We start from the raw sequence: 57,671 nt of genomic DNA on the forward strand, positions 1-57,671 counted from the left end.
GGAGGACAAAGACAGCGGATTGCACTTGCGCGTGCCATTCTTAAAGATCCAGCTATCCTAATCCTTGATGACACAACTTCAGCAGTGGATATGGAAACTGAGCTCAGAATCCAACATACGTTGAAGTCCATACTTCAAGAAAAAACTTGTTTTATTATTGCTCATCGAATTTCCTCTGTCATGGAAGCCGATTTAATCCTTGTAATGGAGAATGGAAGGATTATTGAAAAAGGAAAACACACGGAACTTCTAAAGAAAAAAGGCTATTATTCTCATGTGTTTAAAAACCAATTTGGGAATTTTGATAATCCTGATCAAGGTAAGGAGGTGATCCATCTAAATGGGACGCAATAAATTTGATGTAGACGAGGAGTTAGAATCTCCTTTTCGTTTTATTCATTTTAAGCGGTTGTACGTTTATTTAAAACCTTATAAAAAGTCGATTCTTTTTACAACTCTTATCATGCTGGTTTCCAGCGCTGCGAATTTGATTGGACCATATTTAATTAAGCAAGCTATTGATGTAAAGATTCCTGGAAAAGACGTAGGAGGGTTAGGGATTTTAGCGGGAATTTATCTCATCTCCCTAGTGATTACCGGACTCTGTTTAAAATATAAGATTCGTATGATGACAGAAATTGGGCAAAGCGTCATTTTAAATATAAGAAAAAATTTGTTCACACACCTGCAAAAACTATCTTTTTCTTTTTATGACAGTAAACCGCATGGGAAAATCTTGGTCCGGGTTGTCAACTACGTTAATTCTCTAAGTGATTTGCTTTCAAATGGCTTAATTAATTTAATTACCGATCTTTTTAGTCTTTTTGTCATTTTAGGTTTCATGTTTTCAATTAATGTTAGGCTGACATTGCTGTCGATGGCGGGTTTTCCGTTCCTTGCTATCGTTATCTTTTTTATTAAAAATGCCCAGCGGAAAGCGTGGCAAAATTTGAGCAACAAGCAATCAAATATGAATGCTTATATTCATGAAAGTATTAATGGGATCAAAGTAACCCAGGCTTTTTCTAGGGAGGATGAAAATAAGCGAATATTCCGAGATGTATCGGAAAGCTATCGTACTGCGTGGATGAAAGCGGTCAAAATTCAATTTCTTCTATGGCCATCCATTGAGAATCTTTCAACCCTTACCGTTTCATTTATCTATATTATGGGTATCTCTCTGATTAGCCATGGAGTGACGGTTGGAGCTTTAATTGCTTTTGTTGGATACATCGGAATGTTTTGGACTCCTTTAACGAATATCGGAAACTTTTATAATGCGATCATTAATGCAACCGCCTATTTGGAAAGGATTTTTGAGACGATGGATGAAGAGCCTGCCATTCTTAGTGATCCCAAAGCTGTTGGTCTTCCGGACATTAAAGGGAATGTTGAATTTAAAAATGTAGTATTTGGTTATGAGGGGGAGGAAAAAGTCCTTGACAATATTAATTTTTGCGTTAAGCCTGGAGAAACGATAGCCCTTGTAGGTGCAACAGGTTCAGGTAAGACTACAATTGTCAGCTTGATTAGCCGTTTCTATAATATCAATGCAGGAAAAATAGAAATCGACGGTATTGATATAAAAACTGTAACCATCCCGTCTCTTCGTAAGCAAATGGGTGTCATGCTTCAGGATCCATTCATTTTTTCTGGGACCATTATGGATAATATCCGCTATGGACGCTTGGATGCAACAGATGAAGAAGTGATTGAAGCTGCAAAATCAGTGCAGGCGCATCAGTTTATCAGCAGATTGAAGGATGGATATTTAACGGAAGTGAACGAAAGAGGAACCAGACTTTCCAATGGACAAAGGCAGCTGATCTCTTTTGCCAGAGCGTTATTGGCAGATCCCAAAATATTAATTCTGGATGAGGCAACCTCATCAATTGATTCAGAAACGGAGCTTGCGTTACAAAAAGGGCTTGAGAGGCTGCTTTTAGGCAGAACCTCCTTTATTATTGCTCACCGGCTTTCGACCATTCAAAATGCAACCCGAATTCTAGTGATTGATAAGGGTAGAATCATAGAAGAAGGAGCTCACCAAGTGTTACTCAATAAGAAGGGGCATTATTGGAAGCTATATATTTCACAATTTATATCCTCAGCGGTTGGATGATATGGAACATTTTCATTTGTTAAACCTAGAAAAAATTATAGGGAGGCTATCAAAATGGCAGAATTGAAATTAGAACACATTTATAAACTCTATGATAATAAAGTAACAGCAGTAGAAGATTTCAACTTAAAAATAGATGATAAAGAGTTTATCGTATTCGTCGGACCTTCTGGATGCGGAAAATCAACAACACTAAGGATGATTGCCGGTCTTGAAGAAATCTCTAAAGGTGATTTTTATATTGATGGAAAAAGAGTTAACGATGTTGCACCAAAAGACCGTGATATCGCCATGGTTTTCCAAAACTATGCTTTATACCCACATATGTCTGTATACGATAACATGGCATTTGGATTAAAGCTGCGCAAATTTCCAAAAGATGAAATTGACCGCAGGGTTAAAGAAGCAGCAAAAATCCTTGGCCTTGAGACCTATTTAAACAGAAAACCTAAGGCACTTTCAGGTGGGCAGAGACAGCGTGTTGCTTTAGGACGTGCTATAGTCCGTGATGCGAAGGTATTCTTAATGGATGAGCCTCTTTCTAACTTAGATGCAAAGCTTCGTGTAGCTATGCGTGCTGAGATTGCAAAGCTTCACCGCCGATTACAGACAACGACAATCTATGTTACCCACGACCAAACGGAAGCAATGACAATGGCTACTCGTTTAGTTGTAATGAAAGATGGTATTGTTCAGCAGATTGGTGTACCTAAAGAAGTATATGAAAAACCAGAAAATATTTTTGTTGGAGGGTTTATCGGTTCACCAGCTATGAACTTTTTTAACGGCAAACTTGAAGATGGCAAATTTACAATTGGAAACAAATCGATTTCAGTTCCTGAAGTGAAAATGAAATATCTTCGTTCCCAAGGATATGTAGGGAAGGAAATTGTAATGGGTGTACGTCCTGAGGATATTCATGATGAACCCGTGTTTATTGAATCATCTGTAGGCACAAAGATTTCAGTCCAAATTGATGTATCTGAATTATTAGGTGCTGAAACCATGGTCTATTCAAGTATTGACGGTCAAGATTTTGTCGCACGCCTTGATTCTCGTACCAATATAACGCCAGGAGAAAAAATTGTGGTTGCTTTTGATATGAATAAATCACATTTCTTTGATACCGAAACACAAATAAGGATCCGCCCTGCAAATGATAAATAATTCAATTTTTTATTGAATAGGAGGGAAGATTGCTAGAATTAACATCCCGACCTAGCAGTTAAACAACGGGAGAAACACCGGAAATAAAAAGTAACTCAATGATTTTAAGAGTAACTATATTCTTTATTTGTAGTTTCATATCAGAGGACAAAGCCACAATCGAGTTGATACATATAATTTAACTATACTTGGAGGGACGTTATTGTGAGAGTAAATTTACAGGACAATTTCTCAATATCAAAATTAGTTATCGGATGTATGCGATTGAATGATTGGAATTTAAATGTTAAACAAAGAATTGAATTTGTTGAATGGTGTATAAAACAAGGAATTACAACCTTTGACCATGCAGACATTTACGGTGGCAATCATCGTAACGAAGAACTATTCGGAGAAGTTCTTCAAATGAAACCTCAATTGAGAGAAAAAATAGAAATTATTACAAAGTGTTCTATATGCGTTCCTAATGATGCAAATCCAAATATAAAAACGAGATTTTTCAATTCAGATAGCAAGTACATTATAAAACAAGTAAATAAATCAATAGAAAAACTAAAGTGTGACTATATTGATTTACTCCTCATTCATATGCACGACTTACTGGTTAATCCGAAAGAATTAAATGATACTCTGAATCAATTGATAGAGGAAGGAAAGGTTAAATACTTTGGATTATCAAACCATAATCCCTTGGAATTCGATACACTACAAAAATATACGGATGTAAAATTTGTTACTCATCAATTCATGTTGCATCCTTTGGGAATTGAAAATTATAAGAATGGAACCATGACCCATTGCTTAAAGGAGGGAATTCATCCGATGTTTTGGTCACCATTAGCAGGGGGGAGAATTTTTAATCCTACTAATGCCTTTGAAGAAAACATGAAAAATGTATTAGAAGGTATTAAGCAAGAACTTCACTTAAGGGAAGTTGATGAAGTGATATATAAGTGGCTTTTAAAACATTCTTCAGATCCTGTTATTGTATTAGGGACTGGAAATAGAGATCGCATAAAGCGAGCTTTACATTCACTACAGGGTGTGCAAATGACAAGAGAACAATGGTATAAAATCATAACAGAAGCAGGCTATAAATTATGGTAAGTTAACTTCAAAAAATATTAATCAGGTTAAAAGAAAGTGGGATTGTATCCGAAGGTTAAAGAGATAATTATTTTCACAATCTGTATCCTCAGGGGATGGATAATGGATAAAGTGTCGTATTTTACCTGTAATTTATATTTGTTGGACAGTTAACTAAAATAAATAATATCTATTTTTAATGGGAATTAGCTGTTATATGAAAGGTTAGAAGAATAATAGTTTTATATAAATTAATTATTAGGAGGAATAATCATGGGACTTGTTTCAATTAAGGAAATGCTAAATAAGGCATTAAAGGAAGGATATGCAGTTGGGCAGTTTAATATCAATAACCTCGAATGGACACAAGCTATCTTAGCAGCTGCTGAGCAAGAGAAGTCACCAGTGATTCTTGGCGTTTCCGAAGGAGCAGCTCGTCATATGGGAGGATTTAAGGTAGTAACAGCCATGGTAAAAGCACTTATGGAGGAAATGACTATTTCAGTACCAGTTGCGATTCATTTGGACCATGGCTCCAGCTTTGTAAAGTGTAAGGATGCAATTGATGCTGGATTTACATCGGTTATGATTGACGCATCCCATCATGCATTTGAAGAAAATGTGAAAATAACAAGACAAGTCGTTCAATATGCACATGACCGAGGTATTTCTGTAGAAGCTGAGTTGGGAACCGTTGGCGGGCAAGAGGACGATGTTATAGCCGATGGTGTTATCTATGCAGATCCGAATGAATGTCTGGAGCTAGTTAACCTTTCAGGTATTGACTGTTTGGCTCCAGCATTAGGCTCTGTTCATGGTCCTTATAAAGGGGAACCAAACTTAGGCTTCAGAGAAATGGAACAGATTTGTAAAACGATTGAGCTGCCATTAGTCTTACATGGTGGTACGGGCATTCCTACTGATCAAATCAAAAAATCCATCTCATTAGGAACAGCAAAAATAAATGTAAATACAGAAAATCAAATTGCGTTTACAAGCGCTGTTCGAGAAGTGCTAAATACAAATCCCGATGTATACGACCCTCGGAAATACATGGGTCCAGGGCGTGAAGCAATTAAAGAAACCGTTATTGGGAAAATACGTGAGTTTGGTTCCTCAGGTGTTAGATGAAATGCTTAAAAGAAAAGTTTCACAAAATGAAGCTTTTGAATTCTTTGATCATTTAGAAGGTGTCGAGCCACAGGAAATATGGGGATTATGGAAAGGTGATGAACTACAAACTGGACATCCACTTGAAGGTTTACTAAAGACTGCAAATTGGTATGGAAAAAAGTTTATAGATGAAGAACACGTCCACCCTCTCCTTTGTGAAAGAGAAAACGGCAATTTATTTTCAGTGAATCCTGGAATGATTCCAATAGCTATACCCCTGACTAAGGTGCCAAAGAATATTTTATCCGTATCTTTGAAGGTCTTTCGTCCTCTTATCAAGACCAATAAAAGTTCTGCAAGATTACGTAAGGTGGAATTTAGAGGCAAAATAAGTTCAGCTATGATCTATGATCAAAAGGGAATCATTGATATATTTAGGAAAGTGAATGAAAATACATTATTGGGAATTATGGATATTAAAAACATACCTACTGATAAATGTTATTTCTTTGTATTAAAAAGAGTAAAAGAAGATATACCTCTTTAAACAAATAGTAATTTGTTCAATTAGCTGCTCTACACCATGTGAAGCGGTTAAAATAAAATCCACTTAAAGTAGGTGTGGCAGGTTACTTCAACCCTTATCCCAATCCGTTTATTAAAGAGGTCAGCTGTCATTGTCCGGGGGCTGCCTGCTTGGGGCCAATATATTAGTAAAAAATAAATATTATCAAAGTAAAGTATTTAAGAGCAAATCGATGGATTGCTCTTTTTTTTGTCACAAAAGTGTCGTTTTGCATTAATAATATACGTCATTATACCTATTACACATTGAATATATTTTAATCGGAGGTGTCAACTGTATGGAAAAAGCCCGAAATAAAAAAATGGAAAAAGAAGATGAAAGTCTAAAAGGCGCTTTAACATCTGTTATGTTACTTGGATTTTTCCTTATCGGATCGTGGTTGAGTATTTATCTTTTGTTTTTATCTAGATAAGGGGTGGTAGATTGATGCATATTCATAAATATGAAAGGATCTGGCTTACTTTCGGAATAGCGATGCTTATCGTCTTTTTAACTATTGTTGGGGTGAATGCCTTTATGATGGGGCGAAATCCTCCCAGCGGTTTGAATGAAATTGATCCGGATCATGTGCGGGAAACAGTCCCTTTTAATCATCCAGGCTTGCATAAGATTGGAGATAATCGCTATGAGCTAGATATCGTTTCTTCTGCTTTCAGCTATGACGTCGGAACTTCTGACAAAGTGATAAAAATCCCCAAAGGGGCAACTGTTACTTTCAGGGCGGCAACGACGGATGTGATTCATGGACTGTCACTTGCAGGTACAAACGTCAATATGATGGTGGAGCCCGGCTATATCAGTGATTTGACCGTTAAACTTAAAAATGCAGGCACGTTTACCATGGTTTGTAATGAGTATTGTGGTTCCGGTCATCAAATGATGTATGCGACAGTGGAGGTAGTGGATAATGGAAAATAAAAAAGATGCAAGATTGACATTGGCCCATATTTATGTAGCTTTTGCGGCCCTTTTACTAGGTGGTTTTTCCGGTCTGCTCCAAACATTGGTCCGCTCAGGGGAATTCAACCTTCCTGCCGGAATCGGTTATTATCAGCTGTTGACAGTCCATGGAGTTCTTCTCGCTCTTGTGTTGACCACATTCTTTATCGTCGGATTCCTATTTGCCTGTATGAGCATGACAAGCGGAGCATTCACTCATGGCGGAAGAACGGCAGGATGGATCGGATTTTGGGTGATGACGGTCGGGACCGTGATGACATCTGCTGCTATTCTGACTGGTCAGGCATCCGTGTTGTATACCTTTTATGCCCCAATGAAGGCTCATCCCACTTTTTATATAGGGCTTGCGCTCGTCGTCGTCGGCAGTTGGATAAGCGGATTCGCCATGTTTTTCCATTATGCAAAGTGGAAGAAAAACAACAAAGGGCAAACACCCCATATCATGAGCTTTATGTCCGTAATCACGATGTCGTTATGGCTTATTTGTACATTGGGGGTTGCCGCAACCGTTCTAGTTCAGTTCATTCCATGGTCTTTGGGATGGAACGAACGGATCGATGTGCTAGTCAGCCGCACGCTTTTCTGGTATTTTGGCCACCCGCTTGTTTATTTTTGGCTTCTACCTGCCTATATCGTCTGGTATGTTAATATTCCTAAAATCATTGGCGGAAAGATTTTTTCTGATTCGTTGGCACGTCTTGCTTTTATCCTGTTTTTGATCTTTTCTATCCCTGTTGGATTTCACCACCAATTGACGGAACCAGGGATTGATGAAAAATGGAAGTTTTTTCAGGTTATCCTCACGTTTATGGTGGTAATCCCATCCCTTATAACTGCCTTTGCAATGTTTGCCACCTTTGAATTAGCCGGAAGGAGAAAAGGGTTTAAGGGTTTGTTTGGTTGGTATAAAGCTTTGCCATGGGGGGATGTTCGCTTCTTGGCTCCTTTTGTCGGGATGCTTTCGTTTATCCCAGGTGGAGCAGGCGGGCTCATCAACGCTTCCAACCAGATGGACCAGGTCGTTCACAATACGATATGGATAACAGGTCACTTCCATTTGACAATCGCAACAACGGTCCTCTTGACATTCTTTGGAATTTGTTATTGGCTAATCCCCTCCATCACAGGAAGGGTATTGACAAAGGAAATCAATCGTTTGGGAATAATCCAAACGGTTCTATGGGGTCTTGGAATGATCATCATGTCCGGTTCCATGCACCTGGAAGGGCTGCTGGGAGCACCTAGACGATCTGCTTATTCCACTTATAACGGAAGCGACCAGGTAATGAGTTGGATTCCTTATCAGATCGCACAAGCTGTCGGCGGAACCATCCTTTTTATTGGGATTATCTTGATCATCTATATCATCATTCATATGCTGTTCCTTGCGCCAAAGGGTAAGACTGAATTCCCGATCGGGGAGCCTGAAGAGAATGCCGGTATAACTCCAAGAATCTTTGAGAATTGGTGGCTGTGGATCGGGATCGTTGTTGCATTGATTCTCATCGCTTATGCCTTGCCATTTTCTCATATGCTCCAACACGGTCCCATGGGAAGTAAAGGGTTTAAAACTTACTAAAAACAAAGTTTTACAAAGTTATAGATTATTTCTAAATGGCGGGTAAAAACCTCTTGGTAACATAAATGTAACACAATTCTAAGGGAGAATTAAAAAAGCACTGATACAATGAAGCGAAGTTCGGTAAAAGGGAGTGATAAATGAGTGAATCAGGAAAAAAATATTTCAGTGAAATTTTTACTTTTTGTCGTGGCTTCCGTCATTGCATTCACACTTGTCGGTTTGCTAATCCTTGGGCATAATCCGAATGTTCAAAACCAAAGATATTGGATCATTAGCCGATCATCCGCCATTGTTTCCTACATCGTCTTGACTTTCGTGATTATACTCGGGAACCTGCTCAGTAACCCAAGGAATAAGGATAGATGGAAACTGTCGAAATATCTATTGCCATGGCACCAAGCATTGATAGCTGCAACTTATACGTTAGTTGCCATGCACCTCATCTTTACAGTGATTGACCCAAAATCCGGGGTAACCTTCAAACAAATGTGGTTCCCAATACATGCCGCGGTACATCCCTATCCATATTTGGCAGGGACGATTGGACTTTATTTCCTTATCCTGATTGGGTTCACCGCTTCCATCAGGAAGCACTTTAAACAATGGATTGATATTCACCGGATTTCTATCGTCATTTGGTTTTTGGTTACCTTTCATGGATTCTTTGGTGGATCCGACACACTAGCGTTCACGGCAATGTATGGGTTGTCGACGTTACTTACTTTTGGTACGTTCTTTTACCGTCACTGGGCAATAAAGAAACAGCCAAAAAAGAGAATGACAGCTCCGTTAAAACAAAAAAATACCGCTGTTTAAACTTAAACAGCGGTATTTTTTTTGTTTTCAAGATGCCTTTGTCACCGAATGTACGGGAGGTGGTGGTGCCGGCGTCGGCTTTGGAGTTACAACGGGAGCGGGAGTTGAAGGCTTAACAGCTGTTGGTGCCTGAGTTGTTGTAGAACTTGTGCTACTACTGGTATTCGCTGAACTCGCCGAAGACGAATGAACTGACATCGCAGCAATCTGGTTTTTAATTTGAGCTATTTCTGAATTAAGCGTATTTATTTGTTGGCTTTTCTGATTTGTATCATTTACTGTTTGATTGTAAGTGAGTTGTAATTGATATAATTTTTGATTATAGTTATTTAATTTTTTGATTAAATGGTTTCGCTCTTGAATTTTTTGTAAATATGCATTTTTTTGAACATTGGCAGCACTTACCTGGTCCTGGACATTATAAAGGACGCCTGCGTATAACCCCCCAGCACATAGAGTTCCAATGACAGATTTCTTCCATAATTTATTCATTATTTCCACCTTCTTTTTGTAATAATGCATTTTTTTGATCAACTAGGTTGGAGTATTGATGATCGATTGCATTCTTCGCTTTTGCTGCTGCCACCAAATTGCTTTGTAGTTTTTGAATTTGTCCTGCCACAGAATTAGCTTGTTTTTGTATTTTTACTTCAGAAATAGTTGGATAAGTAGTTGGTTGATTGTTTTTCAAATAGGAATGGACTGTTACGTAAGTGCTGACAAAGAAAACAAACGTAAACAATAGTAAAATGGTACGTTTTTTAGTCATAAACGACATGAAACATATTCCCCTCTCTATGAAAATCGGAAAAAGTCCAAATAATATTCGAAGCGATTTCGTTCGAACAGACAATCTCTTTTTTGGCATTGATCGAAATGTAAGGCAAGTATGGCAAGTGTATGTCTTTCTGTTCATCTTGTATGAACAAGGCTTTTGTATAAACTTCCGCATCCACACAGCTTTCCGCAAATCCAGTCACGCTCACTACGTTCCCTTGATACGGCAGTTTCGTCCATGGATTGATCAAGTGATGGAAAGTCCGATCTTCACGTTCCCATCTCCTTTTCCATGTGGAACTTGTGCAAATGGCAGTTTTTTCACCGGATATGCTCAAAACCATCGCCAAATCATTCGAAGCATGAATGGGATCTTCCACTCCCACATTCCAAGCGCTGCCATCTGCTTGTGTTCCGCAAACGATCATATCACCGCCGGCGTTTATGATATACCCCGTCAATTCATCTTTGCATTCCTGTTCGATCAAGGTGGATAAGTAGTCCGCCGTATAGCCTTTCCCGATGCCGCCAAGGTCGATCGGAGCGAAGAATTTCACTTTCCCATCAGCTTTCCAGTCGAAAAGCGCACCCTCGCACGAAAATGCGGGTGCGACTTCTGCACCTGAGTAACCCAATCGATCCAAATATGCAAGAACCCTTGGATCGAAAGCGCCATTCGTCTCCGCCCATTTCTTTTCCGTCTTTTTTAAAACGTTATACATCGTTTCGGAAATGTGATTCCAATGGTTCAGATTGCGGTTCAAGTATGTCAGCTCGCTCGTTTCCCGAAAGCGGGACATGATTTGTTCGAGACGTTCCGTCTCTGAAATGATCTTAGTGAAAAAATCGGTTGAAATTTCATGTTTGGAATCCAACCTGAGTTCAAATGTTGTATTCATGGCGAGATACGTCAGTGTCTTCATTGCCATCGTTTTTCCTTTTCCCCTTTTCCACGGTCCTTTTTGTATATTAATGAAAGGATGCCGATTTCCTCGTCTATTCTAACAATGGCACTTTAATAGAGCTTTAAAAGAATGTTACATATTCTTTACAAGAACTTTTGAAAAACCTATAAAAATTGGAAGTTTTCATGCTAAATGGAACTACAAAAATTTAGAGTCTCTTCCAGTTGGAAACGGCTTTTTTCTTAAAACAAGTCTGAGTAATTTATTTTTTTGTTCGAAAATTTGACATCGAGCTGAATGTTGAATACGATAAAAAAGTTGAGATTAATAGGAGAGTTTCTTTGTTATCACAGGGGGAAAACAATCATGTCAGAAGAAAAGAGATATGGCAGTGTTTTATATAAATCAATTGAAATTTTGGACTATCTACGTGATGTGGAAAATCCTGTTAGATTAACAGAGCTTTGTATGGAATTTAATATGAATAAAGGAACACTCTCAAAAATATTGAATTCCATGCTTGATTTAAACTTGGTTACCAGAGATGAGATGACTAACCGATTTACGCTCGGGAGTCGATTGATTGGGTATGGAACGGCGGCTGTTCGACAATTCAACATCGAATCAATCGCAACACCATTTATGGATGAACTTCATTCCAAGATTGGAGAAACTATCCATTTAAGTATAGAAGAAAATGGACAAATGATGTATCTAAAAAAATATGAAGCAATCGCAACAGTCAATTTGCGTTCTCGCATAGGACAAACTGTTCCAATGTATGCTTCAGCAACGGGAAAAGCAACACTTGCGGCAAAGTCTGATAAAGAAATTTATGATTACTATCATCTTGCTGATGTTATACAAATTACAAATAATACATTAACAAACTTTGATGATTTTATGGCTGATATACAACGTATTCGTTTAAGAGGCTATGCACTCGATCGTGAAGAATGTGAATTGGGTGTTAGAAGTGCAGCAGTAGCTTTTACAAAGCTGGGCAAAACATATGGAGCGATAAGTATCAGTGTCCCCAAATATCGCTTAACAGAAGAGCTTAGCCAAAAAATCTGTTCTGCACTTTTGGAGGTTAAAGAAAAAATTGAGAAAAAGTTGTGAACAATGGAGATGTCCCTCTAATGGTCGTTGAATAATGACTATTAGAGGGACATCTCTTTTTTTTGAAAGAAATTGTTTATTTAAAAATAAAATCCTTTTCAAATCTAATATATCCTTTTGGAAAATAGTAAAAATAAAACGCTTGCAAGACTGTTTGTGAAGTAATATAATTATCACGTAATCAAGAAACTTTGTTTCCAATATGGAAACTTGCTTCTTTTAAAAAATTGTTGCAGCTTTTACTATCCTGTTTGATATAAGGGAAAATCATCAGAAAAGGAGAATTACGATGAAGATCACTGAAGACTATCTTTTAAAGCGTGCGACATTTGATGCTGTAAAAGTTATTGTTCCCAGTTTTGATATAAAAATTGTACGAGAGAAAACAAAAATTAATCCTGAGTGGGTTCATTTTGGTGGCGGAAATCTTTACCGTTGCTTCCATGCAAAAGTTGCTCAAGATTTAATCAATGCAGGTGAATTAGACACGGGTATCGTTGTTGTAGAAACGTTTGGGGAAAATTTGGTAAAGGACCTCTATCATCGTTTTGACAATCGGTCACTTACAGTCACTATGAAAGCCGATGGTAGTTTTGATAAAGAATTAGTTGCATCTACAGCTGAGGCTTTGTATTTTCATCCATCAAATAAACACGATGTACAAAGTTTGGTAAACATTTTCAAAAATAAAAGTCTCAAATTAGTGACCCTGACAATTACTGAAAAAGGTTATGCCGTAAAAGATTCTGCCGGAAATTTACTTAAACAAGTTACTCAAGATATTCAAGCAGGTCCAACCTTTGACAAACTTCAAAATACAATGGCGAAACTGGCGTATCTTTTAGTTGAACGTTTTAATGCTGGAGCATTACCGCTTGCCGTTGTATCTACAGATAATTTTTCGCATAATGGGGATCGATTAAAAGCGGCAGTTCTTGAAATTGCAAATGGATGGTTAAAACAAGGCTTTGTTTCAAACTCCTTCATTGAGTATTTAGATAAAGACAATCGAGTGAGTTTTCCATTTACAATGATTGATCGTATTACGCCACTTCCAAATGTAGATATTGCAAAAAAATTGGAAGAAGAAGGCATTGAGGAAATGATGCCGTATAAGACAGGTGATCGGGGAAGCGAATTAGCAGCTTTCGTCAATACCGAAGAAGTTCATTATCTTGTCATTGAAGATGATTTTCCAAATGGTCGTCCAGCATTTGAGAAAGCAAATGGAGTATTGCTGGGCAATCGGGAGACTGTGAATAATGCTGATCTTATGAAGGTATGTACGTGTCTAAATCCACTTCACACAACACTTGCTATATATGGTTGTTTGCTTGGATTTGATCGTATTTACAAAGAAGTACAAGACAAAGATTTATTGAAATTAATTGAGCAGATTGGGTTTGTGGAAGGACTTCCTGTAGTAAAAAACCCGGAAATTATCAATCCTGATTCCTTTATTAAAGAAGTTATCTATAAACGGTTTATGAATCCTAATATTCCAGATACGCCACAGCGTATTGCATCAGATACATCACAAAAAGTGGGCATTCGTTTTGGTGAGACAATAAAAGCATATGTATCAACTAAAAACAAAGATGTTAAGACATTACGTTTCATCCCCTTGACGATTGCTGCATGGTGTCGTTACTTAATGGCGATAGACGATAAAGGTCAGCTATTTACGCCAAGTCCGGATCCGCTCTATGAGGAATTACACTCTTATGTTTCAACAATCACATTAGGGGAAACTGCAGATGTTCATTCAGCACTTCATCCGATTTTAAGCAATAAAGAGATCTTCTCCGTAAATCTTGAAGAAATAGGTTTGGGTGAAAAGATTGAGAATTATTTTGTCCGAATGATTACTGGACCTAATGCAGTGCGAACAGTCCTACAACAAGAACTAGCTGCTCATGCAATTGAAGTAAACAAATAATAAACAAATTAGGAGAATAAGTATTATGAAAATGACAATGCGTTATTTTGGAAAAAATGATGATCCTGTAAAAATAGAGTATATCCGCCAAGTTCCTGGAATGACTGGTGTAGTTGGTGCACTATTCGATGTTCCAGTCGGCGAAGTGTGGCCGATGGAAAAAATTGAAGAAATGAAAAGAGATGTAACAGAACACGGACTGGAGTTAGAAGTGATCGAATCCGTGAATATTCATGAGGATATCAAACTAGGATTACCTACTCGAGATAAATATATTGAAAATTATAAAGAGACGATCCGCCGCTTAGCAAAAATTGGTGTAAAAGTGATCTGTTACAACTTTATGCCTGTATTTGATTGGATGAAAACAGAAATGGCCTACCCATTAGAAGATGGATCAACAACGATGGCCTTCTTTAAAGCCGGGGTTGAAAAATCTCCGGAAGAGGTCGCACAAGAAGTTCTCTCTAAAAATAAAGGGACTGTTTTGCCAGGGTGGGAACCAGAACGATTGGCTCATGTAACACAACTTATCCAGCAATATCAAGGAGTTACTGAAAATGACCTGAGGGAAAATTTAAAATATTTCTTAGAAAAGATTATTCCAGTATGTGAAGAAGTAGACATAAAAATGGGAATTCATCCTGATGATCCGCCTTATTCCATTTTTGGCTTACCACGTATTGTGAAAAATCGTGACGATTTAGACTTTATCTGTAACGCAGTGGATTCACCGTATAATGGCATCACTTTTTGCACAGGGTCAATCGGTGAAGATCCCGATAATGATCTAGTAGCTATTGTTGCAGAGTTTGCAAAGCGAGATCGGATTCCGTTTGCACATATTCGTAATGTAAAATTCATCGGAAATGGAAAGGATTGTTACGAATCTGCACATTACACACCATGCGGATCACATGATATGTTCCGAATAATGGAAGCGCTATATGACAATGGATTTGATGGCTATATTCGCCCTGATCACGGACGGATGATTTGGGGAGAAACTGGTCGTCCAGGCTACGGTCTATACGATCGTGCATTAGGTGCAATGTATTTGACAGGTATTTGGGAGTCATTAGAAAAACGCGGGAAATAATCTTTATTTTTCTATAATCGTCGTAAGGAAGAAGGATAACAATATGTCAAAAGTAAATAATTGGGTTTATAAGTCCAAGCCTATTACTGTTGCTCGTGGAATAGGATTCGGATTAACTGATTTAATGGGTGGCGGTTGGAATAATATTGTTTCTGGTGTCATTTTTGCTTTTGTACTAAGTCAAGGAATTAGTCCAGCTTTCGCAGGTGCAATCACGGGAATTGGCCGGATTATCGATGCTATTTTCTCATTGTTCTTTGGTGCCATTACAGATGGATTTTATCGAACAAAGCTTGGACAGCGCTTTGGCCGACGCCATTTCTTTATTTTATTGGGTGGAATTCTATTTGCAATAGTATTCCCCTTATTTTGGGTGAAATCTGATGATTGGCGATACTATTTAATCATTTATGTGGCAATTGAGTTGGTTATTGCGATGATCTTGATTCCATGGGAAACATTGCCAACTGAAATGACTGAGGATTACACTCTTCGTACAGTCTTGTCTAGTTCTCGAATGTTTATTTCTGCAACAGGAACAGCACTTGTTTTTATTGTTCTAGCAGTATTGCAGCATATGAAAAATCCTAATGCCTATATAATAACTGGAGTTATTTGGACGGTTATATTTGTTGTAGCAATCTTTGTTTCTTATCGAACTACTTGGGAAAAACCTTTGACACCTGAATTTATTCAGGAGTTGAACGCACAGCCAAGATTAAGTATAGGCGAATTTGTTTCAAAAACGATTAAAGATTATTTTTCAACTTTCAAAAACAAAGCTTTCCGTAAACATTTAGCTGTATATATTTTATCTTTTACCGGTAAAGATTTCTATTCAACTTTGCTTCCAACGTTTATTATTTGTTGTATTTATGGTGTAAAAGCAGATTTTCCATGGACGCTTCAAGCCCTTTCAATTGTTGGGATTTTAGTAACACTAATTGCAGCTAAATTAATGATTACTCATGGGCCAAAATTTTTGTTCTCACTAAGCTATATTACTATTATTATCACAATGATTGGGTATTTTGTGACATGGGCATTGCATATTCAAAATCCAATATGGATACTAATTACGATTTCCGTATTTTATCAAGCGGGGCGTGCCATTTTGGAGTTTACTCCATGGAATGTTTTTCCGTTTATTCCTGATGTCGATCGCATTATGACTCGTGAAAGCCGAGCCGGAATTTATGCTTCTGTGATGACTTTCTTCAGAAAATCAACAGGTGCACTTGCTTCATGGATTGCTGGAATTTTGTTAGCGTCAATCGGGTTTAATTCCAAAGCGATGACAAATGTAACGAATACTCCACATTCTGTTCAAACAGGAATAGCTTTGATTTTCTTTGTTGGACCAGTGGTTCTTATTGCCCTAGCTCTATTCTTCTCTTGGTCATTTAAATTGAATAAACATACACATACTCTTCTTAAAAAAGAATTAGACCGTTTAGAAGATGGAGGTTCGAAAACTGAGGTGAAAGAAGAAACACAAAAAGTGGTGGAGGAATTGACCGGGCATCCATATAACACCCTTTGGCCAAACAATCAAGGTGCAAGTGAAAATTAACGGACAGATTTACTAGCAAAAAGGACCGGGCGGTTTTTGCCCGGTTTTTCTTAGCTAATAGCTAAAAGTATAAATTTTTTTCAAAATTTATACTTTCCTATGTCGCATAAGTGCAACTACGCCTCTGTCTTCGCCCTTAGAGGCTCGCCAATCAGCGAGTTTTCTTTATATCCTAAAAAAACTACGAGCATTTTAGTACTTAATATTCACCAACGTAAATCACTAAAAAATGGGCTAAAATACCTCAGGTATGGGAGAAGTATAAATGTTATAATATGAAGCGGCTGTTTTTACAATTTAAAAGGTCGTAAGGGGATGTAAGTAGTTGAAGTTTTCCATAAATACAACATGGTTTCGAACTTTTGATTATAGCAGTTTATTTATTATCGCTGGTGTAATCATTGGAATTTATTTTATACGAATGTTTCTTCTGAGGAGTGCACGGAAATTTCCGAAATACTATGATGCGATGAAGAGTATGGTGAATTGGCTCACATTCTATGGAACTCTCATTTTTTTACTTCTGTACTTTTCAAAAGCAAAATGGATGTTTGCAAAAATTTTAAAAATTGGTAGTGTTGATGTTACTCTTTTTCTGATCATTGTTGCCATCCTGATTATTTCCCTAGCAAGCCGATTGTCGAAGTTATTAACGAATGTAATACTACCAGGGTTCTATCACAGGTACAGCCTAGATAAAGGTACCCGATTTACCTTTGACCGAATTATCCATTATTCGATTATGATTGTAGCAATCATAATAAGTTTAAGCACAGTTGGAATTAATCTTAGTGCATTAACGATGTTTGCAGGCATACTCAGTGTCGGTATCGGGTTCGGACTTCAAAATATTGCCTCTAATTTCATATCCGGGATTATTTTACTTTTTGAAAGACCCATTAAAGTGGGAGACCGTGTCGTTATTGAGAATATTACCGGTGATGTTGAAAAAATTAATATGAGAGCAACCATTATCAAAACAGGACTGAATGAACATATTATTGTACCAAACTCCTATTTTTTACAACAAAAAGTCGTCAATAGGTCATTTGGTGACCCGAGGATGTGCCTTGTCATTCCTATTGGCGTTGCTTACGGATCCGACGTGGAAAATGTACGTGACTTGCTGATTGAAGCTGCAATGGAAGAGCATGTGGTTTCGCCAGTAGTTCTAACCTCACCAGAACCATCTGTAAGTTTTGTGGGTTTTGGTGATTTCGCAATGAAATTTGAATTGAATGTTTGGATTCAGGACCCAAATAAATTAGGTTTGATAAAAAGTAATCTCAACTTTCGAATCAATAGGATATTTTCTGAGAATCACATTGATATACCTTATCCACAAATGGATTTGCATATTAGAAGTATGGCAGAAAGAGTAAAGGAATCAATCCGTTAAAACCATTGAGTTTATCCTCCGCACATTGGGCGGATGCCCCTATTTTTAGTCGCTTATTTCCTAGACCCTAAAAGGGTCTTTTTTATGTGTGCCAGGCATGGCAACTATCTAGGTGGTGAAAGTCCACTGTGGGGGTACACATCGACCAACCACTAAGGAAGCGCAAGGTACTTACCTGAGGTAAGGGGTGGAGGAAGCGTGGAATAAAATCTTGGCTCGACGAACAGAAATCTGATACTAAGGCTCTATTATAAGGGGATGAGACTCCATGACAAGTCAAAGTCCAAAAGATGTGCGTAACTTCGTAGAGTAAATCAGGCGAGTAAAAGAGGAAAGATAGTTGTCTTACCCTGGGAGGTCTTGCGGATGTACGTAAGTACAGTCGAAAAAGGTTAGCCGCAAGAAGTCAGCAGAAGCCATAGTAATGAGTAAGCTCATGAAGGGCTGAACAATTTATAGTGTTTCAACGCCACAAATGCGTAAGTGACGAACTCCGAATGTATTAATGGTGAAAGTATGAGCGTATCTCAAAGGATAACCAAAAAAAGGAGATATTACTTACTACGTGAGAGGAAAGGAGAAACGAGTGTGAAACTTTTAGAACAGATTTTAAGTAATCAAAATATGAACGCGGCCTACTTACGTGTCTATAAAAATAAAGGCGCAAGTGGAGTCGATGGAGTAACAGTCGGCGAACTAAAACAATATCTGAAAGAGAACAAAGATGAACTACGTATGCGCATCAGAACAAGAAAATACCAACCACAAGCTGCCTTACGAGTGGAGATTCCAAAAGAAAATGGCAAGATGCGCAAATTGGGAATACCAACAGTAGTGGATAGAGTAGTTCAACAAGCCATTCATCAAGTACTCAGTCCGATATTTGAAAAGCAATTCAGTGAATACAGTTACGGCTTTAGACCAAAAAGAAGTTGTGAGATGGCAATTATAAAGAGCTTGGAATTTCTGAATGACGGGCATGATTGGGTAGTGGACATTGACCTTGAAAGATTCTTCGATACAGTCCACCACGATAAACTCATGAGAATTATAGCCAACACAATAGATGATGGAGACGTTATCTCTCTAATAAGAAAATACCTTGTCAGTGGAGTCATGGTGAATGGGAAATACGAAGAAACACCAATCGGGACTCCGCAAGGAGGCTTATGCAAAGCTTAGCATAAGCCTCCTTATGCGAAGTAAAATATTATGCAAAGTAAACTTCCTAAAGCTCTAAAAATAGAAGTTTATTTTCCATTTACTTTGCATAATTTCTGACCTATTTTAATTCGTTCAGCCAAGTAAGCAGAGCCTGATCCTGGTTCCAGTCAGGAAGATTACCATCAATTAAATCGGTATAAGCATTTTCAATTGCTTTTCTCTTCGTTTCAGTATCGGTTCGGGCATATATTTCTGTTGTTTTTATATCTTCATGTCCAAGGAAATCACGAATGTATATGAGATTTACTCCTGCTTGTAATAAATGCATGGCCTTCGAATGCCGAAACATATGAGGTTTTACTTTTGGAGGTACAATGGTTGATATTTTCCTTGATAGCTCAACATATTTTGAAATAATATAGGCGACCCCTTCCTTTGTTAGTTTGTTATTTTGGTTGTTTGAGAAGAGGGGATATTGATTTTTCCAAGGTTTATCCAGTTTATTCTCAGTAATATAGCGCTCCAATAATGATATGGTATTCTTCATAAGAGGAACACGTCTTGTTTTGTTTCCTTTTCCGGTTAATACAACCACTGCCGGTGATTCCAGGATTACATCACTGACTCTAAGATCAATTAATTCTTGTACTCTGGCTCCAGTATCATATAGAACACTCATTAATGTTAGATCTCGCCGTCCTTTCGGACAGCTCCTGTCGGGCTGTTCAAGAAGTAATTTCATAGCTTCTGGGGTTAGATGCTCTACTACAGTTTTGTTTGCCTTTTTAGTAGGAATTGCGATTACCTTTTGAAAATGGAATAAACCGGAAGGTTCCTCGGACTGTACATAACGAAAAAAGGAATGTATCGCTGAAAGTCTTTGGTTTCTAGTTGAAATACTGCAATTCCTAGCTGTTTCCAACCATCCTAAAAAGCCATTAAGCAGTTCGCATGAAAGCAATTCTAGTGTAATTCGTTCGGCCGAGATACTTTTTACTTCCTGACAGTACTTTATCAATAGTTTAAAAGTATCACGGTATGATTGGACGGTATTCTTACTGACATTTTTCTGTGATGGGAGATATACCGAAAGGAATTCTGTTAGATGCCTCGCAAAATTAGAAGGTTTCATCGGTGACACCTCCTAATAGAGGGATAATATCTGGGTATTGTATTTCTAGTTTTAATGTAATTTTTGGGAAAACATCTGCGGTAAGACGCAAATAATAAGCAGTTTCCTCAAAAGAATCGTGCCCCATATACGTTTTAAGTATTGGAAGATATGTCGTTAAATCCTTTTCTTGTTCCACCCATTTTTTGAGACAATGGACTGCAAAAGTATGGCGGAAATCATGAATACGAGGGCCCATTCCTCTTCCCCCGTGTGAAATTCTTGCACTCCATAAAAACCGACGGAAGTTTTTATATACATTTCCTAACGTCATCGGGTTGCCATCCAGTGCAGGAAAAAAATATTCTTCTCCTTTTGGAAATGGATGTACAATTTTTGCATAAAGCCCACAACGTTCCGTAAGGGACATGGACATGGGTACTAACCTACTATTATCCTTTTTAGAATTATTTATGGAGAGGATTCCGTTTTCAATGTCAACGTCAGCTACTTTGAGAAGTCTTGCTTCAGATACCCTCAACCCACACATATAAATCATTCTAAAGAAAACAGGCATTATCAGATGTCTGTGTGGACATTCATAACAATATTTGCATTTTTCCGTCTCGGCAAAGAACCTTGTTAATTCCTCGCTTGTATAAATATATGGTATATATTGTTCTTCAGTTGGAAAATATCCCTTGGGAATGATATATGCTTTAACTCCAATAGAATCAAGATATTTTCCAAATTGCCGAATAATTGAGCAGCGTGAACATTGGTTTGCCTGTGACTCGTAAGACTTTTTTCTACACCAGTCTAGAACGATTTCCTTAGTAAGCTCTGTGGCATGAGGGTATTTTTCTAATGTAAATCTGTCAAAACGTCTTAGGTGATGTGAATCAGTAATGTATTTGTATCCGATGGCTTGTTTAAGTTCCACATGATTTTTGAGATGGTCCTTAAATGGACCTTCATAAATAATTTCATTCATGATAAGAGCCCTCTTCAAAATCTATGGAACATTCCCTAAGCTTATTGATATCAACCTTTAGATAAACTGATGTTGAGTTGGTATCGACATGCCCAAGAATATCTGAAATAGTAGAAAGTGGGGTATCCTTTTCTAGAAGCTTACTGGCTATTGTATGCCTGAGAGAATGCATTCCTCTTCTTTTTTTTAGTGTTGGAATGTGCGCAAATTCCATGTACCTTTTGATTAACTGATTTAAATGGTCCTCTTCTGAAAACGGACCAAATGGTGCCATATGCTTTACGAATATATAAGGACAGCCTACTTTAGGACGACCGTATTTAAGATAATCAATTACCGCCCAGCCCACCTCCGGTGTCAATGGAAGAGATATGAGCTGTCTAGTTTTTGATTGTGTAAAAACAAGTCTCTTTTCTTCCCAATGGAAGTGCTCTATTTTAAGATTTTTAATATCCTTACATCGCAAACCGAGGCAGCAGGCCATTAAAATAATTGCATAGTCACGTTTGCCCTTCGGGCTCCCTCTGTCAATAGCTGCGATTAGTTTTTTTAACTCATCTTCTGTCCATACGGATGGAATACGGGTCTGTTTTCTTGCTTGAACCATTGGTGTTTTTCCAGCTAAATCTGTCTGTATTTCACCAGTTTCCAAAAGAAATCTAAGAAAAGCACGTATAGAACAAATATTTTGTTCAACAGTTTTATAGGTATAACCGGCCAAGGTTTTGATGTAGTTATTAATCAACGTGATGTTGATTTCTTTACATTCTGTAACTTTTTGAGAAGAGAGATAATCCATGAATCGAGATGATTGTTTTACATAATGGTCTATTGTGACCTTGGAGTAATCCTTATTTGAACAGTATTGCTTAAATCTGTTCCTAATTTGAATAAAATATTGATCCGTAAGGATCTCCTTATGTTTATAGTATCGACGTAAAATGGTACGGTGCAGTTGAAAATTACCAATCATTCTAATGACACGAAGCTCTTGAGTCTCAGATTGTGAAAGAGTTCCATTCAAATCTTTTTCAAGAATATGAAAGTATTTTTCTACATAATCAATTCCTAATTGTTCTGAATAAAATGTTTCGCCTCGTTCCTTTGCAAATTGAAGAAGGTTTTCCCAACGTCTTCTGTAAAAATTCATGGTGCCTATAGTGTAACCTAGTCGAATCATTTCCTGGTCTAGATCATTAATTAGTTGAGCTAGTGGGACGTTTTGCATAAGTATTCCCCCAAAAATGATAATTTTTGAGCATAGGCTCATATATCATTTTCGGATATTATGCAAAGTAAATCGAATAAAAGAGTTGATAAATTAGCTTTTTTATTAATTACTTTGCATAATTACTTTCTTTGCATAAGGAGGCAACCTCAGTCCACTATTGAGTAATATTATGTTGAATGAACTCGATAAGGAACTAGAAAGTAGAGGATTACGATTCGTGAGATACGCTGATGATGCCCTCATCTTTGTTAAAAGCGAAAAATCAGCGGACAGAGTGATGAAATCAATCGTGAGATTTATAGAAGAGAAATTAGGATTGATCGTAAATACCGAAAAGAGTAAAATCTCTCGCCCAAAAGAGTTAAAATTCTTGGGATTTGGGTATTATTATGACACTAAAAACAAGAGATACCATAGTGAAACCTCACCCAACTTCAGTGCAGAAATTTCAAAGAAAGCTTCGACAACTGACAAAGCGAAACTGGAGTGTTCCGTTAGACTACCGAATATTGAAACTGAAACAAGTCATATTCGGGTGGGTCAACTACTTTAGAACCGCAAATATGAAAAAAGCTATGGAACGAACAGATATGAAACTGCGTTCCAGAATCAGGGTAATCATTTGGAAGCAATGGAAGGTACCGAAGAAACAAATAAAATCGCTTACTCAATTAGGGATTCCTGAGGAAGAAGCGAAAGGATTAACCTTTTGCCGAAGAGGTTATCGGTATATTGGACTATCAAAAGTTGTCCAAAGAGCAATCTCAAACAAAAGACTAAAGCAGAGGGGACTTACCTCCGCTTTAGAACATTATCTAAAAGTACACACTGTAATATAAATTGAACCGCCGTATACGGAACCGTATGTACGGTGGTGTGAGAGGGGCGAAAATAATCAACTTATTTTCCCTCTACTCGATTGTTTTTCTGTTTAATAGAATTAAGCAATTCCGGTGAAAACTTCCCCATAAAAAACTGCACCCCTATTGTTAGCAGTCTCTAACAATAGGGGTGCAGTTCACATGTAAACAGGGGTTATTTTAATTGATGTTATGGTTTATTGATGTATGATGATGGCAAGATATTGCCATGTACCTATATTTTATGCTCGTGCAACTCGCTGACGGTCATTCTGGTCGTGCTAAAATTATTTATAATCCCTGTACCTTTATAAAATTTTGTAACAGGGCTTGGAGCTAAATTTAATGATGCGCAAAGTTCATCGGACAAGGTTTGTCTTTCTTGGTCACCAACTAATAAATACCAACTGTAGCCAATTGTTGCTCCTTGCCCTTCAACTTGGGACACATTTTCAATGTTTTTAGTTGCAGGTTTGTAAGACTTAGCTAAACTGATCATATCATCCAAGGTTAGGTTAGTTGTAATGTTATTGGACAGTGCTTTTAGCATTTTATCATAGTTTACCAAAGTTGACATTGACTTAGCTTTATCGACAACTTTCGTAATAACTTCATGTTGTCTTTCCTGACGTCCAAAGTCACCTCTTGGGTCTTGGTGTCTCATACGGGCATATTGAAGTGCCTGATAACCATTTAAGTGTTGTGGACCAGCTTTCAGTGTAACTCCATTCAGTTCAAATGGATATTGGTTATTTACGTCAATGCCACCCACTGTATTTACGATATCTTGAAAGCCTTGAAAATTCACTTCAACCAAATAATCGATTGGTATATTTAAAAAGTTTCCAACCGTATCGATTAGCATTTCTGGTCCGCCGTACGCATATGCAGCGTTAATTTTATCCACCCTGTTCTTAGTTGGATCTTTCTTATCAATTAGTTCAGTACGGGTATCACGTGGAATACTTAGCATTTTCGTTGTTTTAGTTTTAGCATTAATTGTAATGACTATCATAGTATCAGTGTTGCTGCCTTGTTCGTCGGAGCGATGGTCATCGCCGACCAACAAGATAGAAATCGGATCTAAACTATTTAATTTTTTTGATGCTTGATTGGTAGAAAGGCCTCCTAAAACTGGTTTATTCATTTTGTTTACAGCTTGTGCCACATTGCTGTAAACATTGTAAAAATAGGCACCTCCGCCAAATAATAAGACGAAAAGGACTAACAAACTGATTCGGAACCACCGGATCTTCTTCCTTTTTCTGATTTTTTGATTGACCCTAGAATCGTTCATAAAAACTGTTCCTTTCTAAACAGTAGTTTTAGCTACAGATAATTTTAAATCCTCTATAAGTTCTTTAAAAACTTCTTTATACTATCAAACTTCTTTTGATAGTAAATCTAAGACTAATTTAATAACAAGAGCATCATCTAAATAACCTATCGGAAAAAGGTAATCAGGAATAACATCTATTGGTGAAATGAAATATAGTAATGCACCGCCTATTAAAGCTAACTCATGTGGAGAGCCTTTCATTTTGCTGAATTTCAAAAACATATCCTTTAGATGGTCAATAAATGGACCGATACTTCCAACTTGTTGAACCTTTTTCTCAAAGTTCCTTAAGATGACTCCCTTTCCATCCTTTGTTAACGTATATTTGGTGTAGGAGTCTAACTTTTGTTTAACACTATTAATTGTAAATGTTTCAATGTTCATATTTGATGTTTTTAGTATTTCTTGTATACTGTTAATGGTTGAATGCATGTCGTCTAATTGCATATCCTTATTTGTTTCTATGGGATAACCCGCAGCTGCAAATAATTCAGAAATAGGAACATCAAGGCAATCCGCAAATTTTTGTAAATGGTTCGGGTTAGCTTTCCGCTTTCCGTTTATAATTCGCGAGATTGTTGCAATATCGATGTCAGTAAGTTCACTGAATTTCTTCATTGATAATGATCGTTGCTTTAATACCGCTTTTAAAAGCAAACCAATACTGTTATTTGTATTTTCCTCAGTCATATTACGTCTCTTTCTTTTACTAATTGGTGCTAAAAAAAGCATTAATCTTGCATACCTTTTAGAATACTTCTAATTTAACAAGTAATATCTATCAAAATATATCTTGTGTTTGACAAAACGTCAACGATTTTGTTGACATTTTGTCAAATTATTTATGAAATGCTATTGATTAAATGTCAACATTAACATATATTTTATAATGTTATTGTGAAAAACTATAAAAATATGATTATGGTGATAATAAATGCAAACAACCAGTTTTTTAAAGAAACTAGATCGAGGTGTAATATTCACCTTATTTGCTTTTTTTATTATAAGTTTAACATTCATTTATAGCAGTCAAAAAACGGGTTTTTATGGGACACAAGATTTCGTAGTAAAGCAGGGGATCAATTATATAATTGGATTTGTCCTGTTATTTTTTGTTGCTAAACTTGATGTAGATCAAATTGAGCGGTTAGCTTGGATTTCTTACGCCTTTACATTTTTCCTGATCGTTATTTTAAAATTCTGTCCAGCATCCATTGCCCCAACTATTCTGGGAGCAAAAAGATGGTTTAATATTCCTTTAATTGGTTCGATTCAGCCATCGGAGTATTTTAAAATTTCCTTAATTCTTTTAACTGCACATTTAATTAAAAAACATAATGAGCTTTATGTTGCAAGAACATGGGTAACCGATTTACTGATCATCGGCAAAATTATGTTAATAACCATTCCTCCTTCAATTATGGTTTATATTCAGCCGGATACAGGAATGGTTCTTCTCTATTTTATTGCAATTGCGGCCATGCTTTATTTATCGGGTCTCAAAAAAGGAGTAATTGCTGTTTGTATTATCGTCCCTGTACTGATCGCAGGAGCCCTTGTCTATTTATATTTTTTTCAGCCAAACATTATTTTTAAAGACTTAATTCCTTTATTATCTCCCCATCAGCAGGATCGAATTATAGGCTGGTTGAATCCAAATGGAAACAGTGATCAAGCTTATCAAACGGAGCAGTCTCTTTTGGCTGTTGGGAGCGGGGAAGCTATAGGAGCTGGTTTAGGAAAAGGTACCTTGTATGTTCCCGAAAAAACGACTGATTTCGTTTTTTCAACTGTGGCAGAAGAAGGTGGATTTTTAGGGGCTTCCATGGTCATCACCATGTTCATGCTGCTCATATATAAGATTGTTGCAATAGGATATTCTTCTAAGTCAATTTTCGATGCATCTATATGTGCAGGAATAGCATTGAGCATGGCTGTGCAGATCTTTCAAAATATTGGAATGGTTGTAGGGTTAATGCCTGTTAAAGGGATATCACTTCCCTTCTTAACTTTTGGGGGTAGTTCATTGTTTTCAAATATGATCTTAATCGGCATAGTTCTTTCCATAAGAAAATCAACTAGTGGATATATGTTTTCGAAAAGAAATGATTGATTCTGCTTGCTACCTTACTATTAAATGTTTATTCTTAAAAAATTTATTGATACTTATAAAAACCAAGATTAGTATAATACATGGGAATTTAATATTGGTCTCTGTTAGGTGAGGCTCCTGTATAGAGAAATGCTGCTGCCCGGAAACGTCGAAAGACGCCAATGGGTCAACAGGAAAGATCGGAATGAAGGTCTTTTTTAACGTAGCTGGTGTATGTAACAAACCTATGCTATACAGTGCTAAAGCTCAACTAGGGAGAGGTATACTCGCTTATTTGTTACGTTTTTTTGCTGCGATTTCAGACCCTTACTCTTGTTGAGTGGGGGTCTTTTTATTATTTTCTTTTTTTCCGAGGGGGGAGCCTGGACATATTTTCGAAATATGCATAATGTATATTAACTCAAATTTATATACCAACAGGAGGTGATAGGTTATGGGAGAAGACCCGAGTAGTATGTGCTTATTCAATTTTTACAACAAGTTCATATCCGAATTTAAGGAGGTCATATACTATGGCAAAAAATCTTTCGACCAACCTATCATCTGCTGTTTTGGACAAAGCACATGTTGGTGACATTCGCGGTACATTCGGCACCATAAAAGAACAGGATTTTGCCCCTCGTAAAACATGGTGGGCGCGCTTCCGCACATTGCTGGCGATCATGGGTCCGGGTCTTATTGTGATGGTAGGGGACAATGATGCGGGCGGTGTTGCTACTTATGCTCAAGCTGAGCAAAATTATGGAACCAGCTTATTATGGGTACTTCTTTTGCTGATCCCGATACTGATTGTAAACCAGGAAATGGTTGTGCGGCTTGGCTTAGTCACAGGTGTAGGGCATGCAAAATTAATTTTTGAACGTTTCGGACGTTTCTGGGGAGCTTTTTCAGTTGGGGACTTGTTTCTCGTCAATTGTTTAACCCTGGTAACGGAATTTATTGGAATTGACTTGGCAATGAGTTATTTTGAGGTTCCTCCCTATATTTCTGTCCCAGTTGCAGCAGTTTTATTAATTGCTTGCACGATGACTGGCAGCTTTAGAAAATGGGAATCCATTATGTATTTGTTTATCGTTTCTAACTTGCTTACATTTCCGCTTGCATTTATGAGTCGTCCAAACGCAGGATCTGTGATTCATGATTTTGTTGTTCCCCATATTCAAGGCGGGTTGAATTCAGATGTCATGCTCTTGATTATCAGTATGGTTGGGACTACCGTTGCTCCATGGCAATTGTTTTTCCAACAGTCTAACGTAATCGACAAACGTCTTACACTGAGATGGATGGCGTATGAACGGGCTGATACGATAATTGGCGCTTTTATAGTGGTTATTGGCGCTGCCGCTTTAATCATGACAACAGCTTTTGCTTTTCATGGCACAAACCTGATGGGGCATTTCGTCGATGCCGGTACTATTTCAAAAGGATTGGCTGCAAAAATCAGCCCATTAGCCAGAGCATTTTTCGCATTTATCTTGTTAAATGCTTCATTGATTGGTGCAGCAGCTGTAACACTCTCTACATCTTATGCTTTCGGTGATGTGTTTGGAGTCAATCATTCCTTGCATCGGAGTGTAAAAGAAGCAAGAGGGTTTTATCTCAGCTACGGGGTACTGATCTTCATTGCAGCAGGTATTGTGCTGATTCCGCATGCGCCGCTAGGACTCATTACAACGGCTGTACAGGCGCTTGCCGGGATTCTTCTGCCAAGTGCTACTGTATTTCTCTTACTGCTTTGCAATGACAAAGATGTTTTAGGTCCATGGGTAAATAAAATGTGGTTAAATGTGGTAAATTCCATTATTGTCGGTGTTCTTGTCATCCTTTCATTAATTCTTGCGGTAACAACGCTATATCCTCATTTTGATATAAAGTTGTTAACTGAAGTTCTATCAGGAGCACTGATTTTTGGACTTACAATAGCTGGATTTCTATATTACAGCCAAAAAAGTAAAACGGAAATTGAAAAAATAGAAAAAGTACAGCCTGCTATTGACCGGCATTTGTGGAGAATGAAGCCCTTAAACGAACTACAAAAACCAGAATGGTCAAAAACGCGGAAACTTGGAATGCTCTTACTGCGCGGTTATCTGCTAATAGCAGTAATATTGATTGTAGTAAAGGTGGTACAACTCGCCCTTGGAACTCATTAAGATAAAGTCATTTAAAATAAAACTCTTTAGACTAAATATGGTTTTAAAGGGTTTTTTAATGCAATTTGCTAAATTTAAATATTAAAAATTGAAAAGTAAAAGGAGAGTACAAATAATTACTCTTGCCATGGACACGATCATTATTATCACCAACTCCTGTATTGAGTATTTTTAAGATTAATGTTTATAATACTTTCAGATAAAATGTTTTGGCTATAGTTTATCAAGATTAAAATACAATATGCATATTTTTATTAATTCTTTTTCAAATAATAAGATCAAAAAGAAAGATGTGTGACATCATATGAACTTTAAGAATTGTTGGGTCCTGTTCATCTCCTTATTGATTGTTTGCACACTTGGTGGATGTGGATGGTCCAATCTAGGTAAGAATACAACTGATACGAAAAAATACGTAAAAGTCGTAAAAAAAAATAATAAACTAAAAAAAGAACATCAAAAGGAAGCGAAGCTTCGACAAGAAGTAAAGGATTATTTGCAAAAAAATAAATTAAGCGGAGCAGTTGCGATTGTCAAGGATAACTACATTTTGTTTAATGATGGTGTTGGTTATACGGATATCGATAAAAAAGTCTTAAATCAACCATCCACTACGTTTCCCATTGGTTCCATTACAAAAACCTTTGTCGCAACGAGCATAATGAAGCTGCAGGGACAAGGAAAATTAAACATTCAAGACCCAATTTCAAAATATATACCAACATTTCCAGATGGAAACAACATTAAACTGTATCAATTTTTGACACATACATCAGGTATTCAAAGATTACGTTGGCATCAAGGAGATACTACACCATTAAAATTAGTACAGGAAATTGAAAAAGCAGGATTAAAATATCCCCCAGGTAGCAGATGGGATTATTTAGATACAAATTACATTGTTCTTGGATATGTGTTGGAAAAAGTGACGGGAATGGATCTTAATCATTTTATTCAAACAAATATATTTGATAAAGTTCCAATGAAGGACAGTGGATTTATTACCCCGGAGCATCCTGTTCCCTATACTTCTGTTGGTTATTTACTAAATGGAGATAACTACACACCGACAAAGTACCTGAATACCTACGCGCTTTTTGGATGTGGGAGCATTTATTCCACCGCCTTGGATTTAGCTCAGTACGATCAAGCATTAATGAATGGACGTCTCACTTCACAGGCTAGTCTTAAGCAGATTCTTACTCCTTCAGGCAAGTCTACATATGGGCTGGGTCTTTATAACGATACCACTTTTGTATACAGCGTTGGGGTTTTAGGTGGATGGTTTACAATGCATGCGTATTATCCTGCGGATAAAACATCCATTGCAGTTCTGTTGAATGAACGCGGGAATTCCATCAATATTAAATCGATCATGTCCGATATCCGTCAAATTACAGAAAGCAGCTATCAATAATAATGAATGTGTAAAACTATAATTGTATTTATTTCATTCACTGGGGTAAGTTAACTTTAAAAGTTAAAATCGGTGATAAAAATGAAAAAATACACATCTATCCCTATCCCTATTCTTATTATCCTTTTACTGGTAATTTTAATCCCTCCTCATATTTCCTATGGAAAAGAGACCAAGCAGTATAAAGCTGCAATAATTATAGATGATTTTGGCGGTGGAGGGAAAGGTGGTGTAGAAAGATTTCTTGGAGGAGGTATTCCAATAACAGCTGCTGTTATGCCTTATACAGCAAAATCAAAGGAGCATGCAAAATGGGCTCATCGCAATGGCATTGAAGTAATCATTCATTTGCCCATGCAGGCCAAAAAAGGAAAAAGGTCTTGGCTTGGCCCAAAACCAATTACCGTTGATTTAACCCCAGAAGAAGTAAAACAACGGGTTTACGAAGCCATTGAAACCGTACCATATGCAAAAGGACTTAATAATCACATGGGATCTCTCGCTGTGGAGAATGAAAAGATTGTAAGGTCGGTTATAGAAGTAGCAAAAGAGCGGAATCTGTATATTGTTGATAGTGCAACTAGTCCTAATTCTAAATTCTCTAAAATAGCTCAGGAGATGGGGGCCCATTATTAAAGAAGATGTATTTCTTGATGATATTTGCACGGTTTCTCATGTAAATAATCAAATGAAAAAATTAGCAAAAATAGTTGAAATAAAAGGGCAGGGTATTGCTATCGGTCATGTGGGGGTAACGGGGAATGTATGCTCGAACGGGGTTTTTGAATCGATGCAAGAGTTTGAAAAACGGCAGATTAAATTGGTCTTCGTCTCTGAGTTATTGAAAAATGAACTTATGAAAAGAAACTTTCTCCCATAAGGAAAAAAATAAAGTAGCTGAACTTAATTTTTTAGAGTTCAGCTGCTTTATTTTTTGTTTACTTTTAACTTAATATTCTCTGTGTCCGGTATGTGTTGTATGTGTAGCATGTCCGGGGGTGCCTGTGTAATGGTGATGATGATGAGTATGGTGTTGTGTATGATGCTGTGCATGATGATGATGGGTACCTGCCTATTATTAAATGAAATATGAATAAACATTTTCCATCGACGAACCATTGAAATTACTCTGTACTCTATCTTACTATACGTCCTACTTTCCTAATGGGTAAAACAACTTTATTAATTCTTCATATATTAAAGTTGATTAAACTTATGGGGGAGAAAATATGTTTAAGCCTGAAAATAATTCAAATCCTTATTTGTAGCAACCATTTTACCATTACGATCCGTCTATAGGAATTGTCAATCCACCTTTGACATATGCAAGTGCGTTTCAAAATGTAATAAGTAATCCAAGCCAAATTCCTTTAGGAGTGGAGAAAAGTTTTATCAGACAACTTGCTCCACTTCAACATGGACCGGAACGCCCTCAAGAAAGACCTCCGCATACTCAACATGTTGATTGGGCTTCTATGTTTCCAAATGAAGTCATTTTGCATGGACCAACAAATCGAAAGGTAGTATCTTTAACCTTTGATGATGGACCGGATGATGTTTGGACTCCTCAAGTTCTTGATGTTTTGAAGCGGTTCAATGTAAAAGGAACGTTTATGTGTGTTGGGCGGCGAATACAACAAAATCCTGAAGTGCTTAGAAGAATAATAAGAGAAGGACATGTGGTAGGCAATCACACATGGAACCATCCGAATTTAACCAAAATTTCGCTGGAAGAAGTGCGAAATCAGATTCAAAGTACATCGAACGAAATTCATCGGTTGGCTGGAGTAAGACCTGTACTTTTTCGACCTCCATATGGGGCATTAAACTTGGATGTTATCCATGAAATTATGTCACTTGGGGATAAGATTATTTATTGGAACGTCGATAGCCTGGATTGGGCTGGGCTTACAGCGCGGCAAGTTTCAATAAATATACTGGCTCATGTTGGTCCGGAATCTATTGTTTTACAACATAGCGCAGGGGGAAAGGGAGAAAGTCTACTTGATACGGTTCAGTCATTGCCATACACGATTCAAACACTACACAAAGAAGGCTATCACTTTGCCACGGTCCCTCAGTTATTAAATGTTAAACCGTTTCGTTAATGATTCCCAGCTTAAAATAAATAATGAAAAAATACCCTTTGTTCAATAAGCGCAAAAGCTTCGGTCATTGATTAGGTAGAATGGAAAAATCGATGTAAGAGAATAAAGGTAATCTTCCTCCTTAAAACAGAATTTTATAATTTTCTATAGAAAAGGAACTTTTACTTCTCCTTCTCATAACATGTTGGCAAAAGAAGGGAAGTGTAATAAATGATTTGGCTAGTCATTCTTGCCTTTGCCCTATCTTCAAGTATAGATAATCTGGGTGTGGGTATTTCCTATGGTATACAAGGGATTCGAATTGGTATGTGGGCAAACCTCATAATCGCCGTCATATGTTTTCTATTTAGTGAATTTGGTATCGTATTTGGTAAATGGATATCTTCAGTGGTCCCCGGCATCTTCCCAATTTTGATTGGAGCTTTTCTGCTGATTATAATTGGGATTCGAATTATTTTATTGGCAGTACCACGTAAAACTCGTTCAGAAAAAGAAATCCCCAAAGATATGAACAAAGTTAAAATTATTTTGAAGAATCCCGAACGTGCAGATCTGGACCAATCCGGAGAAATCGGATTTAAGGAAGCTTGTGTTCTTGGCGTAGCCCTGTCTGCAAATGCTATCACAAATGGTTTAAGTGCCGGTTTGTTTGGATTGTCGCCATTAGCTATATCTCTGACAGCTGCAGTAGGAAGTTTCTTAATGGTATGGACAGGTGTTGCTCTTGGACGTAAAGCCGCCAATGTTCGAATTGGTTCCTTTTCATTGGTGAATTTTGGAACAATTATAAGCGGTGTAATCCTATTATTAATTGCATGCGAGAGTATTTTTTTTAGATGAGATTTTTTTTAAGAATTTACTGGAATATGGTTAAAAAAAAGAATGAAATATCAGTCGATGAACAACGTTATCATTTTTCAAAAGGATGAGGGGGATGCCTTTTGCCGATTGAGGATTTATATGCATGTATATTTGCATGCGCTTTTTTTCTACTCTTGAACAATATTGTTTTTTTAAAATTGGAAAAACGATAATCATCCTTTCGATGTACTTCCCCTTTATTTTCTTTTTGTTTTTTCTTAAAAAATATGAGAAAACAATCCTTTTAAGGAAGGTGCCCCCATCCGAGGTTGTTTTAACACAGGCGTTTCATTACAATTTTTTGAAAATGAATTAACTCGGAAGAATATGCGTATTTATGTTAAAATAAAGCCGGATTTTGTATTGCTTCTGCTTTAATTTTTTTAACGCAAGGAATTTGGAAGCCCTGGATAACAAAAGGTGACAGCAGTAACATCACATCCAAGTAATTAAACTTAAAAAACCTGAGTCCTGTATTGACATGGTAGACTCAGGTTTTTTTAATTGTTTTATTGTGTTAGCAAGCTTACTTTTTTACTTTAGGTCCTAAATATTGATAGTCGTTTGGATTGATCGGTTTAAAACCATTTGGATGATAAAACCGAAGCAAATCCTGGTTCACAATCATATCAGACATTTGCAATTCATTTTTCACTTTGTTGCTGATGCTGCTGCATGATTTTTGATCAGCAGCAAGGGTTCCTGTAGCCACACTATAACATTTGTCTCCTGATGGAATGATATCGGTTGAAACAAAATCTCCATTTCTAAAAGCAACCCAATTCCGGTGCTGTGGTGAGAGCAGATCTGAACCAAATTCAATATAATCTTTTGTATCAATTCCCAGCAGATGAAGAAGAGTTGGACGAACGTCAACTTCCCCTCCTACTTGATGTTGTACTCCGCCTTTAACACCCGGAACATGGATGAATAGTGGCACCTGCTGAAAATTGGAGTCCATTACAGGAGTAATTTGTTTCACACCCAGCACTTTTGCCATTGCAGGATAGTTGTTTCTGGAAAGGCCATAATGGTCTCCATAAAGAATAATCACGGATTTGTCATACAAGCCATCCTTTTTAAGGGAATCAAAGAATTGCTGCAGCGCCTCATCCATATAGTGTGCAGATTGCATATATTGATCCACTGCCCAGTCACCAGTACTGTCTTTTGGAAAATTAGTATCGCCAGGGTCTATTTCAAAGGGAAAATGGTTAGACAGTGTAATGAATTTCATATAAAATGGTTGTTTAAAACTTTCGAGCATCGGCATACTTTCAGCAAAAAACGGCTTATCCTTCATTCCAAAGTTCTTTATATTTGGAGGCGTCAGATTGTAATAGGAAGCATCAAAAAACTGGTCGTAACCTAACTCTTTGTACATAACATTTCGGTTCCAAAAGGTTTTATAGTTTCCGTGAAAAACCGCCGAATTGTAACCATGTCCTTTTAAAATCGCAGGAGTGGCTTGATACGTGTTCTGAGCTTTACTGATGAACACAGAGCCTTGATTTAAAGGATAAAGTGAATTTTCCATTAAGAACTCTGCATCTGACGTTTTCCCTTGTCCGGTTTGATGATAAAAATGATCAAAATAAAAAGTACTGCCATCATGGGCCAATGAATCCAAAAATGGTGTGACAAGTTGTCCATTTGGCATCCTTAAATCAATCATAAAATTTTGGAATGACTCCATTGAAACAAATATGACGTTCATTCCCTTTGCTTTTCCAAAAAGAGCAGGATTAGAAGGAGTGTAGGTTGCCTTACGATAGTTTTCGACATTTGTAAGATTGTTGCTTGATGCAAAAACACGTTGACTTGATGTTTCAATATTTTGAATGATATCAAAGATTGTATAATTATAAGCGCCCAAATATTTAACAATATAACTACGATCAAAGTTAAGGGATAAAAGGTTAGGGCGGTCTTTTTCTGCGAGACTTAAATTAAGTAAAAAAATGACGATGGAAAACAAAAACACGAATTTATAGGTTTTTCCGGGTTTTAATTTTAGCCTGTTTAAATAGAGTGCAGGCAAGAACAATCAATAGGAGGGTATCGGTGAAATAAAAAATATCAGAAAAATGCATCAGCCCTGCTGCGCTATCCCCCAACTGGCTACCGTTTGATTTAGCCTGAAGTAAAACCTGAAAAGTAATAAAGTCGTTAAAAAAACGATAATAAACAATATTGGCATACAATAAAAAGGACAAGAGAAATTGGATTCCTATCAAAATAAGTTTAAAGTATTTTTTAGAAAGGAGTGCAAAGCCTAAAAAGAAAAGGGTAGAGCTCAATGGGTTAACAAATAATAAAAATTTTTGAAGATTATTATCTGCTCCCAGTTTAAAATTAAGTTGATAAGAAAGATATGTTTTCATCCAAAACAACACAACAGAAACAACAAAAAAAATTAAATAGCTATTAGATGTCTTCTTCATTTTTTTCTCCTCAAAGCGAAAGTTGAGATATAATGTATATATTATCAATTTAATGTTATCTTTTAAAGAACTTGGTTCCTTCCAGAGGAATTTAAATTTCATATTTTAATCGAAATAGTATACACTTATCTTTGAATTGCCCTGAAAAGGTATTATCCAATATGATTATAGAGGTGTAGTGTGGGCACGAACATTTCAACATTAATTAATGACTTTAATTTATTTATATGCCTGTTATTTGCACTGCTGTATTCATATAAGATTGTTTATATGATTACAGCATTTAAGATCAAACTCCAACAGAAAAAAAAAGCTGTTACGGAGAATGACAATCTTTGCAAATTTGCTGTGATCATTGCAGCAAGAAATGAAGAACTGGTAATTGGAAAACTTATCAATACTATAAACAACCAGAATTATCCTAAGGATTTAATTGATATTTTCGTTGTAGCAGACAATTGTACCGACAATACGGCGAGGGTTGCGGCTGAAGAAGGGGCTATTGTTAGAGAGCGGTTCAATAAGACTCTAATTGGTAAAGGATATGCTCTTGATTATATGTTCAAAATTATCAAAGGGGAATATTCAATGAGAAAGTATGATGGATATTTTGTTTTTGATGCCGACAATCTTCTTGATGAAAACTATATTTTGGAGATGAACAAAACCTTTAATCAAGGGTACAGAGTAATCACCAGTTATAGAAACTCCAAAAACTACGATCAGAATTGGATTACTGCAGGGTATGGGCTCTGGTTCTTACACGAAGCTGAATATATCAACCTGCCAAGAATGACCCTTAACACCAGTTGTGCCATCTCAGGTACTGGATTTTTGGTACATGCTGATATCATCAAAGAGAATGGAGGATGGATTCACCATCTTCTTACAGAGGACATTGAATTTTCCGTTTCTCAGATCATTAAAGGTGAAAAAATTGGATACTGTAGAAATGCCATCTTTTATGACGAGCAGCCTATCACATTCGAGCAGTCGTGGCATCAAAGATTACGATGGGCAAAAGGATTTTACCAAGTATTTTCTAAATATGGATGGATGCTGATTAAAGGTATTTCTAGTAGGAAAAATCATAAGTTTTCTTGCTATGATATGACAATGACAATCATGCCATCGATGTTGGTATCCGGTTTTTGTATTTTGGTAAATGCAATATTCTATATATCCTGCTTATTTGAATTAATAAATGGGAAAATGTCCCTTGATGTTGTTGTTATCCCCATATTAAAATCATTTGGATGGAATTATATTTTAATGTTTTTAATTGGGCTTATTACAACTCTTACAGAGTGGAAAAAAATCAATGCCTCGGACTGGAAAAAAATCGCATATACAATCACTTTTCCGATTTTTATGCTTACCTATTTGCCTATTTCAATCCTAGCGCTCATTAAAGATGTTGAATGGAAACCCATTGCGCACACAGTGGCGAAATCTCTTGATGATTTATGATAGTTATTGACATTGTCTGGGTTTCTTTTGATTAAAAAAACAATAATAGTAAATCGCTTTCTACTATTGCACAAAAAGAATGGTTATTCTATTAAAAATTTTCTGATAAAACAATATTTTAGTTATTTCATTAAAGGACGCATTTGATTAAAAAATGCGCCTTTTTAGCTTTAAAGATTAGTTGCATAGATGTTGATGATTTTTGCTAAATACTTGCGAAAATCCTTTTCAAAAAGACCACCGTCAATAATTTCGGCATTCGCTCCTAGTTGTAGAATAAAACGATAGGCATTCTCAACATTCGGAAGTTGCAGATCTGCATAGTAGGTTGTTTCATCACACGATGTAATCACAGAGGTGCCAAAGCGTTCGATAATGATATCGCAAACCCGCATATTTGCTTTCAAACGAACTGGGTAAAACTGGGGAAGTTTTTCTTTCGGTATTATATCTTTTACGATATAATCGCGTGCAATAAATATTTCGTTTGTAAATGTCAAATTCGACATGCGTGCCAAGCGAAAGGTACGAAAATCCTCTCGTTCATAGCTATAGCCTTGTAAGTACCAGCGTTCGCCTTTATACATTAAGTGATATGGTTCTATTTTTCGAGATGAGTGTGTGCCATTGGCATCGTAATAGTCAAATCTGACAATTAAATGCACACGGATTGCTTCTTGTAAAGACTCAGCTACGGCCTTTAATTCTCCTGTTCCTTGCCAACCAGTAAAATGCAAAGAAAAGTCCATCTCAGCGTTCCGTTGTTCTGTTTGCATTGCACGGATTTTTGTCATAGTTGATTTGATTTCTGGACTTTGAATCAGCTGTTCCACACCATGTAACGCAGTTAAAATATTTTGTAAATCCTTAGAGGTTAACAGCTTTTTATCAACTTTATAGGTCGGCATAAGTCCAATTCCGCCATCTCGTCCCAGAACGGTATAAATTGGGATATTCGCCATGCCTAGTGTTTCGACATCACGATAAATTGTCCGTGTCGTTACCTCAAAAATTTTTGCTAGTTCTGTTGCCGAGACTAATTCTCGCTGCAATAAAATCATTATCATACTAATTAATCGTTCGATTTTCATAAGTTTCTCCAAATATAAGACATACATATGTCAGGGTTTGTTGGTTATAGTATAGTTACAAAATGAGAAAAGAGGAAATAAAATGACTGAATTGACAATGAAACACATGGATGAAATAACATTGACTGGCTATAGCACCTTCGTTTCACTGCCAACAATGGAGAATGTGGATGAGGTATCGAAACAAAAATCAGCTCACTTCGTGATACTTGCACAAAGTGGCAAATTCGGCGCACTAATGGCTGGGAGTAGAGATAAAATTGGTTATGCAGTCGGGACTACTCGTAATGAGAGCTTGTCCTATTTTGCAGGCGCAAATACAACAACCGCTGCTGAAGATACGGAACAATTAGTCCTGCCAGCTAATGATTATGTCGTGCTTACCGCTCAAGGAGCACCAAGTCGAAAATTATTTGACCAATTAATTCGTCAGTTTTTTGGAGAAATTTTACCAAACCATCCTGAACTTGAGTATAAAGATACCTATGTCATTGAAGCCTTATTAAACGGAAACCCAATGGAGGCGGTTGTTGAACTGGCGGTTCCTGTGAAAGTGAAATAGAGTAGGTTAACGATATGTAAGACTAATAGGATTGACGTCAGGAAAATGCGAATTACAATGCTAAGCGTATTTTCAAGCATATAAATGACATGAGATTCTTTACAATTGAACGTATGACGGGCTAAAATAGTTCGTCTTTTTTTATATTTATATATTTACTAAAATACTTAAACGTTTACTAAAAAATTTAATTAAATTTTTTAAAATGTATCCCTTTAATAAAGAGAATAAAAGCATATTAATAACTTAATAATGCATTTAATTTTCAGAAAAGAATAAATTCATTGACAAGTAAACGTTTACGTTATATTATTATCTACGTAAACGTTTACCTAAACAAATCAACTAATTCATCAATCAACCAAGGAGGAATATGTCATGAAAAACAAACTAAAATGGAGCGGAGTATTTCCAGCAGTTCTTATACCTTTTAAGGATGATTACTCAATTGATGAAGAAGGATTTCGTAAATTAGTTCGCTGGGTAGCTAGCCATGAAGGTGTTAACGGTATTGTTGTAAACGGTCACACTGGAGAAATTATGACTTTACTTCCTGAAGATCGTGCTGAAGCTGTACGAATCGCTGCTGACGAATTACAAGGTCGGATTCCTGTTATTTCCGGCGTATCTGCTGAAGGAACAATCGAAGCTATCCAACATGCGCAAGCAGTTGAAAAAGCAGGTGGAGAAGGAATTCTGTTAATGCCGCCGCACTCTTGGTTACGTTTTGGTATGCAGCCTGAATCCACTGTTGAGTTTTTTAAAGATGTTGCAGCAGCGATTAACATTGGTATTGTTGTACATGAGTACCCAACTTGGACAAAAGCTTCCTATACAACAAGTCAATTGTTAGAAATGACTGAAATTCCAAATGTAGTTGCCGTTAAAGTGGGTCAAAGAGATATGGCACAATATGAAGTTGATGTAAGGGCATTGAAAAAGAATGCTCCAGATGTAGCACTATTAACTTGTCATGATGAATACTTACTGCCTACTTTAGTACAAGGTATCGATGGTGCACTTGTTGGCTTTGGTTGTTTTGTACCAGATTTAATTGCAGAGCTAGTAAAACATGTCAAAAATCAAGATTTAAAAGCAGCTAACGAAGTTTATGATCGTATCTTTGAATTAAAACATGCTATTTATAAAATGGACGAGCCTTCTTCCACATCTCATTTACGCATGAAAGAAGCAATGTATCAACGTGGATTAATCAGCAGCTCTTTGGCTAGACGTCCAGTATTACCTTTAAAGGAACATGAAGTAGAGGAAATCCGTCAAGGTTTAATAAAAGTTGGCTTAATTAAAGATGAAGTAAAAGCATAGTTATTTTGGCAGCGGTTACGGGTTCCCCGTAACTACTCCTTTAATGCATTTAGATGGGGACTCTTGATATGTATAGATGACCATCGGAGGTTATGTATCGTGACCGTAAATATAAAAGATGTTGCACGTATAGCAGGTGTTTCAACTGCTTCTGTATCAAGAGTATTGAGTGATAAGCCGGGTGTTGGTGCAGCTACAGCAGATCGAATTCGTAAAGTGATTGAGGATATGGATTATCGCCCCAATTTAGGTGCGAGAGGGCTAGTCAAACGAAAAACAGGAAATATTGCAGTTGTGGTTCCAAGGGGATCATTTATACTGAATAATCCGTTTTTCTCAACAATCTTAGAAGGTATAGCAAAAGTCATTGATCAAACAGATTATAATATGTTAATGTCCTTTACTTCCTCACAACAAAAAAGATTACTAGAAACCCAATCTGTAGATGGAGCTATTCTTTTTTCACCCCGTAATGAAGAATTAAGTTTAGAATGGTTAAAAAGTATTGGTTTACCAATTGTTGTAATCGGTAGTTATTTAGAAGAGTCTCCATTTCCTTGTGTTCGTCCTGATGATGAGGATGGAATAAAACAAGCAGTAAATGCACTCTATCAACTTGGACATCAAAATATCGGGATCATAAACGGACCGATGAGTTCAATGCATAGTGTAAGGTGTTTGAATGGTTATAAAAGTGCAATGCTAGAACTTGGATTAAACTATTCAGATAAAAATATCTATGAAATGGAAGAATTTGATGTACTTAAAGCAACAAAAGGGATCGCTGAATTTCTAAATGACTACAGAAAAATTACGGGCGTAGTTTGCTCCTCAGACTTTTTGGCAATGGGAGTTATAAAAGCAGCTACAACAATGGGGTTAACGGTGCCAAGAGACTTATCGGTAGTTGGTGCAGATGATGTTCCAATTTTAGATTTTATGACTCCATCTTTGTCCACAGTCCATGTAGATTTGGTCGGTATTGGGAAAAGAGCTTTAGCGATCCTGTTAGATATACTTCAAGGAAAACAAATTAGAAAAAAAGATGTAGTATTTAAAATGGAATACATTAATCGTTCATCAACCACAACTCCAAAGAAACAGTAGGCGCAGCTTCGGCGTAAATCCAAAATAAAAAATAGCTGCATGAGTCGTTTTATTAATTTGAAAGCACTTACAAACATTATATTACTCGAAATACTTTAAAAAGATAAATTGCCCTTGGACTAGTATTTTATAATGTCTTGCGATGATTTTCATTAATTATTGTAACCCCCTAATAAGGAGGATTTAAGAAATATGCCGGAAATTACAAAGCAGGTTAAAGAGTATAACAATGAAATTAATCTATCTACTCAATCTTCAAACCTAATTGCTCGTATTGAAAGTATTCCATTTTCTCGTTGGCATATAAAACCACGTGTGATTATGGGAAGCGCAACATTTTTCGATGCTTTTGACTCATTATCCCTTGCATTCATTTTGCCGGTATTGATTGGCCTATGGAAATTAAACCCTGGCCAAATTGGTATTCTCATTAGTATGGGATATCTTGGACAAGCTGTGGGGGCCATCATTTTTGGATGGATGGCTGAACGGTTTGGACGAGTTTTTAGTGCTAAATGGACAATTCTTTTGATGTCCGTGATGTGTATTGCTTGTGTGTTTGCCGGAAATTTTAACACATTATTACTTTTTCGTTTTATACAAGGCATTGGGGTGGGCGGTGAAGTTCCTGTTGCAGCGGCTTATATCAACGAGCTCTCACGCGCACACGGCCGTGGACGTTTTTTCATGTTATATGAAATGATCTTCCCTCTGGGATTGATGTTGTCGGCACAAATTGGAACTTTAGTTGTACCAAGCTTTGGATGGAAGTGGATGTTCCTATTAGGTGGTATTGGTGGATTTGTTGTTTTCTCAATGCTATTTACTTTGCGGGAATCACCTCGTTGGTTGATTTCAAAAGGTAGGTTTGATGAAGCGGATCGCGTGATCAAAGAAATTGAAGCAAGTACTGACGAACGTATGCCAGTTACCGTGAGTGCACCTCAAAAAGAAGTGAAAGGAAATTGGAAAGAGTTGTTCTCACTTTTTTACCGCGGCAGAACTTTAATTGTGTGGACACTGTGGTTCTCGGCTTATTTTGTCTCTAACGGACTTAACAACTGGTTGCCAAGCTTGTACAAGACAGTTTATCATCTTCCATTACAGGAGTCTTTACGTGCAGCATCCGTTACGAATGTAGTCCAGGTAATAGCCGTATTCGCATGTGCTCTTTTTGTTGATAAAATTGGACGTAAAAGATGGGCAACAATTGCCTTTATCGTGGCTGGACTTCTGCTTACAACTCTTTGGGCTGTCGGCGCCAAGACTCCATCGAGTGTCATCTATTTAGGGTCAACGGCCTATGGAGCAATGGGCACCATCACCGTCCTGCTTTACCTCTATACACCTGAAATTTATCCAACACGGATGAGAGCGATCGGTACTGCCTTTGCTACTGCTTGGTTACGTCTTGCTTCTGCCATAGCTCCGGCAGTAGTTGGTTTTGTTCTAGGTGCCAAAGGTATTAATTTTGTATTTATTCTTTTTGCAGGTGTGGCTGTTATCGGAGCGGTGTTAGCATTACGAATGATTGAAACACGTGAAAAGGTTTTAGAAGAGATTGCACCTTAAATATTGAAAAAAAACGTGTAATTCAACATAGTGAGATGAATTACACGTTTTTTTTATTTAATTTGCTCACTAATATGAATGCTATGGAGGTACTAATAGTGATTAAAAAAGTTGAACATGTAGCAATAATCGTGACTGATATGGAGAAAGCGATTTCTTACTATTCCAATATGTTCGGTTTTACCCTTCGAACACGCAGGCAGAATAATAGTAGAGAAATGGCATTTTTAAAACTTGACCAACAACCTGGATTTGAAATTGAATTAATTCGAGATCTTGTTTTGCAAGATGAATATTTTGAAAGGGGAATTGTTAATCATCTTGCTTTTACTGTTGATAATATCGAAGATGCTGTTCATTTTTATAACGAAAAAGGGATATCCTTTAATTCTGAAACTTATAACATTGCAAATGACGGGACAAAAACAATATTCTTTTATGGTCCCAATCGTGAATTATTACAACTTGTAGAACGTGAAAAATTGTAGCTATATTCATTTAGAGACGTTTGATCAGTAACTGAGTTTTAATAGTAAACGTTTACTATTAATTTTTAAAATAAAGGCACATAATTAGCTGATTCAATTTATAGTTTGCATAAAAATAAGTGAAATTTTGATATTTTTTGATTTTAAAAGTATAAATTTTTTAATTTTTAAAAAAAAGAATTGACTAGTAAACGTTTACGTTATAAACTTAATTACGTAAACGTTTACTATAACTAAACAATCAACCAAGGAGGAATATATCATGAAAAACAAACTAAAATGGAGCGGAGTATTTCCAGCAGTTCTTATACCTTTTAAGGATGATTACTCAATTGATGAAGAAGGATTTCGTAAATTAGTTCGCTGGGTAGCTAGCCATGAAGGTGTTAACGGTATTGTTGTAAACGGTCATACTGGAGAAATCATGACTTTACTTCCTGAAGATCGCGCTGAAGCAGTACGAATCGCTGCTGATGAATTACAAGGCCGGATTCCTGTAATTTCCGGTGTATCTGCTGAAGGAACAATCGAAGCGGTCCAACATGCTCAAGCAGTTGAAAAAGCAGGTGGAGAAGGAATCCTGTTAATGCCGCCGCACTCTTGGTTACGTTTTGGCATGCAGCCTGAATCAACAGTTGAGTTTTTTAAAGATGTTGCAGCTGCGATTAACATTGGTATTGTTGTACATGAGTACCCAACTTGGACAAAGGCTTCCTATACAACAAGTCAGTTGTTAGAAATGACTGAAATTCCAAATGTAGTTGCCGTTAAAGTCGGTCAAAGGGATATGGCACAATATGAAGTTGATGTAAGGGCATTGAAAAAGCATGCCCCAGATGTTGCACTATTAACTTGCCATGACGAATACCTGCTGCCTACTTTAGTGCAAGGTATCGATGGTGCACTTGTTGGCTTTGGTTGTTTCGTACCGGATTTAATTGCAGAGTTAGTAAAACATGTTAAAAATCAAGATTTAAAAGCAGCTAACGAAGTGTATGATCGTATTTTTGAATTAAAACATGCTATTTATAAAATGGACGAGCCTTCTTCCACATCTCATTTACGCATGAAAGAAGCAATGTATCAACGTGGATTAATCAGCAGCTCGTTGGCTAGACGTCCAGTTTTACCTTTAAAAGAAAGTGAAGTAGAGGAAATCCGTCAAGGTTTAATAAAAGTTGGATTAATTAAAGATGAAGTAAAAGCATAGAAAGTTTGCAGTGGTTACGGTGATTTCCGTAACCACATTTTTATAGCATTTAGGTGGGGCTTGTTTATAATATTAATTAAATCTAGATTATAATTATAAATATTTTTAGAAGACCCACGGAGGTATGCATTGTGACTGTAAGTATAAAGGATGTGGCACGTGCAGCTGGTGTTTCAATAGCTTCTGTATCTCGGGTATTAAGCGGCAAACCCGGAGTTGGAGCCGAGACTGCAGAGCGAATTCGTAAAGTGATTGAAGAAATGGATTATCGCCCCAATTTAGGTGCAAGGGGGCTAGTTAAACGATCAACAGGAAATATTGCCGTTGTGGTTCCGAGGGGTTCTTTTACTTTAAATAACCCGTTTTTCTCGACGATCTTAGAAGGTGTTGTACAAGGAATTGATCAAACAGACTACAACATGTTAATGTCCTTTACTTCTTCACAACAAAAACGATTACTAGAAACCCAATCTGTAGATGGAGTTATTCTTTTTTCGCCTCGAAATGAGGAACTGAGTTTGGAATGGTTAAAAGGTATAGGATTGCCAATCGTCGTTGTTGGAAGTTATTTAGAAGAATCTCCATTTCCTTGTGTACGTCCTGATGATGAACGTGGGATAAAACAGGCAGTAGAGGCTCTTTATCAACTTGGGCATCGAAACATTGGAATCATGAATGGACCGATTAGTTCTATGCATAGTGTAAGGTGTTTGAATGGATACAAAAGTGCGATGTTGGAACTTGGAATGAACTATATGGAAGAAAATATCTTTGAGATGGAAGAATTTGATGTGTTCAAAGCGACAAAAGAGATGGCAGAATTTTTAAATGAACACAGAAGAATTACTGGAGTGGTATGTTCATCGGATTATTTAGCGATGGGAGTGATTAAAGCAGCTACTATCGCTGGGATGAGGGTACCTGAAGACTTATCGGTAGTTGGTGCCGACGATGTCCCTCTTTCAGATTTTATGACACCGTCCTTATCAACTGTTCATGTAGATTTACTTGGAATTGGAAAAAGAGCTACTTCGATTCTAATGGATTTGCTTCAAGGAAAACAAATTAGAAAAAAAGATGTAGTTTTTAAAATGAAATATATTGAGCGCGCAACAACTTCTGTTCCAAAGAATCATTAAATTCAACATTCGTATATAAAAATTAGGAATTGTAAATTAAGTGTCAGTAGATGAGTTTTCTTATAAATATAAAAGATAAAATCCAGGGAAAGCCACTGACTCTCCTTGGATTTTATCCTTCGTCCAGTCGGGACCGGGCCTATTATTGGACTAATGTACTTTCTTGAACTTCAATTGAGCTGTTCATGAACATGTCCATGTCGTCTTTTGTATTTGAAATGCCGCCTACACCAAAATTTTCAATTAAGAAGTTTGTTACGTTTGGTGATAAGAAAGCTGGTAATGTTGGTCCAACGTGAATATTTTTCACACCTAAATAAAGTAAAGATAAGAAAACGATAACCGCTTTTTGTTCATACCATGCGATATTGTAAGATAACGGTAATTCATTGACACTCTCTAACCCGAATGCCTCTTTCAGCTTCAATGCAGTCATGACTAAAGAGTAGGAATCGTTACATTGACCAGCATCAAGTACACGTGGAATTCCGTTGATATCACCTAAATCCAGCTTATTATATCGATACTTTGCACAACCGGCTGTTAAAATGATCGTATCTTTAGGAAGCTCTTCGGCAAAATCTTTATAATACGTTCTGCTCTTATGGCGACCATCACAGCCAGCCATTACAAAGAATCTTTTAATATCACCGTTTTTCACAGCTTCTACAACTTGGTCAGCTACTTGAGCCACTTGATTATGCGCAAATCCACCAACAATTTCACCTTTTTCAATTTCTACTGGTGGCTGGCATTTCTTTGCATGCTCAATAATAACAGAGAAATCTTTTGAACCATCTTCATTTTTAGGAATATAGGTTACACCCTCAATAGCGGTTGCCCCAGTTGTATACATTCTTTCCTTATAAGATGCCTTTGGTGGTACAATACAGTTTGTTGTCATTAAAATTGGTCCGTTAAAGCTCTCGAATTCACGAGTTTGTTCCCACCATGCATTTCCGTAGTTACCAACAAAGTGATCATATTTTTTGAAGGCTGGATAATAATTCGCTGGAAGCATTTCACTATGTGTATACACATCTACTCCCGTGCCTTCGGTTTGTTTTAATAACTCTTCCATGTCTTTTAGGTCATGGCCGCTGATTAAGATACCAGGATTTTGACGTACACCAATGTTTACTTTCGTCATTTCAGGATGGCCATATGTTGATGTATTGGCTGTATCTAAAAGCTCCATGGCAGAAACGCCATACTTTCCACATTCCATTGAAAGATCAATCAGTTGTTCCATACTTACTGAATCATCTGTGATCATTGTAAGTGCTTTTTGCATAAACGAATATAGCTCTTCATTTTCATAGTTAAGATTTGCTGCATGCTCTAAATAGGCAGCCATTCCTTTCAAACCGTAGGCCACTAACTCTCTTAATGAACGAATATCTTCATCTCTTGTAGCTAATACACTAACTTCTTGAGAAGCAGATTTTATTTCAAGCTGATCATTTGATTCACCATGCCAAGTGACAAAATCGCTATTGTTGGCTAAAGTGTACCCTGCATTTATGATTGCTGCTTTAATTTCTTCTCGTAGCTTTAATCCTTCTCTTACTGTATTAAAAAATTCACTTTTATCCCAATTTGCATTTGTAATCGTCATAAAAAGGCCATTTACGATAAACTGATCTGTTTTCTTTTGATTAATCCCGATTTCACGAGCCAATGTATTCACAATCGCTAATCCCTTAATCGTATAAATTAATAAATCTTGCATATTTGCCAAATCATCTTTTTTTCCACAAACTCCTGCAATTGTACAACCAGTTCCTTTTGAGGTTTCTTGACATTGATAACAAAACATACTCATTTAAAATTTCCTCCAGTGAATCATTTTCAATTTCTAATTCTTCTACAATAAACACTTTCTTTTATGTAGTGTGAATTATTGAATAAGTATCTAAAGTGATTATTAATATAATCAGCTTGTTTATGTCGGTATTATAAATTCATTAATTGTAAATTTGGAGTTCTTTATGAATCTGTTCACAAACAAGTCGAAAAGATTTGAATACTTCGTGACAAAAAAGACAAGTGGATGCAGTTTGTTTTCCACCGAAATTGGTGTCTTGCTGGGAGAAATTCACTTTGGCCAATACAGATTGCGTTCATGGGTAAAATTAAAAAAAGTTAAAACTACTTTGACACATTTCGGCACTTTTTGGAGACTCTAAAAGTAGTCGGTTAAAAGTCGGCAGTTCGGATACAGGAGGAAACATGTAAATGATTACAACAATGAAAAAAAGCATCATTTTTGTTCTATTTGTATTTGTTTTTTCAACTTTTTTGGTAGGATGTAACAACAATCAGCCGAAAACAGCAGCACCTAAAACGAAGCCTACCACTACCAAAAACAAAGATACAGCGAAAGCTGGAAATCCAAAGAGCAACACAGCTCGAAATTTGTATCTCGTTGTTGAACCGTCAGGCAAGTTAGGTCCGGATGGAAAAATGCACGATGCTTTTATTAACGGTGATATTACCTTAACCGAAGGCAAACCAGTCACACTTCACTTCTTAAACTACGACGGGGGAACCCATACCTATACATCAGCTGATTTAGGGTTAAATGTGAAAATTAAAGGTTCAACCAAAAAAGGTACACCAATGGAAACAGCCTATACATTTACACCGGATAAAACCGGAACCTTTAACTGGTACTGTGCAGACAAGTGTGATGGTGAAAATAACCAATGGGCAATGACAAATGATGGGTATATGCGGGGAACGATTACTGTTAATAATGACAATACACAGCATGTATCCACTGTAATTAATGCCGGATACAAGCTTGGGTCAGATGGAAAGCTGCATGATGCCTATACCCCTGGAAACATCACTGTTAGTGCGGGAAGTCCTGTAGAATTAACCATTTATAACTTTGACGATGGTTCACATACTTTTACATCTAATGACCTTGGCGTGAATATTGCCGTCCCTGGAACGAAACAAAAAGGAACTCCAAGCCTGACAAAAGGAACTTTTACCCCATCGAAAACCGGTACTTTTAAATGGTTGTGTGCTGATCCTTGTGATGGACAAAATGGACAGTGGGCAATGACGCACACTAATTATATGACAGGTAATGTGACCGTCCAAAACGAATAATTTTTGTTGAAAACTATAAACACCTTTCATTGGTTTGCAATGAAAGGTGTTACCATTTTTCAGGAAGAATAGGAGGGTATTACTGAATTAAGGAATAGTTTTGGAATGGGTGGGGAAATTTTTTTTAGGGAAAATAGGAATCTCACCACTTAACCCTCTAGTTACTAGAGGGTTTATTTTTTTAAAATATAACATGTTTAAAAGGAGAAATGAATGTATGTATGGAACGATATTTAATGCTGCAATTTATTCATTTAGCCCATTTAATATGCAGCTTTCCTTGTCCATACATCTTCAACTTTTATGCATTTAATAATATAGAATACATAAAGGAGGTGATCTTTAATGTCCATTTCATTCGATAAACAAAAGGTGATCTTTTGGGGGGAATTTCTTAAAACTATCCAGTTTATGTATTCACCTGGGGTGCTAAATCCGACGCAGCCAGCAAAATTTCCAAAAGGATGGAAATTGGTCAAAAATATTAATGCCGATGTAGCAGTAGGGTCGATTGATCGAAAAGAATTCATGGGGGTTGTTGCCCAATCACTGGATGATCCTAATAAGTTTGCTGTTGTTTTACGTGGAGTCCAGGGAATCTTGGATGTTTTAGAGGATTTCGACTTTGACATGGTCAATTTTGATTTGATTCCAAATGGCGGAAAAACAGAGCATGGATTCACAAGGTTTTACAAATCTTTCAGTTTTGTTGATCCAACAAGCGGCGTTTCAGTAAGTCTGGAAAAGTATTTAAAAGATTTGCCCAAGACTGTTTCATTCACAGTGGCAGGGTATAGCATGGGTGGGGCATTGGCAACTTTACATGCTGTGGTCCTGGCTTATCAAAATATCCAGGTTGAAGTATACACTTTTGCCTCCCCAATGGTCGGAAATGTTGAATTCGTTAAGAGGTACAGAACTTTCATTCACAATTCTTACTTCATTGTCAATGTCCCAGACATCATACCCAAGTTGCCTGGTGGGTTCTTTGGGTATCAGCACGTTACTGCCCCAATCCTGATTAATTCACTAAACCATCCTCAAATAAAAAAAGATATTTTTTGTTACCATCATATTGAAGTATACCTGTATGCCCTAGGAGCGCCAAATATCAATTTAGGTACGTGCAAAGTATAAGTTGATGTAAAAATAGACCCTATCAAGGAGCCTCTGCGGGCATGATTATCAACTATGAAGCCAGAGATATTAAATATTCCCGATTCGACCATAACTAGCCATCATGTCCGCCTCTCCCAATACATTTATAAATATTCCTTGTTACATAGACTCAAAAGCCCTCAGACATTCATTTTTAAAACATGCATATTAAACATCTAACATGTTTTTTGCTTATTTCTATCAATATATAAATACAATTTTTATAAAATAAAGCTAATTTAAAGGTTTTTTTAGTATTATTTTTTAATAGCAAGACATTTCAGCAGTTAAAACTGCTTTTGGAAAAATTCTGGAGGGACAAAAATAATGAGATTACATCTTAAGCGATTGGCTACAGGAGCTTTTATCCTGGCTATTCTTTTAGGATCACTATGGATAAGCATTAATAATGAACAGCTGTTGAATACAATCTTGTACGTAGTATCTTTCTGCATAATTTCATACCTCATTGGCTACTTTATCTTGAAGATAAGGATAAAATGGTGGAAGGGAAAATTGAATCTGCTAAAGAAAATGAACTTCACCAGGGCGATGAAGGATAAAAAAGATGAATCAAACAATAGCAGTAGGGCTAATTACAGGAAAAATCGTAAATCTCAAAGAAATAGGAAGGATAATATCAAGATTTGACTTTGAGGTATTAGTAAACTTTAAAACGGTAGTACTAGTAAAGTACGCCGTTTTTTGATGACAAAAAATTATACCACTTCCCCCTTTGTCATCTACCTCATTCTTGGTTAATATATACGTATCTTAATAAGGAGTAATAGATCATGAATACGACGATCTTAATTGCAGATGATGATGTTAATATTCGGAGAGTGACCCAGCTCTATTTAGAGAACGAGGGGTTTCGGATAAAAATTGCTTGTGATGGTAAAGAGGCACTTGACCTTTTAGAACAAGAAAAAATTGATTGTGCAGTCATTGATATCATGATGCCGTATGTGGATGGCTGGGAGCTTTGTGAGAAAATTAAAGCCTATTATGAAATTCCGGTGTTGATGTTAACAGCCAGAGCTGAATTGGATGATACGATTAAAGGTTTTAAACTGGGGACGGATGATTATCTGACGAAACCTTTTCACCCAGCTGAGCTTGTTATGAGGGTGAAATCCTTGCTAAAAAGGTATAGGGTTGCTTTGGAACACAGCATAAATTTTAATAAAGTGCTGATCAATAGAGATAGTTATAAAGTTCAAATTAAAGATGAGGAATTTCTATTGCCAACAAAGCAGTTTGAACTGTTGTATATGTTAGCAAGTCAACCTGGAAAAATTTTCACCAGAGATCAATTAATTGAAAGCATCTGGGGTCTCGACTACGAAGGAGATGAAAGAACTGTAGATACCCATATTAAAAAGCTTCGGAAACAATTTAAAAATTATGAGGACATCCTCCATATATGTACGATAAGAGGGCTTGGTTATAAATTAGAGGTATTGTCATGATTCAATCTATATACATAAAAAATTGTTTAAATTATTTCATGGTCATGATCGTGTCATTGATCGTTTCTTTTTTAATTACTTCGCTTATTTTTCAAAATCAAATTATAAAGATTCGCGAAAATGAAGTAATGGACCAAGGAAAAGGATTGATTTATTTATATCAAGCCTTGGGAAATAAAGGTTTTAATGAGTATTTGAAAAATACCAATTTGCCTTATGATGTCTATGTTTATAATAAGAATGGATTAGTATTAAAGACTCCAAACGCTTCAAAATCAAGTGGTTTAGGTAAAAAAACAATCATGGATGTTATTACAGGCCATGTATATCGGCAACTGGAAAACGGCCCACACAATATGATGATCGGACTGCCATTAGACAGGAAAAATGATAAATTTGCTTTATTTATTAAACCCAGTTTAAAAGAATCATTCAGACAGATTAGAAATATAATATTAACCTCGTTATTGATTGTACTTCTTATTGGAGTATCGCTTGTTCTAATTACAACTCGTTTTCTAATAAGACCCCTTTTCCAAATCACAAATGCTACTAATGAGCTGGCAAGAGGTAATTTTCACATTCATTTAGATGTCAAAAGCAAAGATGAAATTGGCCAATTAGCAAAAAGTTTTAATTATATGGTAAAAGAATTAAATAATACGGAGCAAATGCGCAAGGACTTCGTTGCCAATGTATCTCACGAGCTTCAGTCACCGCTTGCAGCCATCAAAGGAATGACAATTGCGTTAAAGGATGAAGCTGTGAAACCGGAGGAAGGAAAACTTTATTTGGAACAAATTCTGCTTGAGAGTGAACGCCTATCGGGTTTGACGAAACAACTATTAAATCTTTCTATACTTGAGGCGAACAAATCACCTTTTAAGCCAAAACACTACCCGTTGGATCGACAACTAAGAAATCAGCTTGTTGCCATGCAATCTCTCTGGATGGAACGAAACCTTGAAATTGATTTTGATCTTCCAAAGCTCGAAGTTTTTGCAGATGAATCGTTAATGAATCAAGTGTGGACAAATTTATATTCAAATGCCATTAAGTATAATTTCGATTATGGTAAAATTTCAGTTCGAGGATTTGACCGCAATAATCAGGTTGAGATACTGATTAGCAATACTGGTTATGGCATTCCTGACAAAGATATTCCTCATATTTTTGAAAGGTTTTATCGAGGTGAAAAAGCACATACTCGGACAACAGAAAGCTATGGGTTGGGACTGGCTGTTGTTAAGAGAATCATCGATTTGCACAATGGGAGTATCTCAGTCGACAGTGGAGAAGGTCAAGAAATCACTTTTAGAATTTGTTTGAATAAATGAATAAAACGTTAAGAAAGCAGTCCTGATGCGGACTGTTTTTTTTATGGAATTTTTTAAATATGAAAAGGTCACATTGAGGACACAAAACTATTATATTCTGATACATGTATGCTTAAAAAACATAGGAAGTTTTTTTGTTTAAATAAAACTAGAAAGGCAGGATTTCAAAAAATGCATTTTCTGACTAAGTTTTCTCTTAGAAACCCGGTTGCAATTGTTATTCTTGTGCTATTGATTGCAATTGGGGGCATATTATCAGCATTTGGATTACAGGAAGACCTTATGCCGAATATGTCTGTTCCAATAATTTCAATCATGACGACCTACCCAGGCACATCTCCCAGCCAGGTAGCGACAGATGTGACAAAGCCAATTGAAAAGGCCCTTAATGGTGCACAAGATGTACTCACCATTACTTCAACATCTGTAGCAAATGTTTCACAAATTGAGCTTCAATTAAATATGAATGCAGATCTTAAATCCGACATACAAAATGTCGAGCAGATTGTCAACCAGGTTCAGTTGCCATCCACAGCAGCTAAACCAAATGTAAGATCATTCTCATTTAGCAATACTCCTGTACTGACATTTACGGTTGCATCCAACAAATTGTCTAGCGAAGAGCTTAAAAGTGTTGTCAATAATTCTGTAGTGCCTTCACTGCAAGGTGTAGGTGGAGTGGCAACTGTTAGTGCTGCAGGTGCGGATGCAGACAATGTGATGATTCAGTTTGATCCTGCAAAACTGAGCCAATATAACCTAACGCTTCAGCAGGTTCTTCAAGATTTACAAGGTGACAATTCTTCTGTACCGCTTGGGACTGCCACTGCAGATGGAAAAGTTCAACCGGTACAATTAAACTCAACATTTAAATCTCTGGCTGACATTGAAAACTTGCAGATTGGAATTCCGGCTAATCAAGCAGCGAATATGCAAAAAGCGCTTGGAAATAGTTTGAGTCAAATGGGACAATCGATCGGACAGGTTGCCCAAAGTGTTGGTCAAGTGGCGCAAGGCGTTGGTCAGCTGGGTCAAAGTGTTGGCCAGTTGGGTCAGGGCGTAGGGCTTTTGCAGGCAGAAAACCAAATGCTCACGTCGCTACAACAAATTCAAGGTCAGATCTTTGGTGCTGAAATATCGCTTAATCAACAAATGGCAATGCCAAAGGAAAGCCAAGACCCGCAAACAATTGCTAAACTGCAAGGGCAGATTTCTGCCCTGGAGAATGCACAATCACAGCTTCAGCAGCAATTGACGCAAATTCAGTCAAAAATGAGTGCAGCATCCAGTGCTTCTAATGCAACAGGCGGTACTTCCAATACTAAGAATAAACCTGCTGCAAAACAGCAATCACAGTTAAAACAGCCTTCGGCAATCACGGATACTTCAAGTTCGCAATCGACAACGCTGGACACTATCCCACTTTCTAGTATTGCGACTGTGTCCATGCAGCCCCCTGTCGGAAGTTCAATAAATAGGACGAATGGACAGCAGAGTATTTTGGTGACTGTTTCCAAAACTGAAGATGCTAACACCGTAACGGTTGTGAAAGCCGTCAATGCTCAATTCAAAACATTAAATAAGCAGCTGCCAAACGGTGTTAAAATCGTACCACTGTTTGATTCTTCGAAAATGATTACAGATTCTGTTAATGGCCTAGTGAAGGAGGCTGTTTTAGGCGCCTTATTCGCAGTCCTTGTCATACTATTGTTCCTTAGAAACTGGCTAACGACCGTTGTTGCTGTTGTGTCTATCCCAGTTTCCATTCTTACAGCGATCATTTTGCTCGCCCGCTATGGTGTCACACTTAACATTATGACGCTCGGTGGACTTGCGGTAGCGACAGGGCGTGTTGTTGATGACAGTATTGTTGTCATAGAAAATATCTATCGAACGTGGAAAAACGGTTTAGGATATGGAAAAAAACTTGTATTGTACGCAACAAAAGAAGTAGGAAATGCAATTTTGTCATCTACTTTAGCAACCATCGCTGTTTTCCTTCCACTTGCCATGGTTGGAGGGATGGTTGGGAAAATATTTTTCCCGTTTTCACTTACGGTTGTATGTTCATTAGCATCTTCATTAATCGTTGCTTTAACGATTGTTCCAATTCTTGCATGGTTATTTGTAGTACGTAAGCCTAATAAAAATGTTGCATATAACTGGCTAGATGTGAAAGAACATCGAAATGGAAGCATTCATCCTGATTTGAAGAAGGGGGAAAATACGAAAAGCCATAACCCTTATGTAGCAGCAACAACGGAACAGCGTCCATGGCAAAAACGCTACCAGTCCATTTTGAGTTGGTGTTTGAACCATAAAGGCTGGGTGATATTCGGTACAGTCATTGCTTTTGTCGCATCACTGATGGTGTTGCCTTTAGTAGGAAGCACCTTCATTCCAAACTCTATGCAGCAAACTGCAACGATCTCGATTGCAATGCCTGCAGGGACAACGTTAGATGTTACAGATGCGAAGGCAAAGCAAGTTGAACAGACACTGAAACAGGATTCTTCAGAGATTTCTCGTATCAACACTTCCGTAGGCGGTGGCGGCGGAATGGGTATGAGAGGCGGCGGAGGAACGCAAGCAACGAATACTGCTTCATTAAATGTTGCTTTAAAGGCCTCTGCTAATGTGAACCAATTTTTAGCAAAAGCAAGAAAGCAAACCGCAAACTTGGCAACAAATGGAGCAACGATTCAGGTTAAGGGTCAAATGACGGGCGGTGGCGGTACATCGTTTGATATCGTTGTTAACGGTTCAAATGAGGCTTCCATTTCGAAAGCAGCAACCCAAATTACGAAACGCCTGCAAAGCTTCTCAGGCTTGGCTAATGTAAAAAGCAATTTGGCAGACACACAGCCTGAAATTAGTGTGGTACCAAATATGGAATCAGCAGCAAAGTATGGTTTAACCGCTCAGCAAATAGCAGGTGCTGTCAGAAACTATCTTTCTCAGCAAAACATTGGCACTGTCAATATTAACGGACAAACATATAACATGAATGTTGTGTTGAATAGTTCCACAGCTTTGAATAATTTGACTGCCATTCAGGGGCTTCCGATCAGTACATCGACCGGTCAAACCGTTACAGTTGGCGATGTTGCAAGTGTTAGCAGTGTTCAAACACCGACATCTGTATTTCACGAAAATGGTGATTCATATGCGGAGATTTCAGGTGACTATACAACACAGAACACTAGCAAAACGCTGAAGAGCGTATTGAAGGCGATTGATGCATTAAAACTGCCTTCAGGTGTTCAGGTAGGACAATCGTCCTCCGTCATGCAGCAAAATCAGAGTTTTACCCAACTTATTGAAGCAATTCTTGTAGCAATCGGCATTGTCTACATTGTGATGCTAGTTTTGTTTGGAGGATGGGCAGCACCATTTGCCATTCTTTTCTCAATGCCAGTGGCGTTAATAGGTGCGTTCTTCGGAACCTATATCGCCCATCAGCCGCTTAGCGTTTCGTCACTAATTGGTATTTTGATGTTAATGGGAATTGTTGTTACCAATGCGATCGTGCTTATCCAGCGAGTTGAACAACAAAGAACACTCGGAATGAGTGTCAGGGAGGCCTTGCTAGAAGCGGGAACGACAAGACTTCGACCGATCTTAATGACTGCCATAGCAACGATTTGTGCGTTATTGCCATTAGCGTTTGGTGCATCGGAAGGTGTATTAATCTCGCAGGGGCTTGCAGTTGTCGTTATCGGTGGACTTTTCACTTCAACCATCTTAACCTTGTGCATCGTTCCGTTGGTATATGAATTGATCCATTTGCGTATACATCGCAAGGAGCTAAAACAAAATGCTGTTATAAACTAAATTATTTAAAACAAAAAGCGTTAGTATATAAAGTACTAACGCTCTTTTGTTGCCAAACGACATGAGATACTTTACACTCGATGTTCACAAAACAAATCAGAGTGAAAGTAAATTGAAGCTGGCTTTTCTAATTAAAAATATCACGTTTTACAAATGGGGAACTCATAAAACGCCACATCACTTTTGGTTTTGTTAACCATTGAATATTGGCTCCATTTTTTTGATTATTCAAAATCCTTTTTGCTAGAAATTGGGTAACAGGTTCCACTTTATCACCAAGGATGTTATAGATTTTTCTATTTTGCTCATCAAGCGATTTTCTTAGAAAGTCCGTTGCCACCATACCAGGGCTTAAGGTGCCAACCTTCACATTCGTATTCTTTGCTTCGAGAGCTAGTGAGCGGGTGAAGTAACTGATTGCGCTTTTGGACGTACCGTAAATAGTCATCTTTTCTCGCATCATTCCATTGCTGCCAAAACCCTCCATGTTAAAAATTTGACCATCCCCATACTCCAGCATGTGTCTGAAAGCAACGTTGCTCCCATTTAGTACCCCCAATAAATTTGTGCGAATAACCTTTTCATATTCTGCTTGTCCCATTTCCCAAAATAGCTTTCGATCCTGGTCAATTCCTGCATTATTAATCCAAATATCTACCTTCCCAAAGTGCTTTTGGGAATAATCCCACAGCTTTTCTACATCATCTAATTCCTCGACCCTTGCTGGGAATCCTATAACAT

The 57,671-nt window shown here is 37.2% G+C and carries 45 protein-coding genes, 4 pseudogenes and 1 riboswitch (2 of these 50 cut by a window edge); of the genes and pseudogenes, 37 read left to right on the plus strand and 12 right to left on the minus strand.

Going from position 1 to position 57,671, the window contains the following annotated elements; all coding sequences use genetic code 11:
- The 10 genes and pseudogenes from RCG17_RS16370 to RCG17_RS16415 form a co-directional block, all read left to right on the plus strand.
- Positions 1-354, plus strand: a pseudogene (locus RCG17_RS16370) (ABC transporter ATP-binding protein) (it extends 1,415 nt beyond the left edge of the window).
- Positions 341-2,122 carry an ABC transporter ATP-binding protein gene (locus RCG17_RS16375; protein ID WP_308171210.1) on the plus strand — a complete coding sequence of 594 codons (1,782 nt, stop codon included), beginning with the start codon at positions 341-343 and terminating at the stop codon, positions 2,120-2,122. The pseudogene RCG17_RS16370 and the gene RCG17_RS16375 overlap by 14 nt, the downstream one beginning before the upstream one ends.
- Positions 2,123-2,176: 54 nt before the next feature.
- Positions 2,177-3,289: an ABC transporter ATP-binding protein gene (locus RCG17_RS16380; RefSeq protein ID WP_308171211.1), complete on the plus strand. Its 1,113-nt coding sequence runs from the start codon at positions 2,177-2,179 to the stop codon at positions 3,287-3,289.
- Between the two features lie 204 nt (positions 3,290-3,493).
- Positions 3,494-4,396 (plus strand): aldo/keto reductase, encoded by a 903-nt coding sequence (locus RCG17_RS16385; RefSeq protein ID WP_308171212.1) that lies wholly within the window; start codon positions 3,494-3,496, stop codon positions 4,394-4,396.
- Positions 4,397-4,648: 252 nt separating this feature from the next.
- On the plus strand, positions 4,649-5,506 hold the full coding sequence (locus tag RCG17_RS16390) for a class II fructose-bisphosphate aldolase (protein WP_308171213.1): 858 nt from the start codon (positions 4,649-4,651) through the stop codon (positions 5,504-5,506).
- A gap of 1 nt (position 5,507) precedes the next feature.
- Complete coding sequence (locus RCG17_RS16395; protein WP_308171214.1) at positions 5,508-6,035, plus strand: DUF4334 domain-containing protein; 528 nt, start codon at positions 5,508-5,510, stop codon at positions 6,033-6,035.
- 316 nt (positions 6,036-6,351) lie between these two features.
- Positions 6,352-6,486 (plus strand): cytochrome c oxidase subunit 2A, encoded by a 135-nt coding sequence (locus tag RCG17_RS16400; protein ID WP_308171215.1) that lies wholly within the window; start codon positions 6,352-6,354, stop codon positions 6,484-6,486.
- A 14-nt stretch (positions 6,487-6,500) separates the two neighbouring features.
- A complete protein-coding gene (locus RCG17_RS16405) occupies positions 6,501-6,992 on the plus strand; it encodes a cytochrome c oxidase subunit II (protein ID WP_308171216.1) in 492 nt (163 codons plus the stop codon).
- Positions 6,982-8,613, plus strand: a complete 1,632-nt coding sequence (locus tag RCG17_RS16410; RefSeq protein WP_308171217.1) for a b(o/a)3-type cytochrome-c oxidase subunit 1 — start codon at positions 6,982-6,984, stop codon at positions 8,611-8,613. The genes RCG17_RS16405 and RCG17_RS16410 overlap by 11 nt, the downstream gene beginning before the upstream one ends.
- Positions 8,614-8,757: 144 nt before the next feature.
- Positions 8,758-9,432, plus strand: a complete 675-nt coding sequence (locus tag RCG17_RS16415) for a hypothetical protein (RefSeq protein WP_308171218.1) — start codon at positions 8,758-8,760, stop codon at positions 9,430-9,432.
- A gap of 27 nt (positions 9,433-9,459) precedes the next feature.
- On the opposite strand, the gene RCG17_RS16420 is transcribed toward RCG17_RS16415, so the two are convergent.
- Genes RCG17_RS16420 through RCG17_RS16430 form a run of 3 tightly spaced genes read right to left on the minus strand, consistent with a single transcriptional unit; the run spans position 9,460 to position 11,132 of the window.
- On the minus strand, positions 9,460-9,924 hold the full coding sequence (locus tag RCG17_RS16420; RefSeq protein WP_308171219.1) for a hypothetical protein: 465 nt from the start codon (positions 9,922-9,924) through the stop codon (positions 9,460-9,462).
- Positions 9,917-10,210: a hypothetical protein gene (locus tag RCG17_RS16425; RefSeq protein ID WP_308171220.1), complete on the minus strand. Its 294-nt coding sequence runs from the start codon at positions 10,208-10,210 to the stop codon at positions 9,917-9,919. The genes RCG17_RS16420 and RCG17_RS16425 overlap by 8 nt, the downstream gene beginning before the upstream one ends.
- The gene (locus tag RCG17_RS16430) at positions 10,194-11,132 is read right to left on the minus strand and encodes an FAD:protein FMN transferase (protein ID WP_308171221.1); all 939 of its coding nucleotides are present in this window, start codon (positions 11,130-11,132) and stop codon (positions 10,194-10,196) included. Before RCG17_RS16430 ends, RCG17_RS16425 begins: the two co-directional genes overlap by 17 nt.
- Positions 11,133-11,480: 348 nt before the next feature.
- On the opposite strand from RCG17_RS16430, the gene RCG17_RS16435 reads away from it, so the two are divergent.
- The 6 genes from RCG17_RS16435 (at position 11,481) to RCG17_RS16460 (ending at position 19,428) form a co-directional block, all read left to right on the plus strand.
- Positions 11,481-12,236 (plus strand): IclR family transcriptional regulator, encoded by a 756-nt coding sequence (locus RCG17_RS16435; RefSeq protein WP_308171222.1) that lies wholly within the window; start codon positions 11,481-11,483, stop codon positions 12,234-12,236.
- Between the two features lie 289 nt (positions 12,237-12,525).
- Positions 12,526-14,175 (plus strand): mannitol dehydrogenase family protein, encoded by a 1,650-nt coding sequence (locus tag RCG17_RS16440; RefSeq protein WP_308171223.1) that lies wholly within the window; start codon positions 12,526-12,528, stop codon positions 14,173-14,175.
- A gap of 25 nt (positions 14,176-14,200) precedes the next feature.
- Positions 14,201-15,274, plus strand: coding sequence for a mannonate dehydratase (gene uxuA, locus RCG17_RS16445; protein WP_308171224.1), 1,074 nt, complete (start codon positions 14,201-14,203; stop codon positions 15,272-15,274).
- A gap of 43 nt (positions 15,275-15,317) precedes the next feature.
- Positions 15,318-16,847: an MFS transporter gene (locus tag RCG17_RS16450; protein ID WP_308171225.1), complete on the plus strand. Its 1,530-nt coding sequence runs from the start codon at positions 15,318-15,320 to the stop codon at positions 16,845-16,847.
- 325 nt (positions 16,848-17,172) lie between these two features.
- Positions 17,173-18,246, plus strand: a complete 1,074-nt coding sequence (locus RCG17_RS16455; protein ID WP_308171226.1) for a mechanosensitive ion channel family protein — start codon at positions 17,173-17,175, stop codon at positions 18,244-18,246.
- A gap of 516 nt (positions 18,247-18,762) precedes the next feature.
- A complete protein-coding gene (locus tag RCG17_RS16460) occupies positions 18,763-19,428 on the plus strand; it encodes a reverse transcriptase domain-containing protein (RefSeq protein ID WP_374120833.1) in 666 nt (221 codons plus the stop codon).
- Between the two features lie 100 nt (positions 19,429-19,528).
- Here RCG17_RS16460 and RCG17_RS16465 read toward each other — a convergent pair whose 3' ends face one another.
- The 3 genes from RCG17_RS16465 to RCG17_RS16475 are packed head-to-tail and all read right to left on the minus strand — an operon-like array spanning position 19,529 to position 22,743.
- The gene (locus RCG17_RS16465; protein ID WP_308171227.1) at positions 19,529-20,542 is read right to left on the minus strand and encodes a site-specific integrase; all 1,014 of its coding nucleotides are present in this window, start codon (positions 20,540-20,542) and stop codon (positions 19,529-19,531) included.
- On the minus strand, positions 20,529-21,515 hold the full coding sequence (locus tag RCG17_RS16470) for a tyrosine-type recombinase/integrase (RefSeq protein WP_308171228.1): 987 nt from the start codon (positions 21,513-21,515) through the stop codon (positions 20,529-20,531). Before RCG17_RS16470 ends, RCG17_RS16465 begins: the two co-directional genes overlap by 14 nt.
- Positions 21,508-22,743: a tyrosine-type recombinase/integrase gene (locus RCG17_RS16475; RefSeq protein ID WP_308171229.1), complete on the minus strand. Its 1,236-nt coding sequence runs from the start codon at positions 22,741-22,743 to the stop codon at positions 21,508-21,510. Before RCG17_RS16475 ends, RCG17_RS16470 begins: the two co-directional genes overlap by 8 nt.
- 172 nt (positions 22,744-22,915) lie before the next feature.
- Between RCG17_RS16475 and RCG17_RS16480 the strand changes: the two are divergent.
- Positions 22,916-23,065 (plus strand): annotated as a pseudogene (locus RCG17_RS16480) (reverse transcriptase domain-containing protein); the annotation flags it as partial.
- 97 nt (positions 23,066-23,162) lie between these two features.
- Positions 23,163-23,585: a group II intron maturase-specific domain-containing protein gene (locus RCG17_RS16485; RefSeq protein ID WP_308171230.1), complete on the plus strand. Its 423-nt coding sequence runs from the start codon at positions 23,163-23,165 to the stop codon at positions 23,583-23,585.
- Positions 23,586-23,841: 256 nt separating this feature from the next.
- Here the strand turns inward: RCG17_RS16485 and RCG17_RS16490 are convergent, their stop codons facing one another.
- Complete coding sequence (locus tag RCG17_RS16490; RefSeq protein WP_308171231.1) at positions 23,842-24,903, minus strand: LCP family glycopolymer transferase; 1,062 nt, start codon at positions 24,901-24,903, stop codon at positions 23,842-23,844.
- 84 nt (positions 24,904-24,987) lie between these two features.
- The gene (locus RCG17_RS16495) at positions 24,988-25,635 is read right to left on the minus strand and encodes a DUF1232 domain-containing protein (protein WP_308171232.1); all 648 of its coding nucleotides are present in this window, start codon (positions 25,633-25,635) and stop codon (positions 24,988-24,990) included.
- 244 nt (positions 25,636-25,879) lie between these two features.
- Here RCG17_RS16495 and RCG17_RS16500 point away from each other — a divergent pair, with 244 nt between their 5' ends.
- The 6 genes and pseudogenes from RCG17_RS16500 to ytaF all read left to right on the plus strand — a co-directional run bounded on the left by RCG17_RS16500 (position 25,880) and on the right by ytaF (position 33,576).
- Positions 25,880-27,058, plus strand: coding sequence for an FtsW/RodA/SpoVE family cell cycle protein (locus tag RCG17_RS16500; RefSeq protein WP_308171233.1), 1,179 nt, complete (start codon positions 25,880-25,882; stop codon positions 27,056-27,058).
- A gap of 93 nt (positions 27,059-27,151) precedes the next feature.
- Positions 27,152-27,322: riboswitch (M-box (ykoK) riboswitch) on the plus strand.
- A gap of 248 nt (positions 27,323-27,570) precedes the next feature.
- Positions 27,571-29,211, plus strand: coding sequence for an NRAMP family divalent metal transporter (locus RCG17_RS16505; RefSeq protein ID WP_308171234.1), 1,641 nt, complete (start codon positions 27,571-27,573; stop codon positions 29,209-29,211).
- A gap of 304 nt (positions 29,212-29,515) precedes the next feature.
- Positions 29,516-30,628: a serine hydrolase domain-containing protein gene (locus tag RCG17_RS16510; RefSeq protein WP_308171235.1), complete on the plus strand. Its 1,113-nt coding sequence runs from the start codon at positions 29,516-29,518 to the stop codon at positions 30,626-30,628.
- A gap of 81 nt (positions 30,629-30,709) precedes the next feature.
- Positions 30,710-31,508: pseudogene (locus tag RCG17_RS16515) on the plus strand (divergent polysaccharide deacetylase family protein).
- A gap of 436 nt (positions 31,509-31,944) precedes the next feature.
- Positions 31,945-32,736, plus strand: coding sequence for a polysaccharide deacetylase family protein (locus RCG17_RS16520; protein WP_308171236.1), 792 nt, complete (start codon positions 31,945-31,947; stop codon positions 32,734-32,736).
- 210 nt (positions 32,737-32,946) lie between these two features.
- The gene (ytaF, locus tag RCG17_RS16525; protein WP_308171237.1) at positions 32,947-33,576 is read left to right on the plus strand and encodes a sporulation membrane protein YtaF; all 630 of its coding nucleotides are present in this window, start codon (positions 32,947-32,949) and stop codon (positions 33,574-33,576) included.
- 547 nt (positions 33,577-34,123) lie between these two features.
- Here ytaF and RCG17_RS16530 read toward each other — a convergent pair.
- Positions 34,124-36,041: pseudogene (locus RCG17_RS16530) on the minus strand (LTA synthase family protein).
- A 180-nt stretch (positions 36,042-36,221) separates the two neighbouring features.
- Here RCG17_RS16530 and RCG17_RS16535 point away from each other — a divergent pair.
- Positions 36,222-37,511, plus strand: a complete 1,290-nt coding sequence (locus tag RCG17_RS16535) for a glycosyltransferase family 2 protein (protein WP_308171238.1) — start codon at positions 36,222-36,224, stop codon at positions 37,509-37,511.
- A 170-nt stretch (positions 37,512-37,681) separates the two neighbouring features.
- Here the strand turns inward: RCG17_RS16535 and RCG17_RS16540 are convergent, their stop codons facing one another.
- Complete coding sequence (locus tag RCG17_RS16540) at positions 37,682-38,602, minus strand: helix-turn-helix transcriptional regulator (protein WP_308171239.1); 921 nt, start codon at positions 38,600-38,602, stop codon at positions 37,682-37,684.
- Between the two features lie 82 nt (positions 38,603-38,684).
- On the opposite strand from RCG17_RS16540, the gene RCG17_RS16545 reads away from it, so the two are divergent.
- From RCG17_RS16545 to RCG17_RS16575, 7 genes are all read left to right on the plus strand, one after another.
- Positions 38,685-39,164, plus strand: a complete 480-nt coding sequence (locus tag RCG17_RS16545; protein ID WP_308171240.1) for a GyrI-like domain-containing protein — start codon at positions 38,685-38,687, stop codon at positions 39,162-39,164.
- Between the two features lie 378 nt (positions 39,165-39,542).
- A complete protein-coding gene (locus RCG17_RS16550; protein ID WP_308171241.1) occupies positions 39,543-40,490 on the plus strand; it encodes a dihydrodipicolinate synthase family protein in 948 nt (315 codons plus the stop codon).
- A gap of 99 nt (positions 40,491-40,589) precedes the next feature.
- Positions 40,590-41,597 (plus strand): LacI family DNA-binding transcriptional regulator, encoded by a 1,008-nt coding sequence (locus RCG17_RS16555; protein WP_308171242.1) that lies wholly within the window; start codon positions 40,590-40,592, stop codon positions 41,595-41,597.
- Between the two features lie 192 nt (positions 41,598-41,789).
- Positions 41,790-43,169, plus strand: coding sequence for an MFS transporter (locus RCG17_RS16560; protein ID WP_308171243.1), 1,380 nt, complete (start codon positions 41,790-41,792; stop codon positions 43,167-43,169).
- A gap of 98 nt (positions 43,170-43,267) precedes the next feature.
- On the plus strand, positions 43,268-43,657 hold the full coding sequence (locus RCG17_RS16565) for a VOC family protein (RefSeq protein WP_308171244.1): 390 nt from the start codon (positions 43,268-43,270) through the stop codon (positions 43,655-43,657).
- Positions 43,658-43,919: 262 nt separating this feature from the next.
- Positions 43,920-44,867 (plus strand): dihydrodipicolinate synthase family protein, encoded by a 948-nt coding sequence (locus tag RCG17_RS16570; protein ID WP_308171245.1) that lies wholly within the window; start codon positions 43,920-43,922, stop codon positions 44,865-44,867.
- A 131-nt stretch (positions 44,868-44,998) separates the two neighbouring features.
- A complete protein-coding gene (locus tag RCG17_RS16575; protein WP_308171246.1) occupies positions 44,999-46,006 on the plus strand; it encodes a LacI family DNA-binding transcriptional regulator in 1,008 nt (335 codons plus the stop codon).
- 142 nt (positions 46,007-46,148) lie between these two features.
- Here the strand turns inward: RCG17_RS16575 and hcp are convergent, their stop codons facing one another.
- A complete protein-coding gene (gene hcp, locus RCG17_RS16580) occupies positions 46,149-47,825 on the minus strand; it encodes a hydroxylamine reductase (RefSeq protein WP_374120963.1) in 1,677 nt (558 codons plus the stop codon).
- Between the two features lie 419 nt (positions 47,826-48,244).
- Here hcp and RCG17_RS16585 point away from each other — a divergent pair, with 419 nt between their 5' ends.
- The 5 genes from RCG17_RS16585 (at position 48,245) to RCG17_RS16605 (ending at position 56,930) form a co-directional block, all read left to right on the plus strand.
- Positions 48,245-49,129 (plus strand): cupredoxin domain-containing protein, encoded by an 885-nt coding sequence (locus RCG17_RS16585; protein ID WP_308171248.1) that lies wholly within the window; start codon positions 48,245-48,247, stop codon positions 49,127-49,129.
- Positions 49,130-49,474: 345 nt separating this feature from the next.
- A complete protein-coding gene (locus tag RCG17_RS16590) occupies positions 49,475-50,266 on the plus strand; it encodes a lipase family protein (RefSeq protein WP_308171249.1) in 792 nt (263 codons plus the stop codon).
- A gap of 815 nt (positions 50,267-51,081) precedes the next feature.
- Positions 51,082-51,759, plus strand: coding sequence for a response regulator transcription factor (locus tag RCG17_RS16595; RefSeq protein WP_308171250.1), 678 nt, complete (start codon positions 51,082-51,084; stop codon positions 51,757-51,759).
- The gene (locus tag RCG17_RS16600; RefSeq protein ID WP_308171251.1) at positions 51,756-53,096 is read left to right on the plus strand and encodes a sensor histidine kinase; all 1,341 of its coding nucleotides are present in this window, start codon (positions 51,756-51,758) and stop codon (positions 53,094-53,096) included. The genes RCG17_RS16595 and RCG17_RS16600 overlap by 4 nt, the downstream gene beginning before the upstream one ends.
- Before the next feature lie 171 nt (positions 53,097-53,267).
- The gene (locus tag RCG17_RS16605) at positions 53,268-56,930 is read left to right on the plus strand and encodes an efflux RND transporter permease subunit (RefSeq protein ID WP_308171252.1); all 3,663 of its coding nucleotides are present in this window, start codon (positions 53,268-53,270) and stop codon (positions 56,928-56,930) included.
- Between the two features lie 127 nt (positions 56,931-57,057).
- Here RCG17_RS16605 and RCG17_RS16610 read toward each other — a convergent pair whose 3' ends face one another.
- Positions 57,058-57,671: the 3' portion of an SDR family oxidoreductase gene (locus RCG17_RS16610; protein WP_308171253.1), read on the minus strand. It continues 154 nt past the right edge of the window; the window shows 614 of its 768 coding nt (coding positions 155-768); the start codon falls outside the window, past its right edge — the gene reads right to left on this strand; the stop codon is at positions 57,058-57,060.

Origin of the sequence: Neobacillus sp. PS3-12, assembly GCF_030915385.1 — a bacterium.
Taxonomy (GTDB): Bacteria; Bacillota; Bacilli; order Bacillales; family Cytobacillaceae; genus JAEVLT01.

Excerpts from the sequence above, each read along its gene's own strand:
- RCG17_RS16375 (WP_308171210.1), top strand. The coding sequence starts at position 341 with ATGGGACGCAATAAATTTGATGTAGACGAGGAGTTAGAATCTCCTTTT.
- RCG17_RS16380 (WP_308171211.1), top strand. The coding sequence starts at position 2,177 with ATGGCAGAATTGAAATTAGAACACATTTATAAACTCTATGATAATAAA.
- RCG17_RS16390 (WP_308171213.1), top strand. The coding sequence starts at position 4,649 with ATGGGACTTGTTTCAATTAAGGAAATGCTAAATAAGGCATTAAAGGAA.
- RCG17_RS16395 (WP_308171214.1), top strand. The coding sequence starts at position 5,508 with ATGCTTAAAAGAAAAGTTTCACAAAATGAAGCTTTTGAATTCTTTGAT.
- RCG17_RS16400 (WP_308171215.1), top strand. The coding sequence starts at position 6,352 with ATGGAAAAAGCCCGAAATAAAAAAATGGAAAAAGAAGATGAAAGTCTA.
- RCG17_RS16405 (WP_308171216.1), top strand. The coding sequence starts at position 6,501 with ATGCATATTCATAAATATGAAAGGATCTGGCTTACTTTCGGAATAGCG.
- RCG17_RS16410 (WP_308171217.1), top strand. The coding sequence starts at position 6,982 with ATGGAAAATAAAAAAGATGCAAGATTGACATTGGCCCATATTTATGTA.
- RCG17_RS16420 (WP_308171219.1), bottom strand. The coding sequence starts at position 9,924 with ATGAATAAATTATGGAAGAAATCTGTCATTGGAACTCTATGTGCTGGG.
- RCG17_RS16425 (WP_308171220.1), bottom strand. The coding sequence starts at position 10,210 with ATGTCGTTTATGACTAAAAAACGTACCATTTTACTATTGTTTACGTTT.
- RCG17_RS16430 (WP_308171221.1), bottom strand. The coding sequence starts at position 11,132 with ATGAAGACACTGACGTATCTCGCCATGAATACAACATTTGAACTCAGG.
- RCG17_RS16435 (WP_308171222.1), top strand. The coding sequence starts at position 11,481 with ATGTCAGAAGAAAAGAGATATGGCAGTGTTTTATATAAATCAATTGAA.
- RCG17_RS16440 (WP_308171223.1), top strand. The coding sequence starts at position 12,526 with ATGAAGATCACTGAAGACTATCTTTTAAAGCGTGCGACATTTGATGCT.
- uxuA (WP_308171224.1), top strand. The coding sequence starts at position 14,201 with ATGAAAATGACAATGCGTTATTTTGGAAAAAATGATGATCCTGTAAAA.
- RCG17_RS16450 (WP_308171225.1), top strand. The coding sequence starts at position 15,318 with ATGTCAAAAGTAAATAATTGGGTTTATAAGTCCAAGCCTATTACTGTT.
- RCG17_RS16460 (WP_374120833.1), top strand. The coding sequence starts at position 18,763 with ATGAGCGTATCTCAAAGGATAACCAAAAAAAGGAGATATTACTTACTA.
- RCG17_RS16465 (WP_308171227.1), bottom strand. The coding sequence starts at position 20,542 with ATGAAACCTTCTAATTTTGCGAGGCATCTAACAGAATTCCTTTCGGTA.
- RCG17_RS16470 (WP_308171228.1), bottom strand. The coding sequence starts at position 21,515 with ATGAATGAAATTATTTATGAAGGTCCATTTAAGGACCATCTCAAAAAT.
- RCG17_RS16475 (WP_308171229.1), bottom strand. The coding sequence starts at position 22,743 with ATGCAAAACGTCCCACTAGCTCAACTAATTAATGATCTAGACCAGGAA.
- RCG17_RS16490 (WP_308171231.1), bottom strand. The coding sequence starts at position 24,903 with ATGAACGATTCTAGGGTCAATCAAAAAATCAGAAAAAGGAAGAAGATC.
- RCG17_RS16495 (WP_308171232.1), bottom strand. The coding sequence starts at position 25,635 with ATGACTGAGGAAAATACAAATAACAGTATTGGTTTGCTTTTAAAAGCG.
- RCG17_RS16500 (WP_308171233.1), top strand. The coding sequence starts at position 25,880 with ATGCAAACAACCAGTTTTTTAAAGAAACTAGATCGAGGTGTAATATTC.
- RCG17_RS16505 (WP_308171234.1), top strand. The coding sequence starts at position 27,571 with ATGGCAAAAAATCTTTCGACCAACCTATCATCTGCTGTTTTGGACAAA.
- RCG17_RS16510 (WP_308171235.1), top strand. The coding sequence starts at position 29,516 with ATGAACTTTAAGAATTGTTGGGTCCTGTTCATCTCCTTATTGATTGTT.
- ytaF (WP_308171237.1), top strand. The coding sequence starts at position 32,947 with ATGATTTGGCTAGTCATTCTTGCCTTTGCCCTATCTTCAAGTATAGAT.
- RCG17_RS16540 (WP_308171239.1), bottom strand. The coding sequence starts at position 38,602 with ATGAAAATCGAACGATTAATTAGTATGATAATGATTTTATTGCAGCGA.
- RCG17_RS16545 (WP_308171240.1), top strand. The coding sequence starts at position 38,685 with ATGACTGAATTGACAATGAAACACATGGATGAAATAACATTGACTGGC.
- RCG17_RS16550 (WP_308171241.1), top strand. The coding sequence starts at position 39,543 with ATGAAAAACAAACTAAAATGGAGCGGAGTATTTCCAGCAGTTCTTATA.
- RCG17_RS16560 (WP_308171243.1), top strand. The coding sequence starts at position 41,790 with ATGCCGGAAATTACAAAGCAGGTTAAAGAGTATAACAATGAAATTAAT.
- RCG17_RS16570 (WP_308171245.1), top strand. The coding sequence starts at position 43,920 with ATGAAAAACAAACTAAAATGGAGCGGAGTATTTCCAGCAGTTCTTATA.
- hcp (WP_374120963.1), bottom strand. The coding sequence starts at position 47,825 with ATGTTTTGTTATCAATGTCAAGAAACCTCAAAAGGAACTGGTTGTACA.
- RCG17_RS16585 (WP_308171248.1), top strand. The coding sequence starts at position 48,245 with ATGATTACAACAATGAAAAAAAGCATCATTTTTGTTCTATTTGTATTT.
- RCG17_RS16590 (WP_308171249.1), top strand. The coding sequence starts at position 49,475 with ATGTCCATTTCATTCGATAAACAAAAGGTGATCTTTTGGGGGGAATTT.
- RCG17_RS16595 (WP_308171250.1), top strand. The coding sequence starts at position 51,082 with ATGAATACGACGATCTTAATTGCAGATGATGATGTTAATATTCGGAGA.
- RCG17_RS16600 (WP_308171251.1), top strand. The coding sequence starts at position 51,756 with ATGATTCAATCTATATACATAAAAAATTGTTTAAATTATTTCATGGTC.
- RCG17_RS16605 (WP_308171252.1), top strand. The coding sequence starts at position 53,268 with ATGCATTTTCTGACTAAGTTTTCTCTTAGAAACCCGGTTGCAATTGTT.